Origin of the sequence: Blautia sp. JLR.GB0024 (genome assembly GCF_037000545.1) — a bacterium.
In the GTDB taxonomy this organism is placed as follows: Bacteria; Bacillota; Clostridia; order Lachnospirales; family Lachnospiraceae; genus Blautia; species Blautia celeris.
This window is the reverse complement of record NZ_JBANBF010000013.1, coordinates 57,672-115,342: the sequence shown is the minus strand read 5'-3', so window position 1 is coordinate 115,342 and position 57,671 is coordinate 57,672. Positions and strand designations below refer to the sequence as shown.

48 protein-coding genes, 1 tRNA gene and 1 riboswitch (2 of these 50 cut by a window edge) are annotated in these 57,671 nt (G+C 47.9%); of the genes, 46 read left to right on the top strand and 3 right to left on the bottom strand.

The features are described 5' to 3' along the window. The 5 genes from V8Q34_RS22035 to spoVT form a co-directional block, all read left to right on the top strand. Positions 1-512: the 3' portion of an HAD family hydrolase gene (locus V8Q34_RS22035; RefSeq protein WP_335836320.1), read on the top strand. The gene continues 334 nt to the left of window position 1, outside the view; 512 of the gene's 846 nt are visible here — the last part of the coding sequence; the start codon falls outside the window, past its left edge; the stop codon is at positions 510-512. Between the two features lie 208 nt (positions 513-720). Next, positions 721-2,481, top strand: coding sequence for a phosphotransferase (locus tag V8Q34_RS22030; protein ID WP_335836319.1), 1,761 nt, complete (start codon positions 721-723; stop codon positions 2,479-2,481). Position 2,482: 1 nt separating this feature from the next. After that, entirely contained in the window at positions 2,483-3,379 is an 897-nt protein-coding gene (locus V8Q34_RS22025) for an NTP transferase domain-containing protein (protein WP_033144049.1), read from the top strand. 56 nt (positions 3,380-3,435) lie between these two features. After that, on the top strand, positions 3,436-4,377 hold the full coding sequence (locus tag V8Q34_RS22020; protein ID WP_103732251.1) for a DMT family transporter: 942 nt from the start codon (positions 3,436-3,438) through the stop codon (positions 4,375-4,377). Positions 4,378-4,513: 136 nt separating this feature from the next. Further along, entirely contained in the window at positions 4,514-5,056 is a 543-nt protein-coding gene (gene spoVT / locus V8Q34_RS22015) for a stage V sporulation protein T (RefSeq protein ID WP_033144051.1), read from the top strand. Between the two features lie 79 nt (positions 5,057-5,135). Here the strand turns inward: spoVT and V8Q34_RS22010 are convergent, their stop codons facing one another. Continuing rightward, positions 5,136-6,599 (bottom strand): nicotinate phosphoribosyltransferase, encoded by a 1,464-nt coding sequence (locus V8Q34_RS22010; protein WP_033144060.1) that lies wholly within the window; start codon positions 6,597-6,599, stop codon positions 5,136-5,138. 312 nt (positions 6,600-6,911) lie between these two features. Next, complete coding sequence (locus tag V8Q34_RS22005; RefSeq protein ID WP_033144052.1) at positions 6,912-7,466, bottom strand: M15 family metallopeptidase; 555 nt, start codon at positions 7,464-7,466, stop codon at positions 6,912-6,914. A gap of 157 nt (positions 7,467-7,623) precedes the next feature. Here V8Q34_RS22005 and V8Q34_RS22000 point away from each other — a divergent pair, with 157 nt between their 5' ends. The 22 genes from V8Q34_RS22000 (at position 7,624) to V8Q34_RS21895 (ending at position 33,199) form a co-directional block, all read left to right on the top strand. Continuing rightward, on the top strand, positions 7,624-9,990 hold the full coding sequence (locus V8Q34_RS22000; RefSeq protein ID WP_335836318.1) for a PAS domain-containing hybrid sensor histidine kinase/response regulator: 2,367 nt from the start codon (positions 7,624-7,626) through the stop codon (positions 9,988-9,990). A gap of 122 nt (positions 9,991-10,112) precedes the next feature. Then, a complete protein-coding gene (locus V8Q34_RS21995) occupies positions 10,113-10,961 on the top strand; it encodes a MurR/RpiR family transcriptional regulator (RefSeq protein WP_033144053.1) in 849 nt (282 codons plus the stop codon). A gap of 375 nt (positions 10,962-11,336) precedes the next feature. After that, a complete protein-coding gene (locus tag V8Q34_RS21990; RefSeq protein ID WP_033144054.1) occupies positions 11,337-12,374 on the top strand; it encodes a zinc-dependent dehydrogenase in 1,038 nt (345 codons plus the stop codon). A 71-nt stretch (positions 12,375-12,445) separates the two neighbouring features. Further along, positions 12,446-13,288 (top strand): class I fructose-bisphosphate aldolase, encoded by an 843-nt coding sequence (locus tag V8Q34_RS21985; RefSeq protein WP_033144055.1) that lies wholly within the window; start codon positions 12,446-12,448, stop codon positions 13,286-13,288. A gap of 34 nt (positions 13,289-13,322) precedes the next feature. After that, positions 13,323-14,861 carry a xylulokinase gene (locus V8Q34_RS21980; protein ID WP_103732482.1) on the top strand — a complete coding sequence of 513 codons (1,539 nt, stop codon included), beginning with the start codon at positions 13,323-13,325 and terminating at the stop codon, positions 14,859-14,861. Positions 14,862-14,879: 18 nt separating this feature from the next. Then, positions 14,880-15,923: a DctP family TRAP transporter solute-binding subunit gene (locus tag V8Q34_RS21975; protein ID WP_103732481.1), complete on the top strand. Its 1,044-nt coding sequence runs from the start codon at positions 14,880-14,882 to the stop codon at positions 15,921-15,923. A gap of 21 nt (positions 15,924-15,944) precedes the next feature. Then, on the top strand, positions 15,945-16,484 hold the full coding sequence (locus V8Q34_RS21970) for a TRAP transporter small permease (RefSeq protein ID WP_033144058.1): 540 nt from the start codon (positions 15,945-15,947) through the stop codon (positions 16,482-16,484). Between the two features lie 6 nt (positions 16,485-16,490). Then, positions 16,491-17,774: a TRAP transporter large permease gene (locus V8Q34_RS21965; RefSeq protein WP_225305228.1), complete on the top strand. Its 1,284-nt coding sequence runs from the start codon at positions 16,491-16,493 to the stop codon at positions 17,772-17,774. Between the two features lie 105 nt (positions 17,775-17,879). After that, entirely contained in the window at positions 17,880-18,845 is a 966-nt protein-coding gene (locus V8Q34_RS21960) for a D-2-hydroxyacid dehydrogenase (protein ID WP_335836317.1), read from the top strand. A gap of 28 nt (positions 18,846-18,873) precedes the next feature. Continuing rightward, the gene (locus V8Q34_RS21955) at positions 18,874-20,223 is read left to right on the top strand and encodes a glucose-6-phosphate isomerase (RefSeq protein WP_335836316.1); all 1,350 of its coding nucleotides are present in this window, start codon (positions 18,874-18,876) and stop codon (positions 20,221-20,223) included. 162 nt (positions 20,224-20,385) lie between these two features. After that, positions 20,386-20,457, top strand: a tRNA-Gln gene (locus tag V8Q34_RS21950). Between the two features lie 82 nt (positions 20,458-20,539). Further along, complete coding sequence (locus V8Q34_RS21945; protein ID WP_227210321.1) at positions 20,540-21,262, top strand: acyl-[acyl-carrier-protein] thioesterase; 723 nt, start codon at positions 20,540-20,542, stop codon at positions 21,260-21,262. Continuing rightward, positions 21,253-22,089, top strand: a complete 837-nt coding sequence (locus V8Q34_RS21940) for a CvfB family protein (protein WP_103731896.1) — start codon at positions 21,253-21,255, stop codon at positions 22,087-22,089. The genes V8Q34_RS21945 and V8Q34_RS21940 overlap by 10 nt, the downstream gene beginning before the upstream one ends. Positions 22,090-22,181: 92 nt before the next feature. Then, positions 22,182-22,781: a class I SAM-dependent DNA methyltransferase gene (locus V8Q34_RS21935; RefSeq protein ID WP_033143327.1), complete on the top strand. Its 600-nt coding sequence runs from the start codon at positions 22,182-22,184 to the stop codon at positions 22,779-22,781. 37 nt (positions 22,782-22,818) lie between these two features. After that, positions 22,819-26,301 carry a DNA polymerase III subunit alpha gene (locus V8Q34_RS21930; protein ID WP_033143328.1) on the top strand — a complete coding sequence of 1,161 codons (3,483 nt, stop codon included), beginning with the start codon at positions 22,819-22,821 and terminating at the stop codon, positions 26,299-26,301. A gap of 95 nt (positions 26,302-26,396) precedes the next feature. Beyond that, positions 26,397-27,395, top strand: coding sequence for a 6-phosphofructokinase (pfkA, locus tag V8Q34_RS21925; protein WP_033143329.1), 999 nt, complete (start codon positions 26,397-26,399; stop codon positions 27,393-27,395). Positions 27,396-27,437: 42 nt separating this feature from the next. Continuing rightward, positions 27,438-28,835, top strand: coding sequence for a TrkH family potassium uptake protein (locus V8Q34_RS21920; RefSeq protein ID WP_033143330.1), 1,398 nt, complete (start codon positions 27,438-27,440; stop codon positions 28,833-28,835). 12 nt (positions 28,836-28,847) lie between these two features. Continuing rightward, a complete protein-coding gene (locus tag V8Q34_RS21915) occupies positions 28,848-29,513 on the top strand; it encodes a potassium channel family protein (RefSeq protein WP_103731894.1) in 666 nt (221 codons plus the stop codon). Positions 29,514-29,523: 10 nt separating this feature from the next. After that, on the top strand, positions 29,524-30,327 hold the full coding sequence (locus V8Q34_RS21910) for a TrmH family RNA methyltransferase (RefSeq protein ID WP_033143332.1): 804 nt from the start codon (positions 29,524-29,526) through the stop codon (positions 30,325-30,327). A 241-nt stretch (positions 30,328-30,568) separates the two neighbouring features. Next, positions 30,569-31,534: a cell wall hydrolase gene (locus V8Q34_RS21905; RefSeq protein ID WP_335836315.1), complete on the top strand. Its 966-nt coding sequence runs from the start codon at positions 30,569-30,571 to the stop codon at positions 31,532-31,534. Between the two features lie 110 nt (positions 31,535-31,644). Further along, a complete protein-coding gene (locus tag V8Q34_RS21900; RefSeq protein ID WP_081960525.1) occupies positions 31,645-32,331 on the top strand; it encodes a response regulator transcription factor in 687 nt (228 codons plus the stop codon). 4 nt (positions 32,332-32,335) lie between these two features. Further along, on the top strand, positions 32,336-33,199 hold the full coding sequence (locus V8Q34_RS21895; protein WP_103731898.1) for a sensor histidine kinase: 864 nt from the start codon (positions 32,336-32,338) through the stop codon (positions 33,197-33,199). Positions 33,200-33,296: 97 nt separating this feature from the next. Here the strand turns inward: V8Q34_RS21895 and V8Q34_RS21890 are convergent, their stop codons facing one another. Next, positions 33,297-34,670, bottom strand: a complete 1,374-nt coding sequence (locus V8Q34_RS21890) for an NCS2 family permease (protein WP_118594066.1) — start codon at positions 34,668-34,670, stop codon at positions 33,297-33,299. A gap of 147 nt (positions 34,671-34,817) precedes the next feature. Next, positions 34,818-34,913, bottom strand: a riboswitch (purine riboswitch). A 234-nt stretch (positions 34,914-35,147) separates the two neighbouring features. Between V8Q34_RS21890 and V8Q34_RS21885 the strand changes: the two genes are divergently transcribed. From V8Q34_RS21885 to V8Q34_RS21800, 19 genes are all read left to right on the top strand, one after another. Then, on the top strand, positions 35,148-35,831 hold the full coding sequence (locus V8Q34_RS21885; RefSeq protein WP_033143336.1) for an ABC transporter ATP-binding protein: 684 nt from the start codon (positions 35,148-35,150) through the stop codon (positions 35,829-35,831). Beyond that, positions 35,824-38,406 carry an FtsX-like permease family protein gene (locus V8Q34_RS21880; protein ID WP_033143337.1) on the top strand — a complete coding sequence of 861 codons (2,583 nt, stop codon included), beginning with the start codon at positions 35,824-35,826 and terminating at the stop codon, positions 38,404-38,406. Before V8Q34_RS21885 ends, V8Q34_RS21880 begins: the two co-directional genes overlap by 8 nt. A gap of 108 nt (positions 38,407-38,514) precedes the next feature. Continuing rightward, positions 38,515-38,976 (top strand): NfeD family protein, encoded by a 462-nt coding sequence (locus V8Q34_RS21875; protein ID WP_052099685.1) that lies wholly within the window; start codon positions 38,515-38,517, stop codon positions 38,974-38,976. A 1-nt stretch (position 38,977) separates the two neighbouring features. Further along, positions 38,978-39,913, top strand: a complete 936-nt coding sequence (locus tag V8Q34_RS21870; protein ID WP_033143338.1) for an SPFH domain-containing protein — start codon at positions 38,978-38,980, stop codon at positions 39,911-39,913. A 161-nt stretch (positions 39,914-40,074) separates the two neighbouring features. Continuing rightward, the gene (locus V8Q34_RS21865) at positions 40,075-41,247 is read left to right on the top strand and encodes a patatin-like phospholipase family protein (RefSeq protein ID WP_033143339.1); all 1,173 of its coding nucleotides are present in this window, start codon (positions 40,075-40,077) and stop codon (positions 41,245-41,247) included. Between the two features lie 48 nt (positions 41,248-41,295). Next, complete coding sequence (gene argF, locus V8Q34_RS21860) at positions 41,296-42,285, top strand: ornithine carbamoyltransferase (RefSeq protein WP_148391818.1); 990 nt, start codon at positions 41,296-41,298, stop codon at positions 42,283-42,285. A gap of 6 nt (positions 42,286-42,291) precedes the next feature. Continuing rightward, positions 42,292-43,065: a biotin--[acetyl-CoA-carboxylase] ligase gene (locus tag V8Q34_RS21855; protein WP_033143341.1), complete on the top strand. Its 774-nt coding sequence runs from the start codon at positions 42,292-42,294 to the stop codon at positions 43,063-43,065. Positions 43,066-43,243: 178 nt separating this feature from the next. Further along, complete coding sequence (locus tag V8Q34_RS21850; RefSeq protein WP_335836314.1) at positions 43,244-43,600, top strand: DUF6145 family protein; 357 nt, start codon at positions 43,244-43,246, stop codon at positions 43,598-43,600. A 3-nt stretch (positions 43,601-43,603) separates the two neighbouring features. After that, positions 43,604-44,383, top strand: a complete 780-nt coding sequence (locus V8Q34_RS21845; RefSeq protein ID WP_335836313.1) for a type III pantothenate kinase — start codon at positions 43,604-43,606, stop codon at positions 44,381-44,383. 1 nt (position 44,384) lies between these two features. Next, positions 44,385-45,341: a tRNA dihydrouridine synthase DusB gene (gene dusB, locus V8Q34_RS21840; RefSeq protein ID WP_335836312.1), complete on the top strand. Its 957-nt coding sequence runs from the start codon at positions 44,385-44,387 to the stop codon at positions 45,339-45,341. A gap of 491 nt (positions 45,342-45,832) precedes the next feature. After that, positions 45,833-46,315 carry a transcription elongation factor GreA gene (greA, locus tag V8Q34_RS21835; protein ID WP_033140860.1) on the top strand — a complete coding sequence of 161 codons (483 nt, stop codon included), beginning with the start codon at positions 45,833-45,835 and terminating at the stop codon, positions 46,313-46,315. A 19-nt stretch (positions 46,316-46,334) separates the two neighbouring features. Next, positions 46,335-48,275 (top strand): lysine--tRNA ligase, encoded by a 1,941-nt coding sequence (gene lysS, locus V8Q34_RS21830; RefSeq protein WP_256138829.1) that lies wholly within the window; start codon positions 46,335-46,337, stop codon positions 48,273-48,275. A 578-nt stretch (positions 48,276-48,853) separates the two neighbouring features. Further along, on the top strand, positions 48,854-49,009 hold the full coding sequence (locus V8Q34_RS27585) for an FAD-dependent oxidoreductase (RefSeq protein ID WP_442893854.1): 156 nt from the start codon (positions 48,854-48,856) through the stop codon (positions 49,007-49,009). Positions 49,010-49,839: 830 nt separating this feature from the next. Next, positions 49,840-51,018 (top strand): Cas10/Cmr2 second palm domain-containing protein, encoded by a 1,179-nt coding sequence (locus V8Q34_RS21825; protein WP_156120812.1) that lies wholly within the window; start codon positions 49,840-49,842, stop codon positions 51,016-51,018. Continuing rightward, the gene (locus V8Q34_RS21820; RefSeq protein WP_033140033.1) at positions 50,987-53,179 is read left to right on the top strand and encodes an RAMP superfamily CRISPR-associated protein; all 2,193 of its coding nucleotides are present in this window, start codon (positions 50,987-50,989) and stop codon (positions 53,177-53,179) included. Before V8Q34_RS21825 ends, V8Q34_RS21820 begins: the two co-directional genes overlap by 32 nt. Positions 53,180-53,182: 3 nt before the next feature. After that, positions 53,183-54,487 carry an RAMP superfamily CRISPR-associated protein gene (locus tag V8Q34_RS21815; protein ID WP_227210350.1) on the top strand — a complete coding sequence of 435 codons (1,305 nt, stop codon included), beginning with the start codon at positions 53,183-53,185 and terminating at the stop codon, positions 54,485-54,487. After that, positions 54,484-55,020 carry a type III-D CRISPR-associated protein Csx19 gene (gene csx19, locus V8Q34_RS21810; protein ID WP_033140031.1) on the top strand — a complete coding sequence of 179 codons (537 nt, stop codon included), beginning with the start codon at positions 54,484-54,486 and terminating at the stop codon, positions 55,018-55,020. The genes V8Q34_RS21815 and csx19 overlap by 4 nt, the downstream gene beginning before the upstream one ends. Before the next feature lie 615 nt (positions 55,021-55,635). Next, on the top strand, positions 55,636-57,243 hold the full coding sequence (locus V8Q34_RS21805) for a hypothetical protein (RefSeq protein ID WP_335836311.1): 1,608 nt from the start codon (positions 55,636-55,638) through the stop codon (positions 57,241-57,243). Positions 57,244-57,513: 270 nt separating this feature from the next. Further along, a protein-coding gene (locus tag V8Q34_RS21800) for a TM1812 family CRISPR-associated protein (RefSeq protein WP_256282810.1) crosses the window boundary here: on the top strand, positions 57,514-57,671 show its 5' portion. The gene runs 1,492 nt beyond the window's last position; only the first 158 of its 1,650 coding nucleotides appear in the window; the start codon lies at positions 57,514-57,516; its stop codon lies beyond the right edge, outside the window.

Below are 57,671 nucleotides of genomic sequence, written 5' to 3'. Positions count from 1 at the left end.
AGGCATATGAGAGAACAGACAGTATCTGCATGAAGAAAGCATTGGAGTGGTCAAGACTGGTCAATGATTCCATTGTGATGCTCTCCAACAGCAGAAAGTCACCCTTTGACGGTGTGGAGGATGCCCTGAAGCTCATGAAAGGCAAAGCTGATGTGGTGATCGTCACAGCCTCCAACGGCAAAGAGATCCGCAGGGAATGGGAGGACAGCGGTCTTATGGAATACGCAGATCTGCTTCTGTCCCAGGAGTCCGGCACAAAGGAGGCATGCCTTCAGTCCCTGACAGAGCGGGGCTATGAGAAAGACCATGTGCTCATGATTGGGGATGCCCCTGCAGACAAAATGGCGGCAGAGAGCACAGGTGTCCTGTTTTACCCTGTTCTGGCATACCAGGAGACGGAGTCCTGGGAGGAATTTGCGGAGGAAGGGCTGCAGCATTTCCTGGAGGGCACCTTTGCCGGAACCTACCAGGAGACAAAAATAAAAGAATTTTACGCCAATCTGGACATATAACCGTCCGGAAGATAAATAATGGAGAAAGTACCTGTCAGATTCGGATGAAATTTTCCGTCTGGCGGGTCTTTTTTTGCGTGGAAAGCTCTTGGAAAAAGAATATGTGCCGGGAGAGCGGCACTTTGTGGGTAGAAAAATCTTGACAATAGGGCAGAGGGAGTGCTATTATAAAACCACAATGTTCATGAAAAGGAGAAAATATAATTACATGAATATACAAGAATACGACGTAATGAACGCAATTATAGATAAAGGCTACCACAACCAGAGAACCCTGTCAGAGAGCACAGGATATTCCCTGGGAAAAGTCAATCAGTCTCTGGCCGCTCTGGTGAAGGATGGGTATCTGGATAAGGAGTATACTCTGACAGACAGGGCAGTGGAGGAAATACAGCAGAAGAAGCCAAAGAACGCCATTATCCTGGCGGCTGGATACGGGGTGCGCATGGTCCCCATCAACCGTGAGATTCCCAAGGGACTCATAGAGGTAGGCGGAGAACCGCTTATAGAGCGCCTGATCCGGCAGCTTCATGAGGCGGGCATACATAAGATTGATATCATTGTGGGATTTATGAAGGAGCAGTATGAATACCTGATTGACCAGTACGGCGTCAATCTGATCGTCAACCGGGAATACGGGGATAAGAACAATCTCCACTCCCTGAAGCTGGCGGCAGACAGGATTTCCAATACATATATCATTCCCTGTGATGTGTGGTGCAGCTTTAATCCTTTTTCCGACAGAGAACTGTATTCCTGGTATATGGTCACCGATCTGGTGGATGACGAGAGCGATGTGCGGGTGAACCGGAAGCTGGAGCTGGTGGCAGTGGATGCGGAGAAGAGCGGAAACGGCATGATAGGGATTGCCTATATTCTGGAACGGGACGCGGAGCGGCTCAGAACCAAGATCCGGGAGTTGACCGGGAGAAAATCCTTCAACAATGCGTTCTGGGAGGCGGCCCTTATGGACAGGGAGAAGATGACGGTCTCCGCCAGAGTGGTTCCGGCCAGGGAAGTGTATGAGATCAATACATATGAGCAGCTCAGAGAGCTGGACGAGGAGTCAAAGCAGCTCAACTCCGGAATTCTGCAGGAGATCGCAGGGGCACTGGACTGTGAATTGAAAGAGATTGAACAGATAGAGGTTTTGAAGAAGGGCATGACAAACCGTTCCTTCCGGTTTTCCTGCAGGGGCAGGAGCTATATTATGAGAATCCCGGGGGAGGGAACCGAACAGCTCATCAACCGCAGGCAGGAATATGAGGTGTATCAGGTCATAAAGGATTTAAAGCTCAGCGATACCATCCGTTACTTTGACCCGGACAGCGGCTGCAAGCTGACGGAGTACCTGGAAGGCGCCAGATGCTGCGATTCGGAAAACCCTGAGGATGTGAAGAAGTGCATGAAGGTGCTGAGGAAATTCCACAGCAGCGGCCTTAAGGCGGGACATACCTTTGATATCTTTGAGAGGATCGAGTTCTACGAGAGTCTGTGGAAAGGAGAGCCATCCTGTTACCGCGACTACGACAGGACCAAGGAAAAGGTATATGAATTAAAGAAATTTATTGACGAACAGCCCAAGAACTGGATTCTGTGCCATATAGACTCAGTTCCGGATAATTTCCTGATGCAGGGTGAGGGGGAGAATGAGAAAATATCCCTGATCGACTGGGAGTATGCCGGCATGCAGGATGAGGATGTGGATATTGCCATGTTCGCCATTTATGCCCTGTACGAGAAGGATAAGGTGGACGAGCTGATAGATGCCTACTATACGGAAGGGTGCAGGGAAGAGGTAAGGCTTAAGATATACGCCTACATTGCGGTCTGCGGTTTTCTGTGGAGCAACTGGTGTGAGTTCAAGAGGCATGAAGGCGTGGAGTTCGGGGAATACTCTCTGAGACAGTACGGATATGCAAAAGAATATTACAGGTATGTAAAGCAGGGATTGGAAGGAGAACAGTGATATGTCTTATCAGGCAGAAAATGCAGTGATTCTGGCAGCGGGTCTGTCCAGCAGATTTGCCCCGATCTCATATGAGATGCCCAAAGCTCTGATTCCCGTCAGAGGTGAAGTGTTGATCGAACGTCAGATCTGCCAGCTCCGCGAGGCGGGTATTGATGAAGTCATCGTGGTGACGGGCTACAAGGCAGAAATGTTTGAGTATCTGAAGGAAAAGCTGGGTGTCACTCTGGTCCACAACCCGGAGTATGACAGGAAGAACAACCACAGCTCCATCTACGCGGTGAGGGAATATCTGCACAATACCTATATATGCTGCGCAGATAATTACTTTAATGAGAACCCTTTTGAGAAGAAAGCGGACGGCAGCTTTTACTCCGCTCTTTATGCGGAGGGCGAGACGAATGAGTGGTGTATGCAGGAAAATGAGGAGGGAATCATCACCTCAGTGGTGATCGGAGGCAGGGATTCCTGGTACATGAACGGTCCTGCCTTCTGGACAGAGGAGTACACCCGGCAGTTTCTGGAGATTCTGGATGAGGCGTACGGGAAGCCGGAGACTGCGGAAAAATTGTGGGAGAATATCTATCTGGAGAACATAGAGAAGCTTCCCATGAAACTGAAAAAATGTGATGAGAGGAATATCTACGAGTTCGATTCCCTGGAGGAGCTGCGGGAATTTGACAGTGTCTACAGGGATCATTCCGGTTCCCGCATCATGGAATACATAGCAGAGACGCTGGGATGCAGGGAAAGTGAGATACACAGTATCAATCCGGCAAAGCGCGCGGACGGTTCCGTATCGGGCATACAGTTTCTGGCACCGGGCGGTGCCTACCAGTATGATTACGAAGCAGGAAATATCGCCAGATATGCAATGCAGGGAAGCGGCAGGTCATAGGCCTGAAAGCAGCAGGGCAGTCCGGTGTGTGGTTTTGAAAGAATGGAGAGTATAAGATGATTACAGGTTTGGCAGCAGGTATCTTCTGGGCGGCAGATACCATTATTTTGGGAATCGCCCTTGCTATGACACCCTTTGTGAGCACGGAACAGGCAATTTTTCTGGCGCCTTTTGTGAGTACCTTTCTGCATGATTTCTGCTCTGCAGTATGGATGCTCTTCTATATGGGAGTCAGAAAACAGATGAAAAATGTGGTGCGGGCACTGAAGACCAGGAGCGGCAAATTCATTATACTGGGTGCTCTGTTCGGCGGGCCGATTGGTATGACCGGGTATGTATTTGCCATCAAGTATCTGGGTGCGACCTACACAGCCATGATCTCCGCCATGTTTCCGGCATTGGGCGCGGTATTGTCCTATATTTTCCTGAAAGAGCGGATGAAGCCTGTTCAGATCGCGGGATTTATTGTGAGTATCGGCGGTATGGTGGCCCTTGGATATACACCGGGCGGCAATCAGATCAGCAATTTCGGACTGGGATTTGCGTGCGCGCTACTCTGTGTGGTGGGCTGGGCTGTTGAGGTGGTGATCTGTGCTTACGGCATGAAGGACCCGAATGTGAACAACGAACATGCCCTGATGATCCGTCAGATGACCAGCGCTGTTTTCTATGGGGCTGTGATCCTCACGGTCATTAAGGGATGGGGATTCACCGCGGATATTGCGTTTACAAAAACTACGGCGATCATTCTCATATCCGCATTTTTCGGCACAGCTTCTTACCTGTGCTACTATAAAGCCATCAACACACTGGGAGCCGCCAGAGGCATGGCTCTGGATATTACATACTCTGCCTGGTCCATCGTGCTGGCACTTGTGTTCCTGGGCCAGATGCCGGATGTGAAGAGCGTCATCTGCGGGATCGTGATCCTGCTGGGTTCACTTACGGCAGCGGCTGATTTAAAGGAAGTCTTTGGGATGAAGGCGAAAACAGCATAGATTAAAAATAACAAAAAATGTATAGTTTCCTCTATTTTACAAATACTACATTTAACTGCCAAAGTTACCATTCGTTCAGGCGAAGGTGAAGTTAAAGAAGATAAATGTCATAGTGTAAAATGGAGGAAATTTTTTTATGAAAGCTACAGGTATAGTCAGAAGAATCGACGATTTGGGGCGTGTGGTAATTCCGAAAGAAATCAGAAGAACACTGCGTATAAGAGAGAGTGACCCCCTGGAGATTTTTACGGACCGGGAAGGGGAGATCATCCTGAAAAAATATTCACCCATTGGAGAGCTTGGGAATTTTGCAAAGGAGTATGCAGAGAGCCTGGCCCAGGTAGCCGGATGTATGGTATGCATCTGTGACCATGACCAGGTGATCGCCGCTGCAGGAAGCGGTTCCAAGGAATATTTGGGAAAAAGGATACATTCTGAGCTGGAGGATGTGATCGCTGACAGGGGAAATGATGTTGTCACAGACAAGGGGTTCCTGAAAGTGGTGGAGGATGACCGGTATGATTACAGCTCGCAGGCATACAGCACCATCACATGCGCCGGGGACAGCATCGGCATTGTGATCCTGCTTGGAAGAGAGGGCGGCAGGGCATTTACGGAGACAGAGCTGAAGCTTGCCCAGGCGGCTTCCGGATTTCTGGGACGTCAGATGGAACAGTAGGGAAAAGAAAAAAACAGTGCACCTGTCCGGAATCGGTAAGAGGGATTCGGGGACAGGTGCATTTTTCATGTACAAATCTTTATTCGATGGCAGCTTCGCCCATCTCCTCCAGAAGTCTGGATTTGATCGCGTACAGCTTGTCAGATAAGTCCACGTAGACTTCCTGGGGATTGACGAGACGCATGGTCTCACTCCAGAGAGTTTCCTTTTCTTTGGCGCATATATCGCGGATCTCCATGACGGAGGGGGAGGTGTAGACACATTCACCCTTCAGGAATACAGGAACCAGAAGTTCGCGCAGTGTATAGGTGCCGCCGGCAATCTTGGTCTTCTTCCAGGTAGCCATGGGGTCAAAAATAATCATGTCTTTTTCCGTGTCAAAGGTCTCGTCCGCCAGGCAGATCAGGTCCGCCCGGATTTTACCGGTGGCCTTGTCATATATCCGGTAAACGGTCTTGTTTCCCGGGTTTGTCACCTTTTCTACATTTTCGGAAAGCTTGATCTTGGGAACAAAGTCCTCGTCATCCTTTTCCTTTATGGCAGCCAGCTTGTACACACCGCCGAAAGCCGGATGGCCGTTGGAGGTGATCAGATTGGTGCCCACGCCCCAGGAATTGATCTTGGCTCCCTGGGCCTTCAGGCTGTCGATCAGGTACTCGTCCAGATCGCTGGAGGCGGAGATAATGGCATCCTCAAAACCGGCGTCAGCCAGCATCTTGTAGGCCTGTTTGGAGAGGTAGGCAAGGTCACCGCTGTCAATGCGGATACCGTAGCCTTTCAGCTCTATGCCCTCCTCCTGCATTTCCTTAAATACACGGATGGCATTGGGCACGCCGGAATCCAGCACGTCATAGGTATCCACCAGCAGAATGCAGGCGTTGGGGTACTGTTTTGCGTACGCCTTAAACGCGGTGTATTCGTCAGGGAAACTCATGATCCAGCTATGGGCATGGGTTCCTTTTACGGGCACGTCGAACATCTGACCGGTCAGCACATTGGAAGTTCCGATACAGCCGCCGATCATAGCGGCTCTGGCGCCGTAGATCCCCGCGTCCGGGCCCTGAGCGCGGCGCAGGCCGAATTCCATGATTCCGTCCCCTTTGGCAGCATATACCACCCGTGAGGCCTTTGTGGCGATCAGGCTCTGGTGGTTCAGAATGTTCAGCAGAGCTGTCTCAATAAGCTGGGCCTCCATAACAGGGGCAATGACCTTCACAAGAGGTTCCCTTGGGAAGATTACGGTCCCCTCCGGAATGGCGTAGATATCACCTGTAAAATGGAAGCCCCGCAGGTATTCCAGAAAATCTGCGTCGAAGATCTTCAGAGATTTCAGGTAGTCGATGTCATCCGGGGTGAAGTGGAGGTCGCGAATATATTCGATAATCTGTTCAAGTCCGGCAGCAATGGCGTATCCTCCGTCACACGGATTTTTTCGGTAAAAGGCATCGAAAACGACTACCTGGTCAGTAGGGTTCTTAAAATAACCCTGCATCATGGTCAGCTCATATAAATCGGTCAGTAATGTTAAATTCAAAGCTCTCATACTATAGTGCTCCTTTGCAATAGCTTTATCTGTCTGCCTTCCCTTGAAAATCAGTCTGTTCTCCGGGATTGCGTCAGCCTTGGTGATATTATAGCACTTTTTGTGCAAAATGCAAGGATACACTGGCATTTTGCCGGATTGTTTGGTGTATTTTCGTTACTGTTCACATACCACTGTCCCGCGAGGTGTTTTCAGGCCGAAGGCATGAAAATCCCGAGGCAGCCAGCGCGATGTGGAGCAAAATGCTCCATATCTGTGCATCGCGAAGCGTGTTGCTGGGCACGCAGTGAACAGTAACATATTTTCGTCTAATTATAACAAGTAGTATTCTTCCAGGGTCAATCCGGTGAGGGACAGGTAAAGGGCAAGGGGGTCCCCTACATAGCGGATATGCCAGGGCTCATAGGGAAATCCGGTGACCGACTCCTTTCCTTTTGGGTAGCGGAGGATAAAACCGAAGTGGGAGGCATAGGTATTGAGCCATTTGCCCTCCGGCGTCAGGGCGAAGGTCTCCTCCAGCTCGTAGTCTTCAGAGGGACAGGATACATCCAGGGCAAGGCCTGTCTGGTGTTCACTGCATCCCGGAGGCGCTACGGCGGTCATGGAGGTGTTTTTCGCAAGAGCTGCCCGGTACAGTTCACTTTGGCGGGTGTAGGGACGGTAGCCTGAGATACCGCACAGACAGAGCCCCTCCTCCCGGGCACGGGCAAACAGTTTTTCAGCGGCTGCGGCTGCCTCCCTGACCAGGAGCCGTTTGGCGTCACCGGGAGGTGCTTGAAAGGGAATCGCGGGTTCAGTCAGATTTTGCGGAATGCAGCCTTTTGGCAGGGGGCGCTCCCGATTGACCAGTATGGAAAATTTCGACATGGATTGACCAGCCTTATTATTCGTATTCAACCAGTATTCTATGCAGAGGGAGGAGAAAAAAACACTGCTCCAGGATAGTATTGGGAAATATTTTGTAGTATACTGTACATAGGTTTTAGCGCGTGAACGGGCAGCATTCAGAAAAGGGGATAGAGTTATGCTGGAACATTTCGGGGATATAACAATGATTCAGGAGGTCCTTCAGCAGGCGCAGACAGGACTCTGGATCATAGAGATAGAAGAAGGGAAAGAACCCAGGATGTACGCAGACAGAGCCATGCTGGGGCTGCTGGGTCTGGATGAGGAGCCGGAACCGGAGGTCTGCTACAGGGCCTGGTATGACAGGATCGTGCCGGAATATTATCCGCAGGTCCAGGAAGTGGTGGAGCAGATGATAAGCCACAGGCGTGCGGAGGTACAATACCCCTGGAGACATCCGAAATGGGGAAGGATCTATGTCCGCTGCGGCGGTGTACAGGATGACAGCTATAAAGAGGGAATCCGGCTGCGGGGTTATCACCAGAATATCACAGACACCATCAGGGCCGAGCAGGAATCCGATGCGGTCATCAGGACGTTAAGTGAACGGTACAAAGGGATTTACCTGTGCAATATAGAGACAGAGGAGATCAAGACCATAAAGGATTACCAGGAAATCGGCAGATACGTGAGCGGCTGTTCCAGCCTTCGGGAGTTCCTGTGCGTCTATGCCTCAGGGAGTGTGCTTCCGGAGTACAGAAAATATTTTCTGGAGCTGGCATCAGGAAACAGGCTGCCGGAGCGGCTGAACGGCCAGGGGAGCCGTGTGGAATATACCTACCGTGTGGCATCCGGTGACTGGAGGCAGATACTCCTTCTGCCCTTTGCCGTATCCGGTGTGGAAAGCCCTATTGTCATCATGGCCTTTGACGACCAGAATGCGGAGATGGAGCAGCATTATGACCAGATGATCGCCCAGGTGGCAGTGTCCAGAATGTACACGCTGGCTGTCAGTGTGGATGTGGGAAGAACGGAATACCACTGTGTCCACTATGCGGAGAAGAGTATGGAGTTCAGGCGGAACGGCAGTTTTGCGGACTATACGGCGCAGCTTAGGAAGTGTGTCTATGAGGAGGACAGGGAAGTCCTGGAAAGCCTCTATCGGGAGGAGAGCTACCGGGACAGAAGGTGGCTGGAAGGCGAACTGCGCATGTGGGATAAGAGACACCAGCTTCACTACTATTCGTATTATTCAGCGCTCATAGAGCAGGATACCGGCGGCGGTTTTTTGCTGCTGATGCGGAACGTGGATGCCAGACGTGCGGAGGATGAGAAGAACCGCCAGGCCCTTTTAACAGCCTACGAATCAGCCAGGACTGCCAATGAGGCCAAGACCAGCTTCCTTGCCAGAATGTCCCATGACATCCGGACCCCTATGAATGCCATTGTGGGGATGACCGCCATAGCCCAGGCAAATGCGGGGGATTCGGAGAAGATACAGGACTGCCTGGATAAGATCAGTGTTTCCAGTGAGCATCTTCTGAAGCTTCTCAATGAAGTTTTGGATATGACCAGGATTGAGACGGGCAAAATAATCCTTGCCCGGGAATCTATTTGCCTGCAGGAACTGATGCGTGATATCGGCACTATAATCGGGCATGAGACAGAGGAAAAGAGCCATAGGCTTACCGTATGTACAGATGAGATCATACACGGGAATGTGCAGGGGGACACCGGCCGTATCCGGCAGATCCTACTGAATCTCATAACAAATGCGGTGAAATATACCCCGGACGGCGGATGTATCGGTATTGCCGTCAGAGAGAAGGCGTCTGACATATGCGGTTATGGTAAATTTGAGTTCATTGTGGAGGATAACGGCATCGGAATGGATGAGGGATTTCTGGAGCATGTCTATGATCCCTTTGAGCGCGCCGACGATGAGCGCGTGAAGAACATCCAGGGGACCGGCCTTGGCATGTCCATTGTAAAAGGGCTTGTCAGCATGATGCAGGGTGATGTGCAGGTTCACAGCAGTCCGGGAAAAGGGACTCGTTTTACAGTGACGCTGTATCTGGAGTTACAGGACAGGAATGCAGTTTCCCAGAAGCCGGATACAGACAGAAAGGTCACAGATATCCTGGATAAAACGCTCCTCAGGGATATGAAGGTCCTGTTGGTCGAGGACAATGAGCTGAACCGGGAAATCGCCCGGGAGCTGCTCAGTATGGCCGGGGCGCAGGTGGAACAGGCCGTGAACGGAAGAGAGGCAGTGGATATGGTGCGGGAGAATCCGGAGAGATATCACGCGGTCCTTATGGATATCCGCATGCCGGTCATGAACGGATGCGAGGCGGCCCGCCGCATCCGTGCCCTGGGGAGACAGGATACAGACCAGCTCCCGATCATTGCCATGACAGCCAACGCCTTTTCAGAGGATGTGAAGAAGTCCCTGGATTCCGGCATGAACGCCCATATTGCCAAACCAATCGATATGGAGAAGATCATCAGTACGTTACGGGATCTTACGGGATGGGAATCATAGAGAAAAGAACACAGGGTTTTGATCTGTGTATGTGTAAAAAGAAATTGGTGTTGAAAAATTTTTTCAAATATGATATGATTTTTCTGTAAATTGTAAAAATAGTTCAAAGAGGAGCGTGGATTGTGGTAGGAGGAAGCTGCAAGGAAAAAATTTTGGGGAGAATGCACTTGCTTACCAATACAGAAATGAAACTGGCATCTTATATACTGGAGCATTATGAGGAAGTGCTGAACTATAATATAACAGAGCTTGCGGAAGAGGCAGGCGTGAGTGATGCGTCTGTGGTGAGGTTCTGTAAAAGTGTGGGATATAAAGGGTACCAGGACTTCAAGGTGAATGCAGCCAGAGACGTGCTGCCCAGGGACAAGCACTTTAATCCCAGCCTGGAGCAGGGAGATGATCCGGAGACCATCTGCAGGAAAATCTTTGCCTCAGAGGTAAATGTATTAAACAGGACCCTTGCGGGTATTGACCTGCCTTTGCTGACAAAGGTGGCAGACCAGATACGCAGTGCAAAGCGGCTGATCTTCTTCGGCAGCGGCGGCAGCCTTCTGGTGGGAAGGGATGCCCAGCATAAGTTTATGAAGATAGGCATCAGGGCTTTTGTCTATGATGATGCGGATATGCAGCTTATGGTATCGTCTCTTATGGAGGAGGGTGAGCTTGCCTTCGGCATTTCCCACAGCGGAAGCAACTACAATGTAATGAATTGTCTGCGGAACGCCAGAGAGAATGGAGCGGATACGGTGGCTCTGGTGAGTCAGGGAAAGACGCCTCTGTCCAAAATTGCGGATACGGTTCTGTATTCCTCGGCAGAGGAGACTATATTCCAGTCAGAGTCTGTCAGTACAAGGATCGCACAATTGGCCATGATAGATACATTGGTAGCAATCGTAGCCTTTGAAGATTATGAAAACTCCTACATGGCTATCCAGAAAACCAGAAAAGCCACTTCAGAAAATAAATTGTAAACAGGTAATACAAATCGAATGCCGCTGCAGGTCGTTGTGATCTGCAGCGGTTTTTTGTTCAGGCTCTCCGGTCCGGACAGCAGGATGACTGCGCAGGTCTGCACGCTGTCAGGTGGTCAGTCAGATGGGGATTTTATGGCTGTAACTGAAAAAAAATTACAGAAAAGATAAAAATAATGTGAAAATAAAGCGGAATACTTTTTGAAAAATATTTTTATTTAATCCTTTGCAAAGATGAAAAACAATGAAAATACAGCAATATAGACAAAAATAGAGTCCTAAATTGAAAATAATTTACAAAAAATAAAAATACTATTGAAAATTATTTTTAAACATGCTATGATGTCATCAAGATAAAAAAAGGAGTGAGAAAGTATGAGAGCAGTTGTTTTGAACGGTCCGAATGATTTCGCACCAACAGATCTGCCGAAGCCTCAAATCGGAGATAATGACATACTTCTGGAGATGAAGAAAGCCGCGATCTGCGGAACAGATATGCGGATTCTTGCAGGAACCAAGACAAAAGGTGTCCGTTATCCGTCCGTGATCGGTCATGAGATGTGCGGTGTCATCAGTGAGGTGGGAAAGAATGTTTCAGGATTTCAGGCAGGAGACAAGGTTTCCATCGCCAATGTGATCCCCTGTGGCTCCTGTCCGGCCTGTCTGGCGGGAAGGGAAAACGCCTGTATGAACCGTAAGGCAGTGGGATATGAGTTTGACGGAGGCTTTGAAGAATATGTGCTGATCCCGGAGATCGCCATCAAGAGCGGCAATGTCATCAAACTTCCGGATCATGTATCCTTCACCGCAGGCGCTTTGATAGAACCTCTGGCCTGCTGTATCCGCGGTCTTAAAAATGCCGGTACCGGATTCAATGATACCGTGCTGATAGTAGGAGCCGGACCGATCGGACTGATGCACATGCAGCTTTCCAGGATTGCCGGAGCAAAGCAGGTGATCGTCAGCGAACCCAACGAGATGAGACGCCAGGTTGCCCTTGAACTGGGCGCAGACAGAGTGGTAGACCCCACCAGTGAGAACCTGGAACAGATCATCAAGGAAGCCACCGGCGGCATGGGAGCAGATGTGATCGTTATGGCCATCGGCGTACCGGCACTTGTGAATTCCACTTTGAAGCTCTGTAAAAAAGGCGGTACTGTAAACCTCTTCGCAGGCTTTGCCGGAACAGGCGAGTGCACCATAGAGGTAAATACCATCCATTATAATGAAATAACGGTCAACGGCAGTACAGCTTATAAGCGTGCTGATTATCTGGAAGCGGCGGATATGGTTATGTCAGGCAAGATCAATCTGGATAAGATCGCAACACATACATATAAAATTGATGATTTCCAGCAGGCTTACGAGATGTGCAAAAGCGGCCAGGGCCTGAAAGTGATCATTGAACCATAGGATCACACAGCGGCGTGTGAACAGCAGCAGAAAAACTACAATATTTTATGATAAAAAAGGAGATTAAAATTATGGCAATGTTAGGTAAAGAAGTAAGAATGAGCAGACTGGTTAACCCGAAGAGCAACAAAATGATGGCAATCACAGTTGACCATGCAACTTCCAGGGGAATCGCACCTCTGACAGGACTGCATCATGTGCAGGATACTATTGATAAGATCATTCTGGGAAGACCGGATGCCATGACACTGACAAAGGGAATCGCAGAACACTGCATGTGGAACCACGCAGGCGAAGTGGCAATGCTCATGAAGATCTCCAACTATTCCCCGGTAGCCCCCACCAAAGACACCATCTTCGGCACTGTAGATGAAGCCATCCGCATGGGCGCTGACGCTGTATCTATGGGATGCATGACACTGGGAGATTTCCAGGGCGAGCAGTTTGAGGCCATCGGCAGGGTTTCAGAGGAATGTATGAGAAAAGGAATGCCGCTGATCGGACATGTATATCCCAAGGGAGAGAGCGTAAAACCGGAAGACAGAACAGCCTGGGAAAACATTGCATACTGTGTGAGAAGTGCCTGTGAGCTGGGTATGGATATCATCAAGACAACCTATACAGGTGACCCGGAAAGCATGGCAAAAGTAGTGGCAACCGTACCTTCCACCTTCCGTATCGTTATCCAGGGCGGCGATGCCTGCAAGACACTGGATGACTATCTGCAGATGACAAGAGACGCTATGGACTGTGGTGTCGGCGGTGTGACCATGGGAAGATTCGTATGGGATTACAAAGATGTGACAGCACTTGTGATTGCTCTTCGTTACATTATCCACGAGGGATACAGCGTAAAAGAAGCAAAAGAGCTTTTAGCTCAGCTTGAAAACGACAAAAACTACAGCGAATTCTAAGAAAAACCAATAAAGAACGAAACGGGTGTATGAAATGGGAAATAGATACTTATTGGGGGTGGATGTGGGAACCACCAGCATCAAAGTAGCGATTATAGACGAACAGGCCAGGGTTTTGGGCATGAGCAGCAGCTCATACCGGCTGATCACGCCAAATCAGGATTATGCGCAGATCGACACAGAGGATATGTGGAGAGCGTATTTAAAATGTATCCGTCTGCTTCAGGAGGGAAAGAACATTGACATGTCCCGGGTGGCAGGAATCAGCATTTCCAGCCTGTGTCCCGGACTGGCTGCCCTGGGGGAAAACGGAGAGGTGCTTACAGACCCCATCATATATTCAGACAGGCGCAGCACCGAGGAGGCGGAGATGATCCTGGAAGCCGTGGGCCGCGAAAAACTTTTTGAGATCACGGCGAACACAGCCATGGCAGGTGCCATGTCAGGAACCTCTATGCTGTGGATCAAGCGGAACCTGCCGGAAGTTTATGAGAAAACAAAATATTTCGGTCATGTAAACACACTGCTGGCCCAGAGGATGTCGGGTAATTTTGCTATTGATTATTCCAATGCGTCCTATACGGATCTGTTCGAGACAACAGGCGGCTTTCAGTGGTCCGAAGTTCTCTGTGAAAAGATTGGGATCGATATGGAGAAGCTGCCTCCGCTTCACGCTTCCACTGACGTTGTGGGAGGGCTTATCCATCCCGACCTGATCCAGATGGGAATTCCCAGAGATACCCCGGTTATTATCGGCGGCGGTGACACAGCCTGCGCGACTCTGGCTGCGGGCGTGACCAAAGCCGGGCAGGTGTGTGAGTCCGTGGGTACCACCAATGTCCTTACTATCTGCGTGGACCAGCCGAAATTCGACAAGGGATTTATCAACAGGTGCCATGTGGTGGAGGGAACCTGGATCTATCAGGGCGCACTGTCCCACACAGGCGCTTCCTACCAATGGTTCCGGGACAATTTCTGCCAGGACCTGGTGGACAGGGCAGTAGGTACAGATAAGACAGCCTTTCAGTTCATGAATGAGGAAGCCGACATGGCAGAGCCGGGAAGCGGCGGCCTTGTATTCCTTCCCTACATGCTTGGTGAGAGAAGCCCCATCTGGGACCCTTACGCCAGGGGCGTCTTCTTCGGCATATCCCTGCAGACCACCAGAAAAGAAATGAACCGGGCGGTCATGGAGGGCTGCGGATACGGACTGAGACAGCTCTCAGAGATCGCCGAACGTGTTACAGGCCGGGAAATCAAGGAATTCACCTCCATCGGAGGCGGTGCCAAGAGTGAGACCTGGGCACAGATCAAAGCGGATATCACAGGAAAAGATATCAAGATTCTGGATATGAATGATATGGCCCCCATCGGCGCAGCACTGCTTGCCGGAGTGGGAGCCGGAATTTTCAAAGATGTCTATGAAGCTGCTGATAAGGTGGAGAAGAAAGTATATAAAGTTATCCGAAGCAGCCGGGCACATGATGATATCTACAACAAAAGGTATCAGGTATATATACAGTTATATCCACAGATTAAGGAATTATATAAGATTGGGAGTAATTTACATTAGTAAAAAAGGAGAAGAAAAATGAAGAAAAGAGTATTAGCAGCAATAATGACAGCAGCAATGATCTGTACCGGTCTGGCAGGATGCGGAGGAAACGCTTCCGGAAGCACAGATGCTTCAGGCAAAGCGGAAAAGAAGACAAAAATCACCATCGCTGTTCCGGACCCGGAAGCGTCTTACATATATCAGGCAGCACAGGAATTCGCAGACCGGGCCAGTGAGTATTCTGACGGAACTCTGGAATTCACGGTTTCCGGAAACGGTTCCCTCTACGGCGGCGATACCGCTGCAGGTATCAAACAGCTCTCAGCAGGTTCCCTGCAGATGCTGATCCTGGCAAGCAGCGTATATGCCAGCTTTGAACCGGGTTATAATGTGATATCCGTACCTTATATGTTTGATGACCAGCAGCAGCTTCTGGATTATTTGAACAGCGACACAGGAAAAGAACTGATGAACCGTGTTTCCGATATGGGAATCACCACGGTGGGAAGCTGGACCAGATCCTTCCGTAAGATCACCAATTCCAAAAACCCTGTGAGCAAACCGGAGGATTTAAAGGGTATGGTCCTCAGAGTACCCAATAATGCACTGTATGTGGAATTCTTTGGTGCCTGCGGTGCGGTGACAACACCCATGAACTTCAGTGAGGTTTATAATGCGCTTCAGTTAAATACTCTGGACGGACAGGAAAATCCGGTGGATGTTCCCTTCTCCAACAAGTTCTATGAAGTACAGAAATACATCTCCGGAACAGACCATATGGCAGACGCATGGCTGGTAGGGATCAACAGCGAAGTTTTCAAAGGTTTATCCGAGAAACAGCAGGATGCCATCACAAAGGCCGGTGAGGAAGTACAGCAGTGGAATGTTGATTTTATGGAAAAAGAAGATGAGACTGCCCTGCAGACCCTGCTTGACAACGGCATGGAGTACAATGACATTTCCGACGAAGGTCGTGAGGAATTCGTTAAAGTATCCCAGTCCTGCTACGATAAGTTCAAAGAACTGATCGATGACGATGAGCTGTTCGACGCTACGGCAAAATTCTGCGGTAAAAACTAAGAAAATGGTGGAGGTGTTCTTATGGAACGAAAGAAAACAGCCCTGTCCAGATTCTTTGATGTGATCGACGGAGTGGAGAATGCAGTCCTTGCCGTTATGGTGGTGGGCATGATATTCACGATCCTGGTGCAGATCATCGGGCGTGTCATCGGACATCCTTTTCCCTGGACAGAGGAGACCAGCAGGTATCTCTTCCTGTGGATGATGTTCGTGGCACTGGCGGCAGGCTTTAACCAGGCGGAATCTTCCCGTGTCACCCTGTTTGTGGCAAAGGGACCCAAATGGCTTAGAAAGTTCAGCGAAATATTATATGCGGTGATAGTGACTCTGTTTTTCGGCTTCATGATCATTTACGGATGGGAAGTCGTGCAGCAGCAGATCATGATGAAGGAAATGGGAACAGCGCTTATGATTCCCATGTATCTGATCGGCATTTGCCAGCCGATCGCCGGTGTACTGGGTATCATCGGTGTCCTGCAGAGCTTTATGGAATATCACGGAAATGTGGAGATTGCAGGAAAAAGCAAAAAAGATAAAGAAACAGAAGAGAAGGAGGGGTGACAGCAGATGGTAATGAGTATTACGTTATTGGTGGTTTTCATGCTGCTGATGTTCCTGGGAGTTCCCATTGCGATTTCCCTTGGTGCGGCATCTGTGTTTACAATTGTGACAATGTCTTCTCTGCCTCTTTCCATGGCGGCACAGTCCATGTTTACATCTATGAACAGCTTTATTATGGTTGCGGTCCCGCTGTTTATTCTGTGCGGTTCCCTTATGGATGAAGGCGGAGTTGCGGATAAGATCTATGATCTGGCTGAGTCCATGGTTGGCTGGATCTTCGGAGGCCTGGGCCATGTATCTGTTGTGGTAAATATGCTCTTTGCGGGTATGTCCGGTTCCTCTGTAGCGGCCATCGCATCCATCGGTAAGATGAGTATCAATGCCCTGGAGAAGAAAGGCTACCCCAAGGATTATGCCACAGCCATCAACCTGTCGGGTTCCATGCTGGCGTCAGTGATTCCCCCCAGTATCCTGATGATCAACGCAGCGGCAACCGCCAATGTGTCCATTGGACAGGCACTGCTGGCAGGACTGATCCCCGGAATCATTATCGGTCTCATTTTTATGGTTTACAATTACTTCTATTGTAAAAAGCATAATATCGGTGACCGTACTCCTTTCCAGGGAAAACGCCTGGGCAAAGCCTTTGTGAGCGCCATTCCCGCGCTGCTGACACCTGTGATCCTGCTGGGCGGCGTATATACAGGATTTTATACCCCCACAGAGGGTGCAGCGATCGCTGTTGTCTACACCATACTGGTTTCCGTATATGTTTATAAGAACCTGAAATGGAGAGATATCCCCCGCATTATCTGCAAAAATGCCCGTTCCACAGGAACGATCCTCTTTGTGGCCATCGCGGCAAAGCCTGCATCACTGATCTTTGAGCTGGACGGACTTCCAAGCGCAGTGGCGAATATGATCACAGGTATTTCCGACAACCGTATTGTCATCATGTTTGTGCTTTACCTGTTCCTGATCTGTGTGGGCATGTTCATGGATGCCACAGCGGCAATCTTCATTCTGGTTCCCATCCTTCTTCCTGCAGTGCAGGCAGTCGGTGTATCTCCGCTGTTCTTCGTGGTATTCCTGGTAATCACCCTGTCCTTCGGACTGATCACCCCGCCGGTGGGCGTATGTCTCTACGCGGCGCAGAATGTCACGGGGCTTGAATTGGAGAAGATCATCAAGGCATCCGTGCCGTGGATCATTCTGATCGCAGTTGCGTTATGTATCTTTATAGTATTTCCATCTATCATCACAGTGCCTGTGGGCCTCATATTCGGCTGACAGCACTGACAGAAAACGGCGCCGCCCCTTAGAAAGCATACAAGCAGGTGTGATAAGGGACGTGTGCCGGGACACAGGACAGGGAACATTCAAGGAGGAATTGTTATGAAAATTGTAGTGTTGGACGGATATACAGAGAACCCGGGAGATTTAAGCTGGGAACCTCTTGAAAAATACGGGGAGCTTACGGTATATGACCGTACCTCCTATGTGGACTCACCGCTGATCGCCGAGAGAATCGGGGACGCGGAAGTGGTAGTCATGAATAAGACACCGATCACCAGAGAGACCATAGAGAAATGCCCGAACATCAAACTGATCGCCGTGCTGGCTACCGGATACAATGTGGTAGACTGCGCTTATGCAAAGGAAAAAGGAATCCCGGTGGTGAATGTGCCGACCTACGGGACACAGATCGTAGGCCAGTATGCAGTGGGCCTTCTTCTGGAAATCTGCTCCCACTATGGACATCATGCGCAGACGGTAGCTGAGGGCAGATGGGAGAGCAATGCGGACTGGTGCTACTGGGACTACCCCATGATAGAGCTTTACGGCAAGACGGCAGGCATTATCGGACTGGGACGGATCGGCCAGGCAACAGCAAAAATCCTTAAGGCAATGGATATGAAGGTGCTCGCCTACGACGCTTACCAGAGCGAGGCAGGGAAAAAGCTGGCAGAGTATGTGGACTTAGACGCCCTGTTTGCCCGGTCGGATGTGATCTTCCTTCACTGTCCTCTCTTCCCGGAGACAGAAGGCATAATCAATAAAGAAAATATCTCGAAAATGAAAGACGGCGTGATTCTCATCAACAACAGCCGTGGACAACTGGTAGTGGAACAGGATCTGGCGGATGCCCTTAACAGCGGGAAAGTATATGCCGCAGGTCTGGACGTTGTGTCCACAGAGCCGATCAAAGGCAGTAATCCGCTGCTGAAGGCAAAGAACTGCTTCATTACACCCCACATTTCCTGGGCAGCCCAGGCATCCCGCCAGCGGATCATGGACATTACCGCTGACAATATCAGGGCTTATGCAGAAGGCAGTCCTGTGAATGTTGTGAATAAGTAAAGAAATGCGGAGAGAGGAGTGAAGTGCAGTGGGGAATAAGGTATCATTTGACTATTCTAAGGCAGCGGGCTTTGTCAGTGCCCATGAAGTAGAATATATGAAAGAAGCCGCCGAAAGAGCCAGAGCTGCGCTGGCAGCAAAAAACGGTGTGGGAAACGATTTCCTGGGATGGATCAACCTGCCTGTTGATTATGACAGAGAAGAGTTCGCGGCTATCAAAAAGGCGGCTGAAAAGATCCAGTCCGATTCAGAGGTTCTGGTGGTGATCGGCATCGGCGGTTCCTACCTGGGTGCCAGGGCAGCCATTGAATTTCTGAGACATGGATTCTATAATAATATCAGCAAAGAACTGAGAAAAACGCCTGAGATTTATTTTGCAGGCAACAATATCAGCAGTACCTATCTGAAAGGGCTGATCGATGTGATCGGGGACCGGGATTTTTCCGTCAACGTGATCTCCAAGTCAGGAACCACCACGGAGCCGGCGATTGCTTTTCGTGTATTCAAGGAAATGCTGGAGAAGAAATACGGCAGGAAGGAAGCTGCAGGCAGAATCTATGCCACCACGGACAAGGCCCGGGGAGCTTTAAAGAGTCTGGCAGAAGCGGAAGGCTATGAGACGTTTGCAGTGCCTGACGATGTGGGCGGCCGTTTCTCCGTGCTGACCGCAGTGGGTCTGCTTCCCATCGCAGTCAGCGGCGCAGATCTTGACAGGCTCATGGAAGGAGCCGCTTTTGGACGGGAAAACGCACTGCATCTTCCATATGAAGAGAACGACGCACTCCTTTACGCGGCAGTCCGCAATATTCTTCTGCGCAAAGGCAAATCCGTAGAGCTGCTGGCAAACTATGAACCCAGCGTGCACTACGTGTCGGAATGGTGGAAGCAGCTCTACGGGGAGAGCGAAGGCAAAGACCAGAAAGGACTCATGCCCGCTTCCGTTGACCTGACCACAGACCTTCATTCCATGGGTCAGTTCATCCAGGACGGATCCAGAATCATGTTCGAGACAGTCCTCAATGTGGAGAAACCCAGGGAGGAACTGGTCATCAAAGAAGAAGCGGCAGATCTTGACGGCCTCAATTATCTGGCGGGAAAAACCGTTGACTTCATCAATAAAAGCGCAATGAACGGCACGGCGCTGGCTCATACCGACGGCAATGTGCCAAACCTTCGGGTAAATATACCGGAACAGAATGAGTTCTGTCTGGGGCAGTTATTCTATTTCTTTGAATTTGCCTGCGGCGTCAGCGGTTATCTGCTGGGAGTGAATCCCTTTAACCAGCCGGGCGTTGAGAGTTATAAGAGCAACATGTTCGCTCTGCTGGGAAAGCCGGGATATGAGGAAAAGCATGCGGAGTTAATGGAAAGACTGTAGACTTAAAAGTTGTTTGTATTCTGTTTGTCCCGGAAGAAACCAGGCCGGAAAATGCGGTATTTGGGCCTTCCGGGACAGTGAAAAAAAATTTTTTAAAAAAATTAAAAAAAGGACTTGATTTTTTTTGAGTTATCCTTTATAATTCATTTTGTTGCAAAACAATGGGCTATCGCCAAATGGTAAGGCAACGGACTCTGACTCCGTCATTTCAAGGTTCGAATCCTTGTAGCCCAGCTAAGAATCAATATCCCAGACTAAGTGTCTGGGATATTTTGGTATACAGGAATAATTGTTATATACCCGGGAGGCAGAAAAAATGAAATACTCTTTTGAAAGTTATGTCCGCTACAGTGAGATTGGGGAGGACAGGAATCTGACCCTGAATTCCGTCATCAATTATTTCCAGGACTGCAGTACCTTTCATTCGGAACATACAGGTGTGGGGATTGATTATCTGCAGGAGAAGAACCGGGTATGGGTCCTTTCCTCCTGGCAGATCGTTGTGGACCGGTATCCAAAGCTCTGCGAGAAAATAAAAATAACTACCTGGCCCTATGCGTTTAAGCGTTTTCTGGGAAGCAGGAATTTTACCATGGAGGATGAGAGCGGGGCAACGGTTGCCTATGCCAACTCTCTGTGGACATATCTGGATCTGGAGACCGGTATGCCGGCAAATGTATCAGAGCAGCAGATCGAGGCCTATACACTGGAAGAGAAATATCCCATGGAATATGCGCCCAGAAAGATCAAAATGCCTGTGGACACGGCAGAGTATGAGAGTTTTCCCGTGCGTCCCCACCATCTGGATACCAATCACCATGTAAACAACGGACAGTACGTGGCTATGGCAGAGGAATTCGTGCCCGCCGGATTCTGTGTGCACCAGATGCGGGCGGAGTACAAGGGACAGGCAGTGCTGGGAGATATCATAGTACCAAAAGTGAAGCAGGAGCAGGGGGTATGTACCGTGGCTCTCTGCAGTGAGAACGGCGAACCCTATGCGGTTGTGGAATTAAAGGAGAAAAAAGAATGGAATTAGGCAGAAAACAGAAACTGGTTGTTGTGAAGACTGTGGATTTCGGTGTGTATCTGGGAGACAGACCGGACGCAGGGGAAACGGACAGAGTGCTCCTTCCGGGCAAAGAGGTGCCGGAGGGGACGAAGGAAGGGGACCAGATGGAGGTATTCCTCTATAAGGATTCCTCTGACCGTCTGATCGCAACCACCAGGACTCCGGCACTGATGATGGACCAGGTGGGATTTTTGAAAGTTGCCCAGGTGACGAAGATCGGAGCATTCCTGGACTGGGGACTGGAAAAAGACCTGTTCCTTCCATATAAAGAACAGACAAAGAAGGTGCATGAGGGGGAGGAAGTGCTGGTATCCCTCTATATAGACAAGAGCAGCCGTCTGTGCGCTACCATGAAAGTGTATCACTACCTCAAGACAAATTCTCCCTACATTATAGGAGATACTGTGACAGGTGTGGTGTATGAGCACAGTGACAACTTCGGCGTATTTGTGGCAGTGGACGGGCAGTATTCCGGCCTGATTCCAAAACAGGAGGCCCAGGGCAATTATAAGGTGGGCGAGGAGCTGACACTGCGTGTCACTCAGGTCAGGGAAGACGGCAAGCTGAATTTGAGCGCAAAGCAGAAGGCCCATATCCAGCTCCATGAAGATGCCGAGAGCGTGTATGAGATCATCAGGGAGTTTGAAGGTGTTCTGCCCTTTGATGACAAGGCTTCACCGGAAATCATAAAGCGTGAGTTCGGCCTGAGCAAGAATGCGTTCAAACGCGCTGTGGGGCATTTGCTCAAAGAAGAGAAAATAGAACTGAAAAACCATAAAATTTATATACGTTAGATGCTTCACGAATAGGAAAAGGTATGATATACTTGTACCGTAAATCAATTTATCAAATTCTTTTTTGTACTTGTCCAGAAGGAGGAAAATAAGTGGACTCGATAGATTATTATGACCGATACGCGGTACCTTATTATGAAGAAACTGTAGAACTGAGCATGGAGGAGCAGCTTCAGCGTTTTATGGACCTGCTGCCTGAGAATGCAGAGGTTCTTGATTTGGGCTGTGGGTCGGGAAGAGACACCTTGTTTCTCGAAGACGAAGGATTCAGCGTAACCGCAATGGACGGCTCCGCCAGAATGTGTGAGCTGGCAGAGATTCATACGGGCCGGGATATCCTGCATCTGCGCGTGGAAGACATGGAGTTTGACGATGTATTCCATGGTATCTGGGCGTGTGCCGTATTGGGGCATTTCCCGCCGGACAAGATCCAGGAAGTGATGCAGAAGATTCTCAATGCACTGAAGGATGACGGTGTTCTGTATTTTTCTGTGCGCAAAGGCGACAGGAACGGCAGATACAACGGTCGTTATTACTACGATTACAGCAGGGATTCCCTGGATGACCTTCTGGATTCGATTCCGAATATCAAAGTGCTGGACATCTGGAAGACCAGCGATGCCCGCGGCGAGGATCACAATAACAGGTGGTACAATGTGCTGCTTCGGAAAGTAAAAAATAAAGAAGAATAGACACCATACAGGAACAGTAAAACAGAGGAGAACAACAGTGGAATTTACCCATTTACATGTACATACAGAGTACAGCCTGTTGGACGGTTCTAATAAAATAAATGAATATGTAGCCAGAGTAAAAGAACTGGGAATGGATAGTGCAGCCATAACGGACCACGGTGTCATGTTTGGCTGCATAGATTTTTATAGGGCGGCAAAAGCTGCAGGAATCAAGCCTATTCTGGGATGTGAAGTCTATGTGGCGCCCGGTTCCCGGTTTGACAAGGAGATTGGCAGAGAAGAGGACCGTTACTATCACCTGGTACTTTTAGCTGAAAACCAGGAGGGCTACCAGAATCTGATGAAGATCGTATCCACGGGTTTCGTGGACGGTTTTTATTACAAACCACGTGTAGACCTGGAGATTCTGGAAAAATACCATGAAGGAATTATTGCATTAAGCGCTTGCCTTGCAGGAGAAGTTGCAAGAGATATCACAAAAGGTTTTTATGAGGAGTCCAAAAAGGCGGCTCTGCGATATGAAGAGATTTTCGGAAAGGGGAATTTTTTCCTGGAACTGCAGGACCACGGTATACCGGAGCAGCACAGAGTGAATCAGCAGCTTGTGCGTATGAGCAGGGAGACGGGAATTGAACTGGTGGCTACCAATGATATCCACTATACCTACAGCACAGACGCGGAGGCCCATGACATTCTCCTGTGCGTGCAGACCGGCAAAAGGCTTCAGGACGAGGACAGAATGCGCTATGAGGGCGGCCAGTATTACGTGAAATCCGTGGAGGAGATGGCAGCCCTGTTTCCCTATGCACCGGAGGCTCTGGAGAATACCCACAAGATAGCCAAGCGCTGTAATGTGGAGATAGAATTCGGCGTGACAAAGCTGCCGAAATTTGATGTCCCGGAGGGCTATACAGCCTGGGAATACCTGAACAAGCTGTGTTTTGACGGGCTTGCCGAGAGGTACAGCGGCAATATGGAAGAGCTGGAAGAGCGTCTGAACTATGAGCTTAATGTTATTAAGAATATGGGATATGTGGATTATTTCCTGATCGTATGGGATTTTATCCGGTATGCCAGGGACCACGATATCATTGTGGGACCGGGGCGTGGTTCCGCTGCAGGAAGCCTTGTGTCATACACTCTGGGAATCACCAAGCTGGACCCTATCAAATACAATCTGCTCTTTGAGCGTTTCCTGAATCCGGAACGTGTGTCCATGCCTGATATTGACGTGGACTTCTGCTTCGAGCGGAGGCAGGAGGTCATTGATTATGTGGTGGAGAAGTACGGCAAGGACCGGGTGGTGCAGATCGTCACCTTCGGTACCATGGCTGCCAGAGGCGTTATCCGGGATGTGGGCCGTGTTATGGACCTGCCCTATGCCCAGTGCGACGCTATTGCCAAGATGATTCCCACAGAGCTGAACATCACCATTGACAAGGCCATGAAGATGAATCCTGAGCTGAGGGGTCTCTATGAGACGGATGAGACGGTGAAAAAGCTCATTGACATGAGCAAGAGGCTGGAGGGGCTTCCGAGACATACCTCCATGCACGCGGCGGGCGTGGTGATCAGCCAGAAGCCCGTAGTGGAGTATGTCCCCCTCTCCAGGGCATCCGATGGTTCCCTGGTGACGCAGTTTACCATGACCACGCTGGAGGAGCTGGGTCTTCTGAAGATGGACTTTCTGGGCCTGCGTACCCTGACGGTTATCCAGAATGCGGCAAAACTGGTGGCGCGTGACAAGGGTGTGGATTTGGATATGGACCACATAGACTATGATGACAAGAAAGTGTATGCCATGCTGGGAGCCGGTAAGACGGAAGGCGTGTTCCAGCTTGAGAGCGGCGGGATGACAAGCTTTATGAAGGAGTTAAAGCCCGGTAATCTGGAGGATGTCATTGCGGGAATCTCCCTATACCGTCCGGGCCCTATGGATTTTATCCCCCAGTATATCAGAGGAAAGAACAATCCCGGGAGCATCACATACGATTGTCCGGAGCTGGAGCCTATTCTGGATGCTACCTACGGCTGTATTGTATACCAGGAGCAGGTTATGCAGATCGTGCGGAGCCTGGGCGGCTATACCCTGGGAAGAAGTGATATGGTGCGCCGCGCCATGAGTAAAAAGAAAGCGTCCGTCATGGAGAAGGAGCGTCAGAACTTCGTCTACGGCAACGAGGACGAAGGGGTTCCCGGCTGCGTCAACCGGGGGATCAGCGAACAGGTGGCTAACAAGATCTATGACGAAATGATAGACTTTGCAAAATATGCTTTCAACAAATCCCATGCGGCAGCCTATGCGGTTGTGGCCTACCAGACCGCGTTTTTAAAATATTACTATCCCGTGGAATTTATGGCAGCCCTCATGACATCTGTGATCGACAATCCATCCAAGGTGTCTGAATATATCCTCTCCAGCAGAAGGATGGGAATCGACATTCTCCCCCCTGATATCAACAAGGGAGAAAGTTCCTTTTCTGTGGACGGAGGTTCCATACGTTACGGCCTTTCCGCCATTAAGAGCATCGGAAGACCCGTCATTGAGGGACTTGTGGAGGAGAGAAACCTGCGGGGAGAGTTTAAAACACTCCGGGATTTCATAGAGCGCATGTCCGGGCGTGACATAAATAAGCGGACCATAGAGAACTTCATCAAGGCAGGTGCATTTGATGGTATTCCCGGCAACCGACGCCAGAAGATGATGGTCTATGTACAGATACTGGATGCGGTGAACCAGGAGAAAAAAACTGCCATGACCGGGCAGATGAGCCTTTTTGACCTGGTCTCCGAGGAGGAAAAGGAAGCCTACGAGATCCGTATGCCGAATGTGGAGGAGTATCCCAAGGAAGCAAAACTGGCATTTGAAAAAGAAGTGCTGGGTGTGTATATCAGCGGTCATCCTCTGGAAGAATATGAACAGAGGTGGAGAAACAACATCACTGCAGTCACCACGGATTTCCTGCCTGATGATGAGACCGGAATGCCCAGGGTCATGGATAATTCCAAGGTCACTGTGGGCGGCATGATCACAGGCAAGACCATCAAATATACCAAGACCAACAAGGTAATGGCCTTCCTCACAGTGGAGGATCTTGTGGGAACTGTGGAGATTGTTGTTTTCCCAAGGGATTATGAGAAGAATGCCCAGCTCATGGAGGTGGACGACAAAGTATTTATCCAGGGAAGAGTGTCGGCAGAGGATGAAAAGGCCAGCAAACTAATCTGTGAAAATATACGTTCCTTTGACGATGTACCCAGTGAACTGTGGGTGCAGTTTGCCACAAAAGAGGATTTTCTGTCAGGTGAGGAAGAATTTTACAGGCTGTTGAATGACTCGGACGGAAGGGACTCTGTGGTGGTATATATCCGCTCTCCCAAGGCTGTAAAACGGCTCGGCCCGTCCAGGAATGTAAAGATAAATGGAGAACTTCTTGGCAAACTGTACGAAAAGTACGGCTCTGACAACGTAAAAGTTGTGGAAAAGAGTATTGAAAAACTTACCAAAATGCATTAAAATAAGGAAGATTAGAGGTAACTATTCAGATTGCTGAACAGTTTAAGATTAGAGGTCAAGAGGGAATCATGAAAATACAGTAATGGAGGAGAAAAATGGCTGCGAATAAAGAAATCAAGACAATCGGTGTTTTAACCAGCGGCGGGGATGCCCCGGGTATGAATGCTGCCATCCGTGCAGTTGTAAGACGAGGCCTGAGCCGCGGTATTAACATGAAAGGTGTTTTAAAGGGATATAACGGATTATTAAACGAAGAGATAATTGATTTGACAGCCGTGGACGTTTCCGATACCATCCAGAGAGGCGGTACGATTCTTTATACGGCACGCTGCGCAGAATTCCGTACAGAGGAAGGACAGAGACGCGGTGCTGAAGTGTGCAGAAAGCACGGAATTGACGGCCTTGTCGTGATCGGTGGTGACGGTTCCTTTGCCGGTGCGCAGAAGCTGGCCAATCTGGGAATCAATGCTGTAGGTGTTCCGGGAACTATCGACCTGGATATTGCATGTACAGAATATACGATCGGTTTTGATACCGCTGTGAATACAGCTATGGAAGCCATCGACAAAGTGCGTGATACCTCCACCTCACATGAGCGTGTCAGCATTATCGAAGTTATGGGAAGAAATGCCGGATATCTGGCACTGTGGTGCGGTATTGCCAACGGCGCCGAGGATGTTCTTCTTCCTGAAAAATATGACTATGACGAACAGCAGATTATAAATAATATTATTGATAATCGTAAAAAAGGCAAGAAGCATCATATTATTATCAATGCCGAGGGTATCGGACATTCTGAGGCAATGGCAAAGCGTATCGAGGCTGCCACAGGCATTGAGACAAGGGCCACCATACTGGGACACATGCAGCGAGGCGGAAGCCCTACATGTAAGGACCGTGTATATGCATCCATCATGGGCGCGAAAGCGGTGGATGTCCTGCTGGAAGGCAAGACCAAGAGAGTTATCGGTTACAAGAATGGCGAGTATGTGGATTTTGACATCAACGAGGCACTGGCTATGAAGAAAACCATTCCGGATTATCAGTTTGAGATCAGCTATTCTCTGTCACACAATTACAGCAAGAACGTATAAATTATTTCCTGCCGCATATGGGACAGGAGTTAAGGTGTGTATATGAGAAAGATGCATGTTAGAAAGACAAAATTTAAAACTGCACAAATCATCGCGTTGGGATTTGCAGCCATTATCCTTCTGGGAGCACTGCTGCTTTCCCTTCCCATCGCGTGGGCACCGGGGCATCAGATTAAGTTCATCGATGCCCTTTTTACGTCCACGACTTCTATCTGCGTGACAGGACTGGTGACAGAGTCCACTTACGCAGCGTGGTCCGGGTTCGGGCATGTGGTCATCCTGTTCCTGATCCAGCTTGGAGGTTTCGGTGTCATAACCTGCGGGACCCTGGTGGTTCTGGCAATGGGAAAGCGTGTGAGCATCCGCAACAGGCGGCTGATCCAGGAATCCTACAATCTGGATACCCTGAAGGGACTGATCGCTCTTGTGCGTAAGATCGTACTGGGAACGCTTCTGGTGGAAGGTGTGGGAATGGTCTTCTATTCCTTTCAGTTTGTTCCCGAGTTCGGCATACAGAGGGGACTGCAGATCTCACTGTTCAACTCTGTGTCCGCGTTCTGTAATGCGGGTATGGATATCATCGGTGACAACAGCCTTGCAAATTATGCGGGCAGCCCTCTGGTGAATATTACAACTATGGCTCTCATTGTACTGGGCGGCATCGGCTACCTGGTCTGGTGGGATTTGATAAAATGCGCAAAACGGCTGTTTCGCAGGGAGATGGGCTTCCGGCAGGCGGTGAGGGCTTTGGAGCTGAACACGAAAATAGCGGTCACTGCTACGGTCATCCTGATCTTCGGCGGTGCGTTCCTGATCCTGATCCTGGAGTACAGAAATCCGGGAACTCTGGGTAATATGCCCTTCTGGGAAAAATGCATGGCTGCGGTCTTCCAGTCCGTGACCTGCAGGACAGCGGGCTTCTTTACGATTCCCCAGGAAAATCTTCAGGAGGCATCCGCTATGGTCTGTATGATCCTCATGTTCATAGGCGGCTCCCCTCTGGGTACAGCCGGCGGTGTGAAGACTACCACCATGGCAGCTCTGCTTCTGACCGGATCTTCCTTTTTCAAGGGTAAGGAGGATACTGAAGTATTCAACAGGAGAATCCCGGAGAACAACATCAGGACAGCCTGGGTGGTTCTTATGCTGGGGCTGGCTGTTGTGCTTACATCCACTATCGGGCTGGCGATCGCCACGGAAGGGATGGAGGAAGGCGCGTATCTGATCAATATTATGTACGAAGTGACTTCAGCGGGCGCTACCGTGGGGCTTTCCAGAGGGCTGACCCCTCTTCTTCCTGCGGCAGGCAAGCTCATCATCATACTGACTATGTATATCGGGCGTATCGGCCCCACAACTCTGGCGACAGCGCTTACCATTCACGGCGAGAAGAAACCTTCGGGTATGCATCTGCCGGACCAGAAAATATTTATCGGCTAGGAGAATGAGGATATGAAGAAAAAAACATTTGCAGTCATCGGTCTGGGAAAATTCGGCTACGCTGTGGCGGAGACACTGGCAAAATCCGGATATGAGGTTCTGGCAGTGGACGGGGACAATGAAAAGGTGCAGGCGATTGCCCCCTATGCCTCCTACCCCCTGTGTGCAGATGTAACGGAGCCGGGGGTGATGGAGTCTCTGGATTTTTCCAATGTGGATGTGGCAGTCATCGGTATTTCCGACCACATGGAGGCCAGCATTATAGCCACATTGTACGCAAAGGAAGCCGGGGTATCCTATGTCCTGGTCAAGGCAAACGGCGTGCTCCACGGGCATATTCTGAAGAAGATCGGCGCGGATGAAGTGATCTTTCCGGAATACAATACAGGTGTGCGGGTTGCCAAGAATTTTATTTCCGGAAGATTCAAGGACTTCTTTGAGCTGTCGGATGAGGTGAGCATGGTGGAAATGCACGTGCCGGATACCTGGGTGGGCAAAAGCCTGATTGAACTGGACCTGCGCGGGCGTTACGGAATCAACGTGATCGCCATCAAGGAAGGGGAGAACGTCACCATTGAGATGAATCCACAGGAACCGCTCAGGGCAGGACAGACTCTCGGAATCGTAGGCAAGAATGAGATCCTTTCCAGGCTCAGCGAGACCAATTATCAGGATTGAGGTATTCCATATGATTACAAGCATGTCAAACGCACAGATAAAACACATACAGCAGCTTATGAAAAAAGCCAAAGCCCGCCGGGAAAGCGGGCTTTTTGTGGTGGAAGGTATGAAAATGTTCCGGGAGGCGCCAAAGGATAGGATCGAAAAGGTATATGCATCCACATCCTTTCTGGAATCCGGGGACAACCGGGCAGTTCTGGAAGAAAAAGGTTTCGGGAGTGAAAGTCCGGACATGGAGGAAGTGGATGACAAGGTGTTCCGCTCCCTTTCCGATACGGTGACGCCCCAGGGGATTCTCTGTCTGGTCAGACAGGTGGATACCCCTCTTTCCGCCATGCTGGAGGCGCGGCAGCCTCTGCTCATGATATTGGAAGATCTGCAGGACCCGGGCAATCTGGGGACAATCCTGCGCACAGGGGAAGGCGCAGGTGTCTCCGGTGTTATCTTGAATAAGAACTGTGTGGATTTATATAACCCCAAAGTGATTCGCTCCACTATGGGTTCCGTGTACCGTATGCCTGTGCTGACAGTGGACAGCATATCGGATATCCTGCCGGAACTGAAAAAGCAGGGTGTGCGGACATATGCGGCCCATCTGCGGGGGGAACATTTTTACGACCAGGAGGATTTCAGGGGAAAGACAGCCTTCTTTATAGGAAATGAGGGAAACGGATTGTCTGATGAACTGTCCGGTCAGGCTGACTGCCTCATTAAAATCCCCATGCAGGGACAGGTAGAATCCCTGAATGCAGCTATGGCTGCCGGGATACTCATGTATGAGACATCAAGACAGAGAAGAAAGGTTCTGTAAAGGCGGAGATATCCGTTTTTACAGAACCTTTTTTTGTTGTGATGCCATGTACATTTTTCAGTACAAGCAATATATCGTTCAAATGCTGCAAAAAACGATTCGCTTTCTGTAAATATCTACAATTTGTTACAAAAATTACCCGCTTGACAATAAAATGTAATCTTGATACAATATATTCGTAATAAAAATTAATAAATTTGTAACAAATAAAAACAAATGGACTGATAGGAGGCCCTTTTTTATGAAAGAAAGAATGCGACGTATTTTATGCTGTATGGGAACTGCAGGTGTTATGACAGTTATGATGGCGGTTCCGGCAATGGCAGCAGACGTTACGGAAGATAATCAGAATATAGAAGTGATGCAGGAAGCAGAACAGACAGAGACTGACGTCCAGGATACAGAGGACGGACAGGATGCAGATATGCAGGAGAATGAGGAAGTACAGACTGAGGATACACAGGATGGCAGCTGGAGCGATAAAGTCGCGGCAAATGTTCTTACATATGCCAATATCCGTGAAGGGGCAGATGTGAGCAGCCAGTGTATCGGCAGACTTCCCTCCGGAGCTGTGGCAACTGTAGTCGGAAATGATGAGGGATGGCTGCAGGTGACTTCCGGGGAAGTCAATGGATATATCCGAGAAGATTTGGTGGTTTCCGGTGACGAAGCCAGAAATTTATATGAAGCTATGTATGGAGCAGGTGATATCTCTGTGGAGGCCGTGACTGTGGATGCAGAGGCAGAAGCGGCAGCAGAGGCAGCAGCCCGGGCCGTACAGGCATCTGCCGAGGCGGAACAGCCGGAGCAGGGACAGGCAGCAGAGGAGACAGAGACGGACAACGCACAGGCAGCAGCCCAGGAAGTATCCGTCTCAACATCAGATCTTGACCTGATGGCAGCGATCATTGAATGTGAAGCAGGCGGTGAATCTTATGAAGGAAAGGTCGGCGTCGGTGCTGTCATCATGAACCGCATCAGAAGCGGGGAGTTTCCAAATACATTATCAGAAGTCATCTACCAGAGCGGCCAGTTTGAACCGACTTGGACGGGCAAACTGTCAAACGTACTCTCACGGGGAGCAAGTGAGGCATGTTATGCGGCCGCTCAGGATGTCTTCGCAGGAGCAAATACGATCGGAGACCGTCTTTTCTTCCACGCAGGAGGCGGAAGCGGTCTGACTATTGGAAATCAGACATTTTACTAAAATATTCGAGCAAGAGCGGAACGGGGAGAACCTGTTCCGTTCTTTTTTTATGAGAAACATTGTCCTGCAGGTTAATGTGTATTAGAATGAAGTGCAAAGGAGAGGAAAATATGCTGATTCAGATAGTAGAGGATGACAGGGCATTAAGTGACGGAATCGTCCTGGCGCTTGGGGAACAGGGGACGGAGTTTGTACAGTGCACAGGTGTAAAATCCGCGGAGAAAGTTTACAGGGAGCAGAGTCCGGATCTGATTATTCTGGACATCAACCTGCCGGACGGGAGCGGATATGATTACCTGAAATGGGTCCGCAGCCGGGCGGATACCCCTGTACTCATGCTTACTGCCAATGATATGGAGATGGACGAAGTTATGGGACTGAGCCTGGGAGCGGATGATTATATGACAAAACCCTTCAGCCTGGCTGTTCTTCGTGCGAGGATCCGGGTATTGCTCCGCAGGCAGCAAAAAGCGAGGCCGGAGCGTTTCGAGTTTGATGGTTTTATCTTTGATTTCGGAGGCCTCATTTTTGAAAAGAGAGGGCAGGAAATATCTCTCAGCAAAAATGAACAGAGACTGCTCAGACTTTTTCTGGAGAATGAGGGCAGGGTTCTGACCCGTTCCGTGCTTGTGGACAGGCTTTGGACGGACGGCGCGGAGTATGTGGATGAGAATGCCCTCTCTGTTACGATTAACAGACTGCGGGGCAAGCTGGAGGACAAGAGGGAAGGCATTACCTATATACAAACCGTGTATGGGCAGGGATATGTGTGGAGACGTGAAAGGGCAGGTGAGTAAGTCCATGCTGAGGATCAGAAAGACGAGAAAAGTGGAGGAGATGCTGGACGCAGCCCTCTCAGGCAGTTTCCGGGAATCTGACTACGATGAGTCGGAGCTTTCCAGGGTGGAGACAAAGTGGAAGCGGTTTTTGAGCACTTCTGCACTGTCAAGAGAGCACCTGGAGAGGGAGAAGGAGAATGTGAAAAGCCTGGTATCCGACATTTCCCATCAGACCAAAACGCCGGTTGCCAATATCAGGCTCTATACAGAGCTGCTGAGAGAACGGCTTTGCCGGGAGGAGGATACACCGGAAAGACAGCAGGAGATCCGGATGGCTGAGGAGATAGCAAGACAGGCGGAAAAGCTGGATTTCCTCATACAGTCCCTGACGAAGATGTCCAGACTTGAGAGCAATATTCTGGAGGTCCGGCCAAAGGAACAGAACCTGGGAAAGCTTCTGGAGGAATGTATCGCGGATGTGGCGCCAAAGGCGGAGAAGAAACAGATACAGGTTATCAACAACTGTGTGGATAACATCACAGCATTTTACGATTTCAAGTGGACAAAGGAGGCGCTTTACAATGTGCTGGACAATGCGGTGAAATATTCCCGGCCGGGAGGTAAGATCACGCTCTCAGTGACAGAATATGAGCTGTATACTGCTGTCTCTGTGAGAGATGAGGGTATCGGGATCGCGGAGGAGGACACAGCCGGAATCTTCCGGCGGTTTTACAGAGCTGAGTCAGTACAGCAGGAGGACGGGGTAGGAATCGGGCTTTATCTTACCAGGGAAATATTGAGAAAACAGAACGGGTATATTAAGGTGAAATCCACGCAGGGGAAAGGATCGGAGTTTTTTCTTTACCTTAAGCGCGGCAGGATATAACAGATTTTATGAGAATTAAAAATGCCCGGGAGAGAAACCATGGGGGCGGTTTTCTCCCGGACATTCCGGGGAACGGCTGTGTTACCGGATGCTGTGGTTATATCATAATATATTTAAGGATAAACAGCACAGCCAGTATATACATCAGAAGGCTGATCTTCTTTTCCTTTGCCTTTCCGGATACAAGGTTGATGACCACGTAGGAGATAACGCCAAAGGAGATTCCTTCGGAGATACTGTACATAAACGGCATTGCGATAATACAGATGAATGCCGGAATCGCTTCTGTGAAGTCCTCAAAATTGATCTTCGTGATGGATGTCAGCATCAGGAAGCCTACAATGATCAGCGCCGGTGCCGTTGCAAAGGACGGAATAGCCAGAAAGATAGGTGACAGGAACAGGGAGAGGCCGAATAAAAGGGCCGCTGTCAGACTTGTAAGTCCTGTACGTCCGCCTTCTGCTACGCCGGAAGCACTTTCCACGAAAGTGGTGGTTGTGGAGGTACCGAGAACCGCACCGGCAGCGGTACCGACAGCGTCTGCCATGAGAGCGCCTTTGATCTTCGGAAGCTTTCCGTTTTCATCCAGCATGTCAGCCTTGGAAGCTACACCGATCAGAGTGCCCAGTGTATCGAACATATCCACGAACAGGAATGCGAACATGATAACTACAAAGTCCATGGTAAACACTTTTGAGAAATCCATATGCATAAAAGTAGGAGCTATGCTGGGGATGGAAATACCGTTGGAGAAATCCGGCAGCAGGCTGTAGAAGCCGGCTTCTGGATTGGGCACATAAATCCCTGCAAACTGGCAGAGGATACCAAGGATCCAGGTACTCAGAATGCCCCACAGGATATTTCCCTTTATATTCTTCACAAGAAGAATGGCTGTGATCAAAAGTCCGATGAGGGCTAACAGCACGGTAATACCCTCAGACTGAAAAGTCCCGTTTTTGATGGAACTCTTAAAGGAAAACAGGGTGACAAGTGTTGAGGAGTCCACAACGATCTTGGCATTCTGAAGTCCTATAAATGCAATGAACAGGCCGATACCTACGGATACCGCATGTTTCAGATTCATGGGTATGGCGTTGAATATAGCCTCACGCACATTGGTCAGCGACAGTACGATGAAGATGATACCTTCCACAAATACCGCGCTCAGTGCCATCTGCCAGGAAAATCCCATGCCCATAACAACCGTATAGGTAAAATACGCGTTTAGCCCCATGCCGGGAGCCAATACAAAAGGATAGTTGGACAGCGCTGCCATCAGACAGGTAGCGATAAAGGATGCCAGGGCGGTAGCTGTAAAGACCGCACCCCGGTCCATACCGGATTCTGAAAGGATATTGGGATTTACGGCAAGGATGTACGCCATGGTCATGAATGTGGTAACACCAGCCAGAATCTCAGTCTTAACGTCCGTGTGATTTTCTTTTAAATGAAATATTTTTTCTAAACTCATAAATTTTCCTCCTGCCTCCACTCATTATACGAGCTAATGTTATTTTTTATGGATGAACCGCCGCCGGGTCGTTATAGTTCTGCCTCCTTTCCTTTAAAAAATTCCGTAAAAAATACTACCGGTCATAAACTGCTGATTTCCGGCACAATTCCTCATCCGGAAATTTATAGGCAGCTATTACGGTAGCTGGTAGAGACGCCCATCCAATTATGAGCCTATATAAACTTCACAAATATTTTATTTCCATAAAAAATTTATTAAAACTTTATAATGCTAGCATACTACATTTTTAACGGAAAGGCAATAGGAGAATGAAATTTTCTATAATCATCAAGTACCGGCAGCCGCAATTCTTTCACAAGTGTTAGATTTCCGAAATAATGTGGAAAGAATAAAATGATAGGATAAGGACAGTAAAAAAAATTACTTGCCTGTCCCTGCAGATACACATGATACGGGCAGCAGAAAGGTGAAGATATGGAAGTATTGAAGACAGAAGCACTCAGAAAATATTACGGTACAGGGGATAACCTTGTAAAGGCCCTGGACGGCGTGGATATGGCTGTGGAGCGGGGCGAATTCCTGGCGGTGGTGGGGACCAGCGGGAGCGGGAAATCCACGCTGCTGCACATGCTGGGCGGTCTGGACCGTCCCTCCTCCGGTAAGGTCTATGTGGATGACAAGGATATCTCCCGGCTCAAGGAAGATTCCCTGTGCATCTTCCGCAGACGCAAGATCGGTTTTATTTTCCAGAGCTATAACCTGGTACCTGTCCTGAACGTGTATGAGAATATTGTTCTGCCCATCGAACTTGACGGAAATGACGTGGATAAAAGTTATGTAAATCAAATAGTGGAGGTGCTTGGTCTGGGGAGCAAGCTGAACAGTCTGCCCAGCCAGCTCTCCGGCGGACAGCAGCAGAGAGTTGCCATTGCCAGGGCGCTTGCCACAAAGCCTGCCATTATTCTGGCTGACGAGCCTACCGGAAACCTGGATTCCCATACCAGCCAGGATGTACTGGGACTGCTTAAAGTGACGGGTGAGAAATTCGGACAGACCATAGTTATGATCACTCACAATGAAGAGATTGCTCAGATGGCTGACCGCATCATCCGCATAGAGGACGGAAGAATCGTAAAGGGCGGTGAGGCAGATGCGTAAAGTCAAGAACCGGAAAGCCATCCGCCGCGTGGCTGACAGGACCAGAAAGGCAGCCAAGAGCAGAAACCTCATTGCTGTTCTTGCCATAGCCCTGACTGCCCTGCTTTTTACCTCGGTCTTTACCATCGGCGGAAGTATTGTGGAGAAGCAGCAGGAGGCCACCATGCGCCAGGTGGGAGGAAGCGCCCACGGCGGATTCAAATACCTGACACAGGAAGAGTACGATATAGTCAAAAAGGATAAGAAGCTAAAAGAAGTGTCCTATCGGATCGTGGTAGGCGAAGCTGTGAACGAGTCGCTGAAAAAACTGAGAACAGAAATAGGATATTACGAGGATTTGGAAGCAAAGTTCAGCTTCTGCTATCCTGAGGAAGGGCGCATGCCGGAGGCTGCGGATGAGATTGTCACCAGTGACCTGGTTTTAAAAGCCATGGGCATACCCTGCGAAGTCGGGCAAAAAGTCCCTCTCAAGTTTACAGTCAGTGACAGGGAATACGAGCGGACTTTTACACTTACCGGCTATTTCAAGGGAGATACCATATCCATGTCCCAGATCATGCTGGTGTCCAGAGAACTGGCGGATGAGCTGGCGCCCACACCCACGGTTTCCGCCATGGGAAGCAATATAGACGCATCCGGTTATACGGGAAGGATCATGGCGGATTTTAATTTTCGTAATAGTTTTGATCTGACCGGGAAGATGGAGGCGCTGGCAGAGAGGTGCGGATTCCCCAAGGATACAGTAAGCGATGGAATCAACTGGGCCTACATGGGAATGGATATCAATATAGAAGATATGCTTCCTGTGGCTGCCCTTCTGCTGGTGATCCTGATATCCGGCTACCTGATCATCTACAACATTTTCTATATCAATGTGTTTCATGATATCCGTCGGTACGGTCTTTTGAAGACCATCGGCACAACGGGCAGACAGCTCAGGAAGATTGTGCGCAGACAGGCCTATATGCTCTGTCTGTACGGCATTCCTCTGGGTCTTTTGCTGGGCGGTGTGACAGGAAAATGGATACTTCCCATTGTGATGCAAAATCTGGTGTTTTCCAGTACAGCGGATACGAAGGTGACTTTAAAACTGTGGATCTTTGCTGCCTCCGCTGTTTTTTCCCTTCTGACGGTCTATATAAGCTGCATTAAACCGTGCCGTATCGCATCCTCCGTCTCACCTGTGGAGGCTGTACGGTATACGGAAGGACAGAACAGCAAAGCGGCCGGGAAAAAGGGCAGGAAGACAAAGAAGGTAAAGCCCTGGACCATGGCGGCAGCCAATATGCAGAGAAATAAAAAGAAAGTTGTCATTGTGACCACCTCCCTTTCCCTGGGACTGGTGCTGCTGAACAGTGTCTACGGGCTTGTAAGCGGATTTGATATGGATAAATTCATTGCCTCCGCCACGGTCAGCGATTATTCCGTATATGAAGCCGGTCTTGATAACCCTACGATCATTGATAAACCGGTGGAGGGTGTGACAAGAGAATTTCTGGATGTGCTGTCAGAGCAGAGCGGGGTGGAGGAAATCTCCAATGTTTACATGAATTATATAAATCAACCCAATTTTACGGAGGAAGAGCGGTCTGCGTTTAATAAGAAAATACTGCAGAATCCAAAGGCACAGCCATATCTGGGAAAATATTTTGCAGAGGAAGCCTACCAGGAATCCATTGCAAACGGCACCTTTGACATTATAGACGGCAAAGTATTCGGAATCGGACGCCTCATCTATGAGAAGATGGAACTCTCGGAGGGGGAACTGGACTGGGAGAAGTTTAAAACGGGAAAATACGTGATAACCTCAAAGTTCGGACATCTGGGCCCGGATGAGAACCGGATCAATTATTACGAAGTCGGAGACAAAGTGACGGTCCGCCTGGATGACGGCAGCAGCAGAGAGTATGAGGTGATGGCTGTAGGGGATCTGCCCTATGCCTGCGGACTTCAGTCCTATGGTGTATTTGAATATAATTTCGTACTTCCTGACCGGGAATACCTGGATTTTATGGGAGACAGGCTGCCTATGAGAACACTTTTCAATGTGGAAAAGGACAAAGAGGCTGACATGGAAAAATGGCTTTCCAACTACTGCGAAAATGTAAATGCAGACCTGGATTATACGTCAAAAGCCACAGTAGCCGCAGAGTTTGAGGAAGATAAAGATATGTACGTCATAGTTGGCGGGCTTCTGTCACTGATCCTGGCGGCCATTGGTATTTTAAACTTTATCAATACCATGGTGACGTCAGTCCTGTCCAGAAAGCAGGAGTTTGCCATGATGGAGGCAGTGGGGATGACCGGGACACAGCTCCGCCGGATGCTGGGATGTGAAGGCCTTCTGTACGCGCTTTTTACAGGCGCAGCGTCCGTCATATTAGGCGGGATACTGAATGCCACAGCGATCCGCGGCTTAGGAAACGCTCTTTTCTTCTATAGCTGGAGATTTACGGTCACACCCATACTGCTCTGTCTCCCGGTTCTCGTACTGGTTGTGCTTGCAGTTCCCGCGCTGTGTTATAGGAGTATGTGCAGGACAAGCGTGACGGAAAGAATGAGAAAAGCGGAATAAAAATATTGTTATTTTCAGTCTTTTACGATATAATATCAACAAATGGATATATTATTCGTAAAGGACTGATTTTTTTTACCTGAAATCATCCGGAAAGGAGAGATGGGTATGTTGACATTCTTTACAGCTTTTACAGCAGGTTCCATAGCAGTGATGTGGCTGATCCTTTTGGGGGTGCTTCTGGTGGTTGAGATCATCACCCTGGGGCTTACAACCATCTGGTTTGCGGGAGGAGCACTGGCCGCGTTTCTTGCAGCACTGGCAGGCGGACCTTTATGGCTGCAGATCATACTGTTTTTTGCGGTCTCTATACTCCTGCTTATTTTTACCAGGCCGATAGCAATAAAGTACATGAACAAAAATGTATCAAAGACAAATGTAGACAGTCTTCCCGGCGAAAAGGCCGTGGTTATAAAAACCATAGATAATCTGAGAGGTACCGGGCAGGCTGTGGTAAATGGACTGGAATGGTCCGCTAAATCCAAGGACGAAACAATTATCGATGAAGGAAAAGTCGTGAGAATTGTGGCGGTCGAGGGAGTAAAGCTAATTGTAGAGGAGGAAAAATAATATGAATGTAGGAACAGTATTACTGATTATTGCGGTTATACTTCTGCTTATCGTGATAGCGTCCTGTATCAGGATCGTGCCCCAGGCACACGCCATGATCATTGAACGCCTGGGAATGTATAAGGAGACATGGGGAACAGGACTTCACTTTAAAATTCCGTTTGTTGACAGGATCGCAAAACGTGTGAATCTGAAAGAGCAGGTTGTGGACTTTGCACCGCAGCCGGTCATCACAAAAGATAATGTTACCATGAGGATTGATACGGTTGTATTCTTCCAGATCACAGACCCGCGTCTGTTTGCCTATGGTGTGGAGAATCCCATCATGGCAATTGAGAATCTGACAGCCACTACACTGCGTAACATCATTGGTGATATGGAACTGGACGCTACCCTGACCTCCAGGGAGATCATTAATACCAAGATGCGTGCGTCTCTGGACGTGGCAACGGACCCGTGGGGAATCAAAGTAAACCGCGTGGAACTGAAAAATATCATTCCGCCGGCAGCCATTCAGGAGGCCATGGAGAAACAGATGAAGGCAGAGCGTGAACGCCGTGAATCCATTCTGAGAGCAGAAGGTGAGAAAAAATCCACTATTCTGGTAGCAGAAGGTAAGAAAGAATCTGCAATCCTGGATGCGGAGGCTGAGAAACAGGCAGCTATTCTCCGTGCAGAGGCTGAGAAGGAAAAGAAGATCAAGGAAGCTGAAGGCCAGGCGCTGGCAATTCTGAAGGTACAGCAGGCAAAAGCAGATGGTATCCGTTTTATTAAAGACGCAGGTGCAGATCAGAGCGTACTGACGATCAAGAGCCTGGAGGCATTTGAAGCGGCAGCGGACGGCAAGGCGACAAAAATCATAATTCCGTCTGATATCCAGGGAATCGCAGGTCTTGCGGCATCTCTGAAAGAGATCGTCACAGATAAAGAAAACTAACTTCCGGCGGGCATTTACTGTCGGGCATGATAAAGACAGAGGGGCAGTTGCAGATATGTGACAGCCCCTCTGCGGCATTTTATTAGCAGGGTGATTGTGTGCAGGGCAGGGTGAAAAATCCAGGATGCAGACTGCATCATAGGTAAGAGGAGGCATCAGTCATGAAACCGGTAATTGACCTTACAAAGGAATATGGTCTTGTTCTGGAGGGCGGCGGCGCAAAGGGTGCATACCAGATCGGCGCATGGAAAGCCATGCGGGAAGCGGGCGTGAAGATCAAAGGCATTGCAGGCACCAGCGTGGGGGCACTGAACGGCGCCCTGATCTGCATGGATGATCTGACCAATGCGGAGAAGGTCTGGGAAAATATTTCCTACTCCAGCATTATGTCTGTGGAAGATGAGAAAATGGAGCTTTTGTTCCATCAGAAGAAGCTGGATGTGGATATGCTGAAGAGCGCCTTTGATTTTATGAAAGAGGGCGGTATTGATGTGACGCCGCTGAAGGAGCTGATCGCGGAATGTATTGATGAGGAGAAGATCATCCATTCCCCTGTGGATCTGTATGTCCTGACCTTCAATGTGGATGATAAGAAAGAGCTGGATATTGATGTGAAGCAGTGTGACCCGGAGCTTATTAAGGATTTTTTGCTGGCAAGCGCCTATATTTTTCCGCTGTTTAAGAATGAACGTCTTCACGGCAAACGCTACATTGACGGCGGAGCCATCAACAATGTACCCTTAAGTTCCCTGGTGGACCGTGGATACGAAAATATTATTATGGTAAGGATTTTCGGAATCGGACGGGAGAAGAAGGTAAAGATTCCCGAAGAAACCACAATTTATACAGTGGCTCCCAAAGTGAGCCTGGGAAGCATCATAGATTTTGACAGAAGAAAAAGCAGGCGGCATATGAAACTCGGGTATTATGACACCATGCGCTTAATATACGGGCTGAAGGGAAAAATATATTATATTGATGAATCAGAAGAAGAGTGTTATTATTTAAAGCAGTTGACAGACTTAGATGATTTGGTCTTTGAATATCTGATGGATACGTACCAGCTTTCCAGAGACCCCAGGCTGTTTCTGCGTAATATGACAGAGGTGATCCTGCCGGTTCTGGCGGAGGAGATGAAGCTCTCCAAGGACTGGAATTACCGGGAATTGTATCTGGCTTTACTGGAGGCAACCGCAAAGCTGTGCAGGGTATCAAAATACAGGATCTATACGCTGGAGCAGCTTCAGGAAGCAGTGTATGGGAAGCTGTACCGGCTGCATGGTATGGATATTCCTGCATTTGTACAGGTGATTTCCAGGGATGTTCTGATTTGACTAAAGAGATACGCGGCTGGGCCGTGGTAAATGAGGAGGATAAGTAAGATGGATTTAAAAGGACGCAGTTTTCTGACACTGAAGGATTTTACGGCTGAGGAAATTGAATATCTGATTGATTTGGCGGCTGAGCTAAAGGAAAAGAAAAAACAGGGAGTTCCCGTTGACACATTAAAGGGCAGAAATGTAGCTCTTATCTTTGAAAAGACCAGCACCAGGACTCGCTGTTCCTTTGAGGTGGCAGCCCACGACCTGGGAATGGGAACCACCTATCTGGACCCAAAAGGCTCCCAGATCGGCAAGAAAGAGAGTATCCGTGACACTGCCAGGGTTCTGGGAAGAATCTATGACGGAATTGAATACCGCGGATTCGGACAGGAGATCGTGGAAGAGCTGGCAAAATACGCAGGTGTGCCTGTGTGGAACGGCCTGACAAACGAATACCACCCCACACAGATGCTGGCTGACCTTCTGACTATCCGGGAACACCTGGGCAGAGTGAAGGGCGTAAAACTGGTATACATGGGTGATGCGCGCTACAACATGGGAAATTCCCTGATGATCCTCTGTGCCAAGATGGGAATGCATTTTGTTGCCTGCGCACCGAAGAAATACTTCCCAAATGATGCGCTTGTAAAAGAGTGTGAGGCATTTGCCGAGAAATCCGGCGGTACCATCACACTTACGGAAGATGTGGAAGCAGGGACAAAGGATGCGGATGTGATCTATACCGATGTATGGGTGTCCATGGGTGAACCGGATGAAGTCTGGGAAGAGCGTATCCGTGAGCTGACCCCGTACAAGGTGACCGCCGAGGTTATGGAGAACGCGGGAAGTGAGGCAATATTCCTGCACTGCCTGCCTGCATTCCATGATCTGGAGACCACCATCGGAAAAGAGATGGGACAGCGCTTCGGTCTGACAGATATGGAAGTGACAGATGAAGTATTCGAATCTGCACAGTCTGTCGTTTTCGATGAGGCGGAGAATCGTATGCATACGATCAAAGCTGTAATGGCAGCGACTTTGGGGGCATAAGGACAGATGGAATTAAAGACCGTATGGCTGGGAAAACCGTGGAATTTTGCTGAGGAGACAGATTCCACCAATGACTGGGCAAAAAGAGAAGCCGGGAAGGGTGCGCCTCACGGCGCGGTCTTCCTGGCGAGAAACCAGACAAAAGGAAAAGGAAGAAGGGGCAGAAGCTGGGCAGATCCCAAGGGGAGCGGTCTTGCCATGTCCCTGCTTCTGCGTCCGGATATGCCCCCCGAGCGTGCTCCCATGATGACAGTGCTCATGGGGCTTTCCGCGGCACAGGCAGTGGCGGATGTGACAGGCAGGACAGCGCAGATCAAATGGCCCAATGACCTTGTCATGTCAGGAAAAAAACTCTGCGGAATCCTCACGGAAATGTCCATGGAGGGAGGGAAAATATCCCATGTGGTCATCGGAGTGGGCATTAACCTCACAGAGGAGAAGTTCCCTGAGGAGATAAAGGACAAGGCCACATCCCTGAAGCTGGAGTGCGGCCGGGCACCGGAGACGGATGTGATGGCAGCAGCGGTTCTGGAGCGTTTTGAGGCGAATTATGAGCGCTTTTTAGAAGCAGGGAATCTGCGGCCTTTTCAGAAGGAATATGACAGGCTTCTTGCCAGCAGAGGACGGGAAGTAAAGGTTATGGAAAAAGAACGGGAGCTTGTGGGAACCTGTCTGGGTATTGATGAGGCAGGGGAGCTTCTTGTGCAGACCCCGGGAGGTGCCTGTGAGACCATTTTTGCAGGTGAAGTATCTGTGCGGGGGCTGTATGGATATGTATAGTTGTGGTAACTGTTCAGTCAGGTCTGCGCATTTACTGCGCTGACCGTGCAAAAGAGTAGTGGTGGCAGGTATTCGCCCCATCGCGAAGCGATTTTTAATGGGCGAATACCCGTAACGATTCAGCTGGCTGAATAGTTACTAGTTATGATGTATAAGACGGATGGTATAAGGAGAGTTTATGTATAAGGATAAGATAGTGCTGTGCGGCGCCAGTGCCTATGAGCATAAATACTACTTTAATGAGGATTTTTCCGCACTTCCCCAGTCTGTGCAGGATGAGCTGCATATTATGTGCGTGCTTTACACAGAGGAGATCGGTGGAGTGCTGACACTGGAATTTGACGAGGACGGCAGTCTGGAGTTCACGACAGAAGCTCTGGAATCAGATGCCATGTACGATGATATAGGAAGTGTGCTGCGGATCAAGCAGATCAGAGCAGACAAACAGGAACTGCTGGAATCGCTGGAACTCTACTACAGGGTATTTTTCCTGGGAGAAGATGTGGAGGAAACCCTGAATGAAGGGGAGGAATAGAATATGCTTTTAGTGATCGATGTGGGCAATACCAATATTACCCTGGGCGTGTTTGACGGGGAGGAGTTAAAAGGAACCTTCCGCATGACGACCAGACAGAACCGCACTTCGGATGAGTACGGTATTCTCATGTGCAATATGCTGGAATACCGTGGAATTTCCAAAGACGCGGTAAAAGATGCCATTATCAGCTCCGTTGTGCCGGATGTTATGCATTCTTTGGCAAGCGGCGTCATAAAATATTTTAACACCTATCCGCTGCATGTGGGACCCGGATGTAAGACAGGCATCCGTGTAACATCTGTGAACCCCAAGGAGATTGGGGCGGACAGGATCGTGGACGCTGTGGCTGCCTATGAACTGTACGGCGGACCTATTCTTGTCCTTGATTTTGGGACAGCCACCACGTATGACCTGATCACAGAGGACGGATGCTTTGTGGCAGGCATCACCTCCCCCGGCATTGAGATCAGCGCAAAAGCACTGTGGCAGGATGCTGCCAAGCTTCCGAAAATCGCCATAGAGAAGCCGGCGTCCATCCTGGCTAAGGAGACCATCACCAGTATGCAGGCAGGGCTTGTGTACGGATATATCGGGCAGGTGGAATACATTATCAGGAAAGTAAAGGAAGAATCAGGGATAGAGAACCTGAAAGTAGTGGCAACCGGAGGATTGGGCAAGATCATTGCAGATGAGACGGATATGATCGACGTGTACGATACACAGCTTACGCTGACCGGTCTCAGGATCATTTTTGAAAAAACGAAGAAGAGCAGAGGTTAATATGAAACTCACAATCGGAAATGTAATTCTTGAGAACAATCTGATACTCGCACCCATGGCAGGAGTCACGGACCTGCCATTTCGTTTGCTCTGCAAAGAGCAGGGCGCAGGACTTCTCTGCACGGAGATGGTCAGCGCAAAGGCCATTTATTTTAAGAATAAGAATACAAAGAGCCTGATGCAGATCCTTCCCCGCGAGCGGCCTGTCTCCCTGCAGCTTTTCGGTTCAGAACCGGAGCTGATGGGATTTATCGCTCAGCAGATAGAAGAACAGCCCTTTGACATCCTGGACATCAACATGGGCTGCCCGGTTCCGAAAGTAGTCAATAACGGGGAAGGTTCCGCCCTTATGAAAAATCCGAAACTGGTGGGAGAGATTGTGAAAAAAGTCGCATCCTCTATTCAGAAACCACTGACGGTCAAGATCAGAAAGGGATTTACCGAGGACTGCGTCAATGCGGTGGAAATCGCTAAGATCATAGAGGATGCAGGTGCGGCAGCAGTTGCAGTGCACGGCAGGACCAGAGAACAGTATTATTCCGGCAGGGCGGACTGGGATATCATCCGCAGGGTAAAGGAAGCAGTCTCCATTCCGGTTATCGGCAACGGGGATGTGGATTCACCGGAGAGTGCAAAGCGCCTGTTGGAGGAGACAGGGTGTGACGGCATTATGATCGGCCGTGCGGCCAGAGGAAATCCATGGATATTCAGCAGGATACGGTCTTATCTGGAGAACGGCACCATGCCGGATGAGCCCTCCTCTTCGGATGTCAGGGAGATGATTTTGAAACATGCACGTCTGCAGCTTGAGTATAAAGGGGAGTATACCGGTATGCGGGAGATGAGAAAGCATGTTGCGTGGTATACAGCGGGAATGCCTCACTCGGCATCTGTCAGACGGAAGGTGAATGAAATAGAGACGTATGAGCAGCTTGAGAGGCTTGTGGAGATGTTTTGATGTTTTGTTTGTGGCTTAAGCGGACGTCATGCGGGCATGGGTATCTCTCATGCAGACACCCGCAACGCTCAGTCAAGCTAACCGTTAACTGCAACTAAGAGCACTCGGGAGAGCCCTCGTGTCTAAGTTTCCGTAAACGGTGGATCTTGCCTTCGCTAAGGACGCGGGAATGCCTGCATGAGAGATACCCATGCCCGCATGACTGTGTGTTTAGGGCGAAAGCTTCTGGAGATTCAAAGTGATAGTGTGATAGTGGGTTGTAGTGCAGGCTATGTGAAGTGTTATGGATTATTTGTCAAGAATGTGAAAATGTAAGAATATGAGATTGTTCTTGACATTCTGGTGGGTTTTTCTTATAATATTATGACTGTTAGGTTAATGAAACCTGAAAAAGATGGATTATACTGGGAGAAGAATATGGGATTCTGTCCGGCTTTGTGCCCTGCAGACCCTCTTCTTACTTTATAATATAGAAGAAAGGGTGTATAAAAATGGAAGAGAAGAAAAATATTCTTACGTATGCGGGACTGAAAAAATTAGAGGATGAGCTTCATGATTTGAAGGTATACAAAAGAAAAGAAGTAGCCGGTAAGATCAAAGAGGCCAGAGAGCAGGGTGACCTGTCTGAGAATGCAGAGTACGATGCGGCTAAAGACGAGCAGCGCGATATCGAAGCAAGAATCGAAGAAATTGAAAAAATCCTGAAAAATGCTGAGGTCGTAGTGGAAGATGAAGTGGATCTGGCTACCATCAGTGTTGGATGTAAGGTAAAAGTATATGATGTGGAATTTGAAGAGGAGATTGAATTCAAAATCGTAGGTTCCACAGAGGCAAACAGCCTGGAAGGCAAGATCTCCAATGAGTCTCCGGTAGGAAAAGCCTTGATCGGAGCTAAAAAAGGACAGACCGTACAGGTAGAGATGCCTTCCGGAGTTATGGAATATAAGGTTCTGGAGATTGAAAGAAACATATAGATGAAGGAGAGTGTGTAAAGTGGCAGAGCAGTCAAAGAATGTTAAGGAGCAGGACGTCAACCAGTTATTGAAGGTCCGCCGTGAAAAATTAGCTGAGTTACAGGCAAACGGAAAAGACCCGTTTCAGATCGTCAAATTCGATGTAACCCATCACAGCCAGGAAATCAAAGATGCTTTTGAAGAGCTGGAAGGAAAATCCGTAACCATAGCAGGACGCATGATGTCAAAACGTATCATGGGAAAAGCTTCCTTCTGCAATGTGCAGGATTTACAGGGCAACATTCAGTCTTATGTGGCACGTGACAGTATCGGAGTGGAATCCTATCAGGATTTCAAGAAAATGGACATTGGCGACATCGTAGGCATCACAGGCGAAGTCTTCAAAACAAAGACAGGTGAGATCTCCATTCACGCTTCTGCTGTGACACTGTTATCCAAGAGCCTCCAGGTTCTGCCTGAGAAGTTCCACGGTCTGACCAACACAGACCTGCGTTACCGTCAGAGATATGTGGACCTGATCATGAACCCGGAAGTAAAGGACACTTTCATCAAACGTTCCAAGATCATCAGCAGCATCCGTAAATACCTGGACGGCCAGGGATTTATGGAGGTGGAGACCCCTATGCTGGTGGCAAATGCAGGCGGTGCAGCCGCAAGACCTTTCGAGACACATTTCAATGCTCTTGATGAGGACTTTAAGCTGCGTATCTCCCTGGAACTGTATCTGAAGAGACTGATCGTTGGCGGCATGGAGCGCGTATACGAGATCGGACGAGTATTCCGCAACGAGGGCCTGGATACCAGACACAACCCGGAATTTACGCTGATGGAGCTGTATCAGGCTTACACAGATTACAAGGGAATGATGGACCTGACAGAGAACCTGTACCGCCATGTGGCGCAGGAGGTTCTGGGAACCACTGTGATCACTTACAATGGCGTGGAGATGGATCTGGGCAAACCGTTCGAGAGAATTACTATGGTGGATGCTGTCAAGAAATATGCCGGCGTTGACTTTAACGAGATCCATACCCTGGAAGAGGCAAGAGCCGCTGCAAAAGAGCACCATGTAGAGTTCGAGGAGAGACATCAGAAGGGTGATATCCTGAGCCTGTTCTTCGAGGAGTTCGCAGAGGAGCATCTGATCCAGCCTACCTTTGTTATGGACCACCCCATTGAGATCTCTCCGCTGACAAAGAAAAAGCCGGAGAATCCGGAGTACACAGAGCGTTTTGAGTTCTTCATGAATGGCTGGGAGATGGCAAACGCTTATTCCGAGTTAAATGACCCCATCGACCAGAGAGAGCGCTTCAAAGCACAGGAAGCACTGCTGGCCCAGGGCGATGAGGAAGCCAACACCACAGATGAAGATTTCCTGAACGCACTGGAGATCGGTATGCCTCCCACAGGCGGCATCGGATTCGGTATTGACCGTATGGTTATGCTCCTGACTGATTCTGCAGCAATCAGAGATGTATTATGCTTCCCGACCATGAAGTCTTTAGACGCTAAGAAGGGCGAAGCGAAGGCTGAAAAGGCAGTGGAAAAGGCTGCTGCGGCAGAGGAAAAAGTGGCAGAAAAGATTGATTTCTCCAATGTAAAGATCGAACCGCTGTTTGAAGAGATGGTTGATTTTGATACTTTTGCCAAGTCAGATTTTCGTGCAGTAAAGGTAAAAGAATGTGAAGCAGTGAAGAAGAGTAAGAAACTTCTGAAATTCGTTTTGGATGACGGAACAGGCGTGGACCGCGTGATTTTAAGCGGTATTCACGAGTATTACGAGCCTGAAGAACTGGTGGGAAAGACCTGTATCGCAATCACAAATCTGCCTCCGAGACCCATGATGGGCATTGATTCCTGCGGTATGTTAATCTCCGCAGTACATGAAGTGGATGGACACGAAGGACTGAATCTTCTGATGGTAGATGACAGGATTCCGGCTGGGGCGAAGCTGTACTAAAAAATGAATTAGAGATTTTATATAAAGGACATTTTTCTAAAAGAAATTTTGGAAAGATGTCCTTTTGGCGTGTGGGAATCAATAGCTAACATTGCTTATCTGCCAAAGTGCAGATACAAAGATGTCGGCCGCAAAGCATTGAAATCACTTAGGATGTCTTTATGGTGGATATCCAGCGCAGTAGAACAGTGTGCTGCACTTCTGAAAGAATCTTGCGAGTTGTGAATAATGCATAAAATAAATAAAGTCGAATTTACTATAATCACGAATTTACACTGGTAATACCGTTAAGTAAAGCAATCATCAGTACACTTGGAATTCTTGCCTTTTCGGACAGTTGGAATCAGTTAGTATGGCCGTCGGTCTTAACAAAATCTTCAGAGATGATGACTGTGTAGCTTGCGTTTAAAACATTTAAATCTGAATTTGATATGAAATGGAATCTGGTCATGGCAGCAACATTTATATCTATTATTCCTGTTGTGCTGGTATTTCTCTTCTTTCAGAAACAGATTGTTGAAGGAATTGCAACATCTGGGTTTAAAGGTTAAGGGAGGAGAAGGCAATGAATACAAATTATGATGTTATTACTGTGGGGGGGCCCTGCAGGCTGTGCTGCGGCAATTAGTGCGGCAAGAAGAGGAAGCAAGGTTTTGCTGGTTGAACAATATGGTTTTTTAGGCGGTATGGGGACAGTAGCACTGATTACCTTTCCACATTTTCTGTATCTTTGATTTGTCACATTTCGTAGTAGTAATCAGTGAGTGGTGATAAGATAATAATTTGATCATTAGAGTTTTGTTTAGGCTTTTATAGTGAAAAAGTCATTACGAAGTGTTATAATTTATAATATAATTATATGTTTTGTAATAGTTGATATATCTCGGGATAATAGGAAAAATACTGATAACTGAAATTATGAAACACAGCTCTTGTGTTGTGATGGAACAGGGAGAAGTTGGACGGACTTTTGAAGCGGTCAGAAGATTAAAAGAAAAGGCTGCTCTCGCTGTGCATGCAGTACACGTAAAGTAAAAGAAAAGGAAGGAGGATATCAGAAAGGGGTAAACTTTAAATTCATACGTTTTGGGAAATACTAACGTGTGAAGGTATAAAAAACTATATCTTAAGGAAGGTGGTACAGGTTTTTATGATTCTTGCGCAATATACAATACGTTCAAAACAAAATTATATTTTCCGAAGTAATAAGATACAGGAAATAACAGGAGGGTCAGCCATCATTCGCGATGTATTCGGTATCCTTTTTCGTAAGGCCAGAGAGTGTGGTCTGATAGTTGAAACCTTAAACGATACGAGAGTTTCGCGCGATTTTAAATTAGAGAATGTTAAAGAACGGTTCAAAAATCAGACGCTTCACTTGATAGAATTATTTACTGGAGGTGGTAATGAGACAGTTCTTTATTCTGATGAAATAAGTTTCCAGCGGGCAAATCGTGCTTATACATATCATCTGACAAAAGAATATCCGGGATTGATTCCTTTGTGTGTTGGTATTCCTGTTGACGGAGACCCCAATTGTTATAAAAGGGATTATGCTTCTCTTATGGAAGCAGTAGAAATTGAAAAAAATAAAATGCTGCCCGGTTGTCTTATGCCTATGATGCCGTTTTCCGAGATGGACCGGAGTACCCAGCAGCCGATTTCTTATAAAGATAGAGTACATAAAATCAGCCGTTCTCAAGAAGCTCAGGTCAAATATGAAGTTGGTAATAAGGAGAAAAAAGAAGATGATTTTGCAAAACTACTGGATGATATTGTGACGGAGAAAGGGGAGGAAAGTCTTCTGGCAATTGTCCATGCGGATGGAAATAATATGGGTGTGAAGATACAGCATCTTCTTGATGGACATTCCGATTATGATTTTTGTGTGTCAGCTATGAGACGGTTTACAGAAAATATAAATAATGCTTTCGTAAAAACCGGTATTGCAGGTATAAAAAATGAATTAGAAATTCTAAAAAAAGAAGACAAGGGACGACATCCTAAATGTTATCAGTATCGTGTAATCGTCTCTGATGGCGACGATGTGACTTTTGTCTGCAATGCAAGGTTCGCCCTGGCGCTTACGAAGGCATACCTGAAGGCTGTGGCGTCCTATGGTATTTCCCATAATACAGATGGGAATGAAGAGACATATAGTTCCTGTGCAGGAATCTGTGTATTCCATAGTCATTATCCTTTTTCCAGGGCTTATGAACTAGCGGAACAAGCCTGTGATCTGGCAAAGAAGCCGGTACATGAAACTTTGCTGCAGACCGATAGTAGAGGAAATCCGGTTCCGGAGGAGGAGTGTTGGCTGGATTTCCATTTTCTTCACAGTGGTGTGGCTTGTGAATTGGAGGATATTCGTGACAGACAGGATACTGCGTCGTGTATGGCACGCCCATGGCGTGTGACAGGTAATGGAAGACATACGGGAGGAAGAGACTTTGATATCCTTAAATTTGATGAGACAGTTAATCTGTGGAAGTCCTGCGGCGGCAGCAGGGCCAATATTAAAGATATAGGAAATTCTTTTGAGCAAAGTACAGCAGACGGTGAATATGAGCTTTCAAGAGTATACTATCGTTATGCGGAAATGGAAGAAAAATTAAAAGGTATTTTTGAAGATGAGAATCGTTTATATAAAACACTGTATGATGCAAGCGAAATGTACGATATCTGGTTTGGAGGAAAGGAACCCGTAAAAAATGAAAAAACTGAGAATAACATTACGCAGTGATCTGTGCGCTGGGAGCGGGGAGAGCTTTGGAAATTCTGTAGATACGGATATCTGTATTTCTGATGCTGGACTTCCTTATATTCCGGCCAGACGTTTAAAAGGCTGCCTGAGGGCAGAAGCCGTTCAACTGAAGAAGTATGGCAGTAAACTGGCAACAGATGAAAATATTCAGAGGTTATTTGGCGGAAAAAATGGATTTGAAGGTATACTTGTACTTGAGAATGCTGTTCTGGACGGGGCGGAATCTATGGAGCGCTGGTTGAAAAGCGTAAATGCAGATCCATCGGCTGAACCGATTCTTAAGGATACTGCCAGGCCCGGCAGCGTGGCGAGCCTTTTTTCTTATGTGCGAGGTCAGACGAAGATGCAAAAGGGGGTGCCTGTGGATGGTACTCTGCGTTATACCCGCGTATTGAATCATTATGACCCGCTGCATGTAGGAGAGGAACTTGTATTTTGGGCCGATTTTTCTTTAAAAAAGGGCAGTGAAGATGAATTTTCGGATGAATTAAATCTTTTGAAACAATGTTGTATGGCTTTGCGGCATATAGGACTTAGCCGTAACCGGGGTCTGGGAAACATTAAAGTTGTGTATGATGCAAAAAAAACCGGCGAAGAGACAGTGGTCGGTGAAATGTCTGAAAATGAACAAGATGCATATCAGTTTAATGAGGGTCAGTTGAAAGATAAGAGCGAGATGATTTGTATTACATATCACATTCACCTGGATGCACCTGTAACTTTGCCGGGGTGCAGTGAACTTATATCTGAGATTCCTGCCAGGAGCGTGATTGGCTGTATGAGTACGGAATATTTAAGAAATGGTTCTGCAGATGAGATATTTTCTAAACTGTTTTTAGATGGAACAGTGCAGTGGAGTTCTCTGACACCTGTTATCTCAGGAAAAATTTCGGCACCTACGCCTCTGTTTCTGGTAAATCTGAAGAATGAGAAACGATATGCTAACTGTGCAGGGGAAGAGGTAAGAGGGAAAAAACAGAAGACATTGGAGGGAACGTATGCTGTTGAGACTAAAGATGGCTACACGATTGCTAAGGCCAACAGCCACACCGTATATCATCACACAGTCCGGGTTGAGGGACAGGATGGGATGCTGTATATGCAGCAGTCTCTTGATGCAGGCATGATTTATGGAGGAACTGTTACCCTGCCAAAATATCTGGCAGAGAATGTATGGAACATTATTGTAAAAGCACCTCTTCGATTTGGACGGAGCCGGACCGCACAGTATGCGGCCTGCAGTATAGCAGGAGTTCCTAAGATATCGTCCTGCGCGATGGAAGAGATAATTGCGGAAACCGGGGAACCGATATATGTTGTGCTGCAGTCGGATTTGATACTGTCAGATTCGGGCGTGTTTGCAATGGACAATGCTTCTGTTCGTGATAAGATAGCTATGGAGCTTGGACTGAATCCTGTATGCGAAGTGCCGGCCGACAGTGTAAGATCTTTGACTGATCGCACAAAGTATCATGTTGTCAGTGGTTATCATAGCATGTGGCAGCTGCAAAAACCCCAGTTATTGTCCCTGCAGGGTGGAAGCGTATTTTGTTTTATATCCCAAGAAAGGAAGACTCTTCCGAGAACATTTCGTATTGGGGAATTTAAGCAGGAAGGATTTGGCGTATGCCATGTTCTCAAGCAAAGTGAAATCAATAAGCTGCAGTATATCAGTAAAGGCAGTGTGGATCGTCTGAATGAAATCAAAGGAACAGATAAAATACTTGTAAATGAACTCAGGAATGCGCTGCTTATGACAGCTGCCAGACATGCTGCTGAAAATCATGCGCTGCAGTATGCAAAATCACATGCAGATGAACTAGAAACAGGATTAATTGGCCGTCTGCGCCTTATGACAGATGAAGCAGAGAATTATGAGGACCTTCTTAATCATATTGAAAGTATCAAAGACAGTGATGAGAGCAGCGAAACTGAAGTATCCAGGAAATTAAGGGTGAAACAATTCGTACAGGGACTATGCGGTTTATACAGACTGGAAGCGGACAGGCTGATTGGAAATTGTGAAATATCCAATGAGATAGGAAATAATAAGGTGGTTCAAAGAAAAATTCTAGGAGAATGGAAATCACTGTTACTTTTTGCACTTCATATTGTTTATTATGAAAAAGGAGGACAGTAATTTATGCAGAAAATGTATTATAAGCTGACCTTTTCACAGACTGCTCCGTTGCGCATATCTAATGGGGACGTTGAAAATACGGACAGTGATTTGATGTTGGATTCCCGTGGACTGCCATTTATACCCGGCAGCAGTATTGCCGGAGTCTTGCGTTCCTTCGTACCGGAAAGCGAGGGAGAAGAACTCTTTGGATATATTGGGAAAGATGGTAAAGTGCAGAGAGAAAGCAGCATATTGATAAGTGATGCTGTTTTGCCAGATATATGTAAAAGAAGTGACATACGAATTTCGCATAGGGATGGTGTCGGAATCAATGACAGAGGTACAGCGCTGGATAATGCCAAATATGATTTTGAAGTTGCAGAAATAGCGATGCAATATACTTCTATTTTGGAGTGGACTGGTAATACAAAGAGTGATCAGGGTGCAAAGCAGCTAAATATTCTGACTAAAATTATAGAAAGGTTAGAATCTGACGGAGTTTCATTTGGCGCGCGCACCAGCCGTGGTTACGGTTCTATGGACGTATTTGTCCAGAAAAGGGAATTTGATTTTGGAAAGGGGGAGATAAATTCAGCAGATGTACTGGATGAATGGCTAACTTTTGACCCCTTTGCACCGGATGCCCGGTGGGATATGTACAGTGGTCAGATTTCTAAAACGGCAGAGAATTATGATGTTTCTGGTCTTATCATTGAGATGGAATTTAAGATGGCCGGAAGTTTTGCAGTACGCAGATATAAAGAATGTGTGTCGGGGAAAGAGAATTTAGCATCCTCTGTACCGATGAAGTCAGCGTACGGAGCTCCGGTGATTCCCGGAACGAGCTGGGCAGGCGTGTTTCGGCATCATATGCTGGAACTGGCACGGCATATTTCCTGTCCGCAGGATATTCGGGATGATATTAACTTATTGTTCGGTGTTGTCAGGGAAAATAATGCAAAACAGAAATCAAATCTGTATTTCAGTGAAACTACGGTGGAAGGCGGGCAATCTTATACTATTACGAGAAATGCATTGGATCGCTTTACAGGCGCACCAGTTTCTCAGGCTCTGTACACCTCAGAATGGTGGCAGGGAGGAAAAGGAAAACTGGTAATCCGCTGTAGGGAAAGGCTGACATCTTTGTTAGGCCAGTTGTTAGCGGTTTCTATCATAGACCTGAACCTTGGACTCCTTACAGCGGGTGGTTCTGGCAGTACTGGACATGGCTGTGTTGAAATTCTTTCACTGAAAGTGAATCATCAGGACAAAACACAGGCTTTGAGCAGAATGGATACTACATTTCTGGAGGTGGAATCGAAATGAATAAGATATGGATAAAAGAATATGGAAATACTCCGGAAAGTGAAATACAAGGTGTCATCAATAGGTATATGCCTGCAGATTCTCTTGGTATTGCTTATTATACAGACCGGTTCCGTTCAGCCGACAAGAAGCATTTGGCAGCCCTGTGCGAGGATATTCCGCACTTGTTGGAACTTCGCTTATTTAATGATATGGGTGAGCTGCTTATACGCCGCAGCCATATTGGCGGAGCATTCGTCTGGAGACTGGCAGATGATAATACATTGGAAAAAGCTGCTGCGCTGGAAACAGATCAGTTCTTGAAAAAGCCCGCGAGTTATTATGTGGAGTATAAACAATATCTGGATATTGACTCTTCTTTTCAATCGGATATTGATAATTATGGATGCCACACACTTCGGACTACCGGTGGCGGATACTACGCCCTGCCTGTAGCCGAAAAACAGAATATGGTGTGTATTAAAGCATATCTGCAGTATGATAAGAATGGTTTGGCGCATATAGCTGATTATCGGCTTGCAGGTTTTTGTTGAGCGAAGGAGGGATAAATAATGGCAAAACTAAAGAATAACCAGACAGATAATATTGATTTTCTGAACCCTTATACCTTCGTTCCGTTCCAGAAAGTACCACCTAAACCTGAAGCATGGGAACAGAAATATTCTTCACCTGAAGACCTGCTGACGGGATGGCTGGATATTGAACTTATACCGAAAACACCAATTATCATACCGGACACAGCACATCGTGAAGAAATAAAGGTGAAAAATAAGAAAGGCGCCGACACAGTACATAATAAATATCCATTTCTTCGGCTGCCGGATACAGATGGTGTACCTGGGATTCCGGGAGGCAGTCTGCGGGGAATGCTCCGCAGTGTATACGAAACATTAACCGGAAGCTGTGTATCTTCATTAATGGATGAAAGACCTATCAGTCAGCGAAATCCATTGTATGCTGGATTCGACAAACGGGGTCTCCTTCACTATGATTTGGCTACAGATACATGGACCCTTCACCGTGCGGTTGTTTACCGGCAAAAATGTGGGAAACGGCAAGTTGAATGCGGAAAATATAAAGGATTTTGTACAGGAGAAAAGGTGTATTTTACATATGACCAGCACAGACTGTTAAATATCGGCAGGACAGTGCAGGATGTTTCAGGAAAAAATGACATTTCATTTTCTTACGATGTGGGATGGCTGCAGTTTAATATACCTATTCAGCAGGACTACAGTGTAACTGTATTACAGCCGGGGTCTGTCGTTCATACCTGGAAAGGAGAAGAATATTCGCCAGATAGAAAATTATTATCTGCACTTAGCCGGGATGGTGTTGTGGATAATTCATCCGAATCGCCTAAGCCCATGAAAGATTTAAAGAATAAACTTATGGAGGCAAAAAACGGAGGGGATAATTATGTTCCTGTTTATTATCTGACTTTCGAGAACAAAAGGGGAACAGAAGTCTATTTGTCCGGAAGCTCTATCGGACGTGTTGGACGTAATAGGAAGTGGAAAGAGATAATGGGCAGTTATGCACCCTGCGAAAAAATAGATTTTCTTTGTCCGGCCTGCCTTCTTTTTGGTACGAAGGCTGACGGTGGTGTAAGAGGGAGGCTTCGTTTTACCGATGCAGTACCGATGAATCCTGAAAAGATAAAGTCAGAATTACATACGCTGCAGATATTAAGCACTCCGCGTCCTTCGTCCTTTGAATTTTATCTCAATAAGCCGGCAGCAGATGCTGCATACTGGAACTTTGATTATTATAGTGTGACGGTGTATGAGGACGGGAAAGGGCATCCGGAATTTTATCCGGTGGAGACTATGATGCCTCGTGGGAGAAAATATTATTGGCATCACAGAGAAGCTGCTGAGGATGCTGTTATCAGATCCAATCAAAATGCTACGATGGAAGCTGTATCGGGAGAAAATTTTAAATTTAGAATGTATTTTGACGGAATCCAGCCGCAGCAGTTAAGTGATATGATATGGACCATCACTTTTGGTGAAAACAGTGCAGATAGTACAAGACTACACAAGATCGGACATGCAAAACCTCTTGGTTATGGTAGTGTGAAACTTCTTATAACGAATGGTGCAATCAGGAAGGTTAAGAAGACAAAGACAGGCTTGTCAGCAGAATTAGTACCGCTTAATATTGATGTGAATAAGGCAGGGGGCACTAATTGCGGAATCACTATGGGAGAATCGGGAATCTCATTGAATGCAGAGCTCAAAGCTGATGAGTCACGGAAAAAAATAATGAATAACATTTTAAAAATATGTGATGCTGATGTCAGTGAGAATCTGAACATACGTTATCCGGTCAAAGTTACAAAAAAGGGAGAGGAGGAAATCTTTGAATGGTTTTCTAAAAACCGAAATGTAAATAAACATCATATTTCACCGGATACCCTGCCGAATCCAACAGACAAAAAACTTACATTGAGAGGGACGGTCTTATCATCTGATTCAGCGCAGGGGAAAAAGAATGCGGACAGCACTGATGGCGAGGGAAAGTATGCTGATAAAGCGAATCAGGGAAATAAAATGGGTGAATCTCGGAAAGTAAAAGCTGTAGTACTGAGGATTAATGCAAAAGGGAATTGCAGACTTAAACTTCAGGGCAAGGAGTCAGAAGGGCAGTTCAATACAAGAGGAAAATCATATTCATCTGGTTCAGAGATAGATGTCTATATTACAGGATACAGCGATAAGTATGATGTGTATTGGGTAAAACCGTTAGAATAATTAAATATTATTCAGCAAATGTATTTCCGGTGAATTGTAGGTGCGGTATATTGCTTTGCTGGGATATAAAATGCATTTTTTCCGATATTGTAGGTTTAGAGTGTGTTTGAAGATTGTGGGAATAAATTTTCAACACACTCTAATAATCCATTCGGCCAGAAATTTTCAGCTATAACCTGTGAGGCTTTAAAATATTTGCATGTTAAATACTGTCATAAAATTAACTGCAGATATTAAAATCTTATTTAAAATGTAAAGGTGTACGTGTATATGATAAAGGGGAATAATATGATGAATGCTCGGAATAGTCAGGAACTTGAGTCGAAAAAGGAAGGTACAGTACCAATGCCCAGAGAAACGGTTGCAGTAATACCGGATATTTCAGATAGTGTATTGCATCGATTTAAAGCAAATAATATTTTGTTGTT

What these genes read in the sequence shown, in the direction of transcription:
- V8Q34_RS22030 (WP_335836319.1), top strand. Translation starts at nt 721, where the DNA reads ATGAATATACAAGAATACGACGTAATGAACGCAATTATAGATAAAGGC.
- V8Q34_RS22025 (WP_033144049.1), top strand. Translation starts at nt 2,483, where the DNA reads ATGTCTTATCAGGCAGAAAATGCAGTGATTCTGGCAGCGGGTCTGTCC.
- V8Q34_RS22020 (WP_103732251.1), top strand. Translation starts at nt 3,436, where the DNA reads ATGATTACAGGTTTGGCAGCAGGTATCTTCTGGGCGGCAGATACCATT.
- spoVT (WP_033144051.1), top strand. Translation starts at nt 4,514, where the DNA reads ATGAAAGCTACAGGTATAGTCAGAAGAATCGACGATTTGGGGCGTGTG.
- V8Q34_RS22010 (WP_033144060.1), bottom strand. Translation starts at nt 6,599, where the DNA reads ATGAGAGCTTTGAATTTAACATTACTGACCGATTTATATGAGCTGACC.
- V8Q34_RS22005 (WP_033144052.1), bottom strand. Translation starts at nt 7,466, where the DNA reads ATGTCGAAATTTTCCATACTGGTCAATCGGGAGCGCCCCCTGCCAAAA.
- V8Q34_RS22000 (WP_335836318.1), top strand. Translation starts at nt 7,624, where the DNA reads ATGCTGGAACATTTCGGGGATATAACAATGATTCAGGAGGTCCTTCAG.
- V8Q34_RS21990 (WP_033144054.1), top strand. Translation starts at nt 11,337, where the DNA reads ATGAGAGCAGTTGTTTTGAACGGTCCGAATGATTTCGCACCAACAGAT.
- V8Q34_RS21985 (WP_033144055.1), top strand. Translation starts at nt 12,446, where the DNA reads ATGGCAATGTTAGGTAAAGAAGTAAGAATGAGCAGACTGGTTAACCCG.
- V8Q34_RS21980 (WP_103732482.1), top strand. Translation starts at nt 13,323, where the DNA reads ATGGGAAATAGATACTTATTGGGGGTGGATGTGGGAACCACCAGCATC.
- V8Q34_RS21975 (WP_103732481.1), top strand. Translation starts at nt 14,880, where the DNA reads ATGAAGAAAAGAGTATTAGCAGCAATAATGACAGCAGCAATGATCTGT.
- V8Q34_RS21970 (WP_033144058.1), top strand. Translation starts at nt 15,945, where the DNA reads ATGGAACGAAAGAAAACAGCCCTGTCCAGATTCTTTGATGTGATCGAC.
- V8Q34_RS21965 (WP_225305228.1), top strand. Translation starts at nt 16,491, where the DNA reads ATGGTAATGAGTATTACGTTATTGGTGGTTTTCATGCTGCTGATGTTC.
- V8Q34_RS21960 (WP_335836317.1), top strand. Translation starts at nt 17,880, where the DNA reads ATGAAAATTGTAGTGTTGGACGGATATACAGAGAACCCGGGAGATTTA.
- V8Q34_RS21945 (WP_227210321.1), top strand. Translation starts at nt 20,540, where the DNA reads ATGAAATACTCTTTTGAAAGTTATGTCCGCTACAGTGAGATTGGGGAG.
- V8Q34_RS21940 (WP_103731896.1), top strand. Translation starts at nt 21,253, where the DNA reads ATGGAATTAGGCAGAAAACAGAAACTGGTTGTTGTGAAGACTGTGGAT.
- pfkA (WP_033143329.1), top strand. Translation starts at nt 26,397, where the DNA reads ATGGCTGCGAATAAAGAAATCAAGACAATCGGTGTTTTAACCAGCGGC.
- V8Q34_RS21920 (WP_033143330.1), top strand. Translation starts at nt 27,438, where the DNA reads ATGAGAAAGATGCATGTTAGAAAGACAAAATTTAAAACTGCACAAATC.
- V8Q34_RS21915 (WP_103731894.1), top strand. Translation starts at nt 28,848, where the DNA reads ATGAAGAAAAAAACATTTGCAGTCATCGGTCTGGGAAAATTCGGCTAC.
- V8Q34_RS21910 (WP_033143332.1), top strand. Translation starts at nt 29,524, where the DNA reads ATGATTACAAGCATGTCAAACGCACAGATAAAACACATACAGCAGCTT.
- V8Q34_RS21905 (WP_335836315.1), top strand. Translation starts at nt 30,569, where the DNA reads ATGAAAGAAAGAATGCGACGTATTTTATGCTGTATGGGAACTGCAGGT.
- V8Q34_RS21900 (WP_081960525.1), top strand. Translation starts at nt 31,645, where the DNA reads ATGCTGATTCAGATAGTAGAGGATGACAGGGCATTAAGTGACGGAATC.
- V8Q34_RS21895 (WP_103731898.1), top strand. Translation starts at nt 32,336, where the DNA reads ATGCTGAGGATCAGAAAGACGAGAAAAGTGGAGGAGATGCTGGACGCA.
- V8Q34_RS21890 (WP_118594066.1), bottom strand. Translation starts at nt 34,670, where the DNA reads ATGAGTTTAGAAAAAATATTTCATTTAAAAGAAAATCACACGGACGTT.
- V8Q34_RS21885 (WP_033143336.1), top strand. Translation starts at nt 35,148, where the DNA reads ATGGAAGTATTGAAGACAGAAGCACTCAGAAAATATTACGGTACAGGG.
- V8Q34_RS21880 (WP_033143337.1), top strand. Translation starts at nt 35,824, where the DNA reads ATGCGTAAAGTCAAGAACCGGAAAGCCATCCGCCGCGTGGCTGACAGG.
- V8Q34_RS21875 (WP_052099685.1), top strand. Translation starts at nt 38,515, where the DNA reads ATGTTGACATTCTTTACAGCTTTTACAGCAGGTTCCATAGCAGTGATG.
- V8Q34_RS21870 (WP_033143338.1), top strand. Translation starts at nt 38,978, where the DNA reads ATGAATGTAGGAACAGTATTACTGATTATTGCGGTTATACTTCTGCTT.
- V8Q34_RS21865 (WP_033143339.1), top strand. Translation starts at nt 40,075, where the DNA reads ATGAAACCGGTAATTGACCTTACAAAGGAATATGGTCTTGTTCTGGAG.
- argF (WP_148391818.1), top strand. Translation starts at nt 41,296, where the DNA reads ATGGATTTAAAAGGACGCAGTTTTCTGACACTGAAGGATTTTACGGCT.
- V8Q34_RS21855 (WP_033143341.1), top strand. Translation starts at nt 42,292, where the DNA reads ATGGAATTAAAGACCGTATGGCTGGGAAAACCGTGGAATTTTGCTGAG.
- V8Q34_RS21850 (WP_335836314.1), top strand. Translation starts at nt 43,244, where the DNA reads ATGTATAAGGATAAGATAGTGCTGTGCGGCGCCAGTGCCTATGAGCAT.
- V8Q34_RS21845 (WP_335836313.1), top strand. Translation starts at nt 43,604, where the DNA reads ATGCTTTTAGTGATCGATGTGGGCAATACCAATATTACCCTGGGCGTG.
- dusB (WP_335836312.1), top strand. Translation starts at nt 44,385, where the DNA reads ATGAAACTCACAATCGGAAATGTAATTCTTGAGAACAATCTGATACTC.
- greA (WP_033140860.1), top strand. Translation starts at nt 45,833, where the DNA reads ATGGAAGAGAAGAAAAATATTCTTACGTATGCGGGACTGAAAAAATTA.
- V8Q34_RS27585 (WP_442893854.1), top strand. Translation starts at nt 48,854, where the DNA reads ATGATGTTATTACTGTGGGGGGGCCCTGCAGGCTGTGCTGCGGCAATT.
- V8Q34_RS21825 (WP_156120812.1), top strand. Translation starts at nt 49,840, where the DNA reads ATGGAAGCAGTAGAAATTGAAAAAAATAAAATGCTGCCCGGTTGTCTT.
- V8Q34_RS21820 (WP_033140033.1), top strand. Translation starts at nt 50,987, where the DNA reads ATGAAAAAACTGAGAATAACATTACGCAGTGATCTGTGCGCTGGGAGC.
- V8Q34_RS21815 (WP_227210350.1), top strand. Translation starts at nt 53,183, where the DNA reads ATGCAGAAAATGTATTATAAGCTGACCTTTTCACAGACTGCTCCGTTG.
- csx19 (WP_033140031.1), top strand. Translation starts at nt 54,484, where the DNA reads ATGAATAAGATATGGATAAAAGAATATGGAAATACTCCGGAAAGTGAA.